The sequence below is a fragment of the Gordonia sp. IEGM753 genome, from assembly GCF_050321825.1.
In the GTDB taxonomy this organism is placed as follows: Bacteria; Pseudomonadota; Gammaproteobacteria; order Pseudomonadales; family Pseudomonadaceae; genus Aquipseudomonas.
In genome coordinates this window covers 398,983-456,653 of sequence record NZ_JBNQGB010000003.1, presented here as the reverse complement: position 1 = coordinate 456,653, position 57,671 = coordinate 398,983, and the positions used below count along the sequence as shown (strand labels likewise).

The 57,671-nt window shown below is 57.7% G+C and carries 51 protein-coding genes (2 of these 51 only partly in view); 17 read left to right on the top strand and 34 right to left on the bottom strand.

Annotation, left to right across the window (positions count from 1 at the left end; translation table 11 throughout):
* Positions 1-764, top strand: partial view of a cation:dicarboxylate symporter family transporter gene (locus ACQR3R_RS19040; RefSeq protein ID WP_428274209.1) — the 3' portion only. 628 nt of this gene lie to the left of the window's left edge; only the last 764 of its 1,392 coding nucleotides appear in the window; its start codon lies beyond the left edge, outside the window; the stop codon is at positions 762-764.
* A 170-nt stretch (positions 765-934) separates the two neighbouring features.
* On the opposite strand, the gene ACQR3R_RS19035 is transcribed toward ACQR3R_RS19040, so the two are convergent.
* Positions 935-1,447 carry a dihydrofolate reductase gene (locus ACQR3R_RS19035; protein ID WP_428274207.1) on the bottom strand — a complete coding sequence of 171 codons (513 nt, stop codon included), beginning with the start codon at positions 1,445-1,447 and terminating at the stop codon, positions 935-937.
* A 100-nt stretch (positions 1,448-1,547) separates the two neighbouring features.
* Between ACQR3R_RS19035 and ACQR3R_RS19030 the strand changes: the two genes are divergently transcribed.
* Positions 1,548-2,918, top strand: coding sequence for a DUF2868 domain-containing protein (locus ACQR3R_RS19030; RefSeq protein ID WP_428274205.1), 1,371 nt, complete (start codon positions 1,548-1,550; stop codon positions 2,916-2,918).
* Positions 2,911-4,275: a DUF3482 domain-containing protein gene (locus ACQR3R_RS19025; RefSeq protein WP_428274203.1), complete on the top strand. Its 1,365-nt coding sequence runs from the start codon at positions 2,911-2,913 to the stop codon at positions 4,273-4,275. The genes ACQR3R_RS19030 and ACQR3R_RS19025 overlap by 8 nt, the downstream gene beginning before the upstream one ends.
* A gap of 284 nt (positions 4,276-4,559) precedes the next feature.
* On the opposite strand, the gene ACQR3R_RS19020 is transcribed toward ACQR3R_RS19025, so the two are convergent.
* The 7 genes from ACQR3R_RS19020 to ACQR3R_RS18990 form a co-directional block, all read right to left on the bottom strand.
* Complete coding sequence (locus tag ACQR3R_RS19020; protein ID WP_428274201.1) at positions 4,560-4,979, bottom strand: HD domain-containing protein; 420 nt, start codon at positions 4,977-4,979, stop codon at positions 4,560-4,562.
* Positions 4,979-6,112, bottom strand: a complete 1,134-nt coding sequence (locus ACQR3R_RS19015) for a TIGR03364 family FAD-dependent oxidoreductase (RefSeq protein ID WP_428274199.1) — start codon at positions 6,110-6,112, stop codon at positions 4,979-4,981. The genes ACQR3R_RS19020 and ACQR3R_RS19015 overlap by 1 nt, the downstream gene beginning before the upstream one ends.
* A gap of 455 nt (positions 6,113-6,567) precedes the next feature.
* Positions 6,568-7,593, bottom strand: coding sequence for a putative 2-aminoethylphosphonate ABC transporter substrate-binding protein (locus ACQR3R_RS19010; RefSeq protein ID WP_428274197.1), 1,026 nt, complete (start codon positions 7,591-7,593; stop codon positions 6,568-6,570).
* A gap of 40 nt (positions 7,594-7,633) precedes the next feature.
* Entirely contained in the window at positions 7,634-9,358 is a 1,725-nt protein-coding gene (locus tag ACQR3R_RS19005; protein WP_428274195.1) for a putative 2-aminoethylphosphonate ABC transporter permease subunit, read from the bottom strand.
* Positions 9,358-10,434: a putative 2-aminoethylphosphonate ABC transporter ATP-binding protein gene (locus ACQR3R_RS19000; RefSeq protein WP_428274193.1), complete on the bottom strand. Its 1,077-nt coding sequence runs from the start codon at positions 10,432-10,434 to the stop codon at positions 9,358-9,360. Before ACQR3R_RS19000 ends, ACQR3R_RS19005 begins: the two co-directional genes overlap by 1 nt.
* A 248-nt stretch (positions 10,435-10,682) precedes the next feature.
* Positions 10,683-11,546, bottom strand: a complete 864-nt coding sequence (locus ACQR3R_RS18995) for a LysR substrate-binding domain-containing protein (protein ID WP_428274191.1) — start codon at positions 11,544-11,546, stop codon at positions 10,683-10,685.
* A 16-nt stretch (positions 11,547-11,562) separates the two neighbouring features.
* Entirely contained in the window at positions 11,563-13,848 is a 2,286-nt protein-coding gene (locus ACQR3R_RS18990) for a heavy metal translocating P-type ATPase (RefSeq protein WP_428274189.1), read from the bottom strand.
* Positions 13,849-13,932: 84 nt separating this feature from the next.
* On the opposite strand from ACQR3R_RS18990, the gene cadR reads away from it, so the two are divergent.
* Together cadR and ACQR3R_RS18980 are read left to right on the top strand one after the other, a co-directional pair.
* Positions 13,933-14,382: a Cd(II)/Pb(II)-responsive transcriptional regulator gene (cadR, locus tag ACQR3R_RS18985; protein ID WP_428274450.1), complete on the top strand. Its 450-nt coding sequence runs from the start codon at positions 13,933-13,935 to the stop codon at positions 14,380-14,382.
* Positions 14,383-14,566: 184 nt separating this feature from the next.
* Positions 14,567-15,358, top strand: coding sequence for a hypothetical protein (locus ACQR3R_RS18980; protein ID WP_428274187.1), 792 nt, complete (start codon positions 14,567-14,569; stop codon positions 15,356-15,358).
* A 127-nt stretch (positions 15,359-15,485) separates the two neighbouring features.
* Here ACQR3R_RS18980 and ACQR3R_RS18975 read toward each other — a convergent pair whose 3' ends face one another.
* The 3 genes from ACQR3R_RS18975 to ACQR3R_RS18965 form a co-directional block, all read right to left on the bottom strand.
* A complete protein-coding gene (locus ACQR3R_RS18975; protein ID WP_428274185.1) occupies positions 15,486-16,457 on the bottom strand; it encodes a thymidylate synthase in 972 nt (323 codons plus the stop codon).
* A gap of 51 nt (positions 16,458-16,508) precedes the next feature.
* Positions 16,509-17,321 (bottom strand): prolipoprotein diacylglyceryl transferase, encoded by an 813-nt coding sequence (gene lgt, locus ACQR3R_RS18970; RefSeq protein ID WP_428274183.1) that lies wholly within the window; start codon positions 17,319-17,321, stop codon positions 16,509-16,511.
* A gap of 84 nt (positions 17,322-17,405) precedes the next feature.
* Positions 17,406-18,188 carry a TSUP family transporter gene (locus ACQR3R_RS18965; RefSeq protein ID WP_428274181.1) on the bottom strand — a complete coding sequence of 261 codons (783 nt, stop codon included), beginning with the start codon at positions 18,186-18,188 and terminating at the stop codon, positions 17,406-17,408.
* Between the two features lie 134 nt (positions 18,189-18,322).
* On the opposite strand from ACQR3R_RS18965, the gene ACQR3R_RS18960 reads away from it, so the two are divergent.
* Positions 18,323-19,069, top strand: coding sequence for an NRDE family protein (locus ACQR3R_RS18960; protein WP_428274179.1), 747 nt, complete (start codon positions 18,323-18,325; stop codon positions 19,067-19,069).
* Positions 19,070-19,238: 169 nt separating this feature from the next.
* On the opposite strand, the gene ptsP is transcribed toward ACQR3R_RS18960, so the two are convergent.
* Together ptsP and ACQR3R_RS18950 are read right to left on the bottom strand one after the other, a co-directional pair.
* Positions 19,239-21,518 (bottom strand): phosphoenolpyruvate--protein phosphotransferase, encoded by a 2,280-nt coding sequence (ptsP, locus tag ACQR3R_RS18955; RefSeq protein WP_428274177.1) that lies wholly within the window; start codon positions 21,516-21,518, stop codon positions 19,239-19,241.
* 22 nt (positions 21,519-21,540) lie between these two features.
* Positions 21,541-22,020: an RNA pyrophosphohydrolase gene (locus ACQR3R_RS18950; protein WP_007945562.1), complete on the bottom strand. Its 480-nt coding sequence runs from the start codon at positions 22,018-22,020 to the stop codon at positions 21,541-21,543.
* Between the two features lie 143 nt (positions 22,021-22,163).
* Here ACQR3R_RS18950 and ACQR3R_RS18945 point away from each other — a divergent pair, with 143 nt between their 5' ends.
* Positions 22,164-22,820 carry a histidinol-phosphatase gene (locus ACQR3R_RS18945; RefSeq protein ID WP_428274174.1) on the top strand — a complete coding sequence of 219 codons (657 nt, stop codon included), beginning with the start codon at positions 22,164-22,166 and terminating at the stop codon, positions 22,818-22,820.
* A gap of 104 nt (positions 22,821-22,924) precedes the next feature.
* On the opposite strand, the gene ACQR3R_RS18940 is transcribed toward ACQR3R_RS18945, so the two are convergent.
* Entirely contained in the window at positions 22,925-23,353 is a 429-nt protein-coding gene (locus ACQR3R_RS18940; RefSeq protein WP_428274172.1) for a DUF2269 family protein, read from the bottom strand.
* Between the two features lie 39 nt (positions 23,354-23,392).
* Positions 23,393-24,907: a threonine ammonia-lyase, biosynthetic gene (gene ilvA, locus ACQR3R_RS18935; protein WP_428274170.1), complete on the bottom strand. Its 1,515-nt coding sequence runs from the start codon at positions 24,905-24,907 to the stop codon at positions 23,393-23,395.
* 522 nt (positions 24,908-25,429) lie between these two features.
* Here ilvA and rpiA point away from each other — a divergent pair.
* Complete coding sequence (gene rpiA, locus ACQR3R_RS18930) at positions 25,430-26,104, top strand: ribose-5-phosphate isomerase RpiA (protein ID WP_428274168.1); 675 nt, start codon at positions 25,430-25,432, stop codon at positions 26,102-26,104.
* Positions 26,105-26,165: 61 nt separating this feature from the next.
* On the opposite strand, the gene ACQR3R_RS18925 is transcribed toward rpiA, so the two are convergent.
* The 4 genes from ACQR3R_RS18925 to ACQR3R_RS18910 all read right to left on the bottom strand — a co-directional run bounded on the left by ACQR3R_RS18925 (position 26,166) and on the right by ACQR3R_RS18910 (position 30,468).
* Positions 26,166-27,083: an SdiA-regulated domain-containing protein gene (locus ACQR3R_RS18925; protein ID WP_428274166.1), complete on the bottom strand. Its 918-nt coding sequence runs from the start codon at positions 27,081-27,083 to the stop codon at positions 26,166-26,168.
* 117 nt (positions 27,084-27,200) lie between these two features.
* Entirely contained in the window at positions 27,201-28,130 is a 930-nt protein-coding gene (locus tag ACQR3R_RS18920) for an SdiA-regulated domain-containing protein (RefSeq protein ID WP_428274164.1), read from the bottom strand.
* Between the two features lie 239 nt (positions 28,131-28,369).
* Positions 28,370-29,035, bottom strand: coding sequence for a fumarylacetoacetate hydrolase family protein (locus ACQR3R_RS18915; protein ID WP_428274162.1), 666 nt, complete (start codon positions 29,033-29,035; stop codon positions 28,370-28,372).
* 26 nt (positions 29,036-29,061) lie between these two features.
* Positions 29,062-30,468, bottom strand: a complete 1,407-nt coding sequence (locus tag ACQR3R_RS18910) for an FAD-linked oxidase C-terminal domain-containing protein (protein WP_428274161.1) — start codon at positions 30,466-30,468, stop codon at positions 29,062-29,064.
* 204 nt (positions 30,469-30,672) lie between these two features.
* On the opposite strand from ACQR3R_RS18910, the gene serA reads away from it, so the two are divergent.
* A complete protein-coding gene (gene serA, locus ACQR3R_RS18905) occupies positions 30,673-31,902 on the top strand; it encodes a phosphoglycerate dehydrogenase (protein WP_428274160.1) in 1,230 nt (409 codons plus the stop codon).
* A 62-nt stretch (positions 31,903-31,964) separates the two neighbouring features.
* Here the strand turns inward: serA and ACQR3R_RS18900 are convergent, their stop codons facing one another.
* The gene (locus tag ACQR3R_RS18900; protein WP_428274158.1) at positions 31,965-32,390 is read right to left on the bottom strand and encodes a DUF4399 domain-containing protein; all 426 of its coding nucleotides are present in this window, start codon (positions 32,388-32,390) and stop codon (positions 31,965-31,967) included.
* A 134-nt stretch (positions 32,391-32,524) separates the two neighbouring features.
* Here ACQR3R_RS18900 and ACQR3R_RS18895 point away from each other — a divergent pair, with 134 nt between their 5' ends.
* A complete protein-coding gene (locus ACQR3R_RS18895; protein ID WP_428274156.1) occupies positions 32,525-33,109 on the top strand; it encodes a transporter substrate-binding domain-containing protein in 585 nt (194 codons plus the stop codon).
* 123 nt (positions 33,110-33,232) lie between these two features.
* Here the strand turns inward: ACQR3R_RS18895 and ACQR3R_RS18890 are convergent, their stop codons facing one another.
* Together ACQR3R_RS18890 and ACQR3R_RS18885 are read right to left on the bottom strand one after the other, a co-directional pair.
* Positions 33,233-33,718 carry a 2-thiouracil desulfurase family protein gene (locus ACQR3R_RS18890; protein WP_428274154.1) on the bottom strand — a complete coding sequence of 162 codons (486 nt, stop codon included), beginning with the start codon at positions 33,716-33,718 and terminating at the stop codon, positions 33,233-33,235.
* Positions 33,719-33,720: 2 nt separating this feature from the next.
* Positions 33,721-34,344 carry a 2OG-Fe(II) oxygenase gene (locus ACQR3R_RS18885; RefSeq protein WP_428274153.1) on the bottom strand — a complete coding sequence of 208 codons (624 nt, stop codon included), beginning with the start codon at positions 34,342-34,344 and terminating at the stop codon, positions 33,721-33,723.
* 117 nt (positions 34,345-34,461) lie between these two features.
* Between ACQR3R_RS18885 and ACQR3R_RS18880 the strand changes: the two genes are divergently transcribed.
* Entirely contained in the window at positions 34,462-35,214 is a 753-nt protein-coding gene (locus tag ACQR3R_RS18880; RefSeq protein WP_428274151.1) for a DUF2059 domain-containing protein, read from the top strand.
* 103 nt (positions 35,215-35,317) lie between these two features.
* Here ACQR3R_RS18880 and ACQR3R_RS18875 read toward each other — a convergent pair whose 3' ends face one another.
* Entirely contained in the window at positions 35,318-36,265 is a 948-nt protein-coding gene (locus tag ACQR3R_RS18875; RefSeq protein ID WP_428274149.1) for a phospholipase BipL, read from the bottom strand.
* Positions 36,266-36,362: 97 nt separating this feature from the next.
* Between ACQR3R_RS18875 and ACQR3R_RS18870 the strand changes: the two genes are divergently transcribed.
* Positions 36,363-36,944, top strand: coding sequence for a DUF6436 domain-containing protein (locus ACQR3R_RS18870; RefSeq protein ID WP_428274147.1), 582 nt, complete (start codon positions 36,363-36,365; stop codon positions 36,942-36,944).
* 109 nt (positions 36,945-37,053) lie between these two features.
* The gene (locus tag ACQR3R_RS18865; protein WP_428274145.1) at positions 37,054-39,465 is read left to right on the top strand and encodes a penicillin acylase family protein; all 2,412 of its coding nucleotides are present in this window, start codon (positions 37,054-37,056) and stop codon (positions 39,463-39,465) included.
* A gap of 318 nt (positions 39,466-39,783) precedes the next feature.
* Here the strand turns inward: ACQR3R_RS18865 and ACQR3R_RS18860 are convergent, their stop codons facing one another.
* Positions 39,784-40,749, bottom strand: coding sequence for a DJ-1/PfpI family protein (locus ACQR3R_RS18860; protein WP_428274143.1), 966 nt, complete (start codon positions 40,747-40,749; stop codon positions 39,784-39,786).
* Between the two features lie 325 nt (positions 40,750-41,074).
* Between ACQR3R_RS18860 and ACQR3R_RS18855 the strand changes: the two genes are divergently transcribed.
* Positions 41,075-41,716, top strand: coding sequence for an HD domain-containing protein (locus ACQR3R_RS18855; RefSeq protein ID WP_428274141.1), 642 nt, complete (start codon positions 41,075-41,077; stop codon positions 41,714-41,716).
* A gap of 265 nt (positions 41,717-41,981) precedes the next feature.
* On the opposite strand, the gene ACQR3R_RS18850 is transcribed toward ACQR3R_RS18855, so the two are convergent.
* The 7 genes from ACQR3R_RS18850 to ACQR3R_RS18820 all read right to left on the bottom strand — a co-directional run bounded on the left by ACQR3R_RS18850 (position 41,982) and on the right by ACQR3R_RS18820 (position 50,393).
* Entirely contained in the window at positions 41,982-42,872 is an 891-nt protein-coding gene (locus tag ACQR3R_RS18850; RefSeq protein ID WP_428274139.1) for an ABC transporter permease subunit, read from the bottom strand.
* The gene (locus ACQR3R_RS18845) at positions 42,869-43,789 is read right to left on the bottom strand and encodes an ABC transporter permease subunit (protein ID WP_428274137.1); all 921 of its coding nucleotides are present in this window, start codon (positions 43,787-43,789) and stop codon (positions 42,869-42,871) included. The genes ACQR3R_RS18850 and ACQR3R_RS18845 overlap by 4 nt, the downstream gene beginning before the upstream one ends.
* A complete protein-coding gene (locus ACQR3R_RS18840) occupies positions 43,786-44,928 on the bottom strand; it encodes a polyamine ABC transporter ATP-binding protein (protein WP_428274136.1) in 1,143 nt (380 codons plus the stop codon). Before ACQR3R_RS18840 ends, ACQR3R_RS18845 begins: the two co-directional genes overlap by 4 nt.
* Before the next feature lie 73 nt (positions 44,929-45,001).
* Positions 45,002-46,099, bottom strand: a complete 1,098-nt coding sequence (locus ACQR3R_RS18835) for an extracellular solute-binding protein (protein ID WP_428274134.1) — start codon at positions 46,097-46,099, stop codon at positions 45,002-45,004.
* Positions 46,100-46,332: 233 nt separating this feature from the next.
* Positions 46,333-47,445: an extracellular solute-binding protein gene (locus ACQR3R_RS18830; protein WP_428274132.1), complete on the bottom strand. Its 1,113-nt coding sequence runs from the start codon at positions 47,443-47,445 to the stop codon at positions 46,333-46,335.
* A 167-nt stretch (positions 47,446-47,612) separates the two neighbouring features.
* Positions 47,613-48,977 (bottom strand): aminotransferase, encoded by a 1,365-nt coding sequence (locus ACQR3R_RS18825; protein WP_428274130.1) that lies wholly within the window; start codon positions 48,975-48,977, stop codon positions 47,613-47,615.
* A gap of 57 nt (positions 48,978-49,034) precedes the next feature.
* Entirely contained in the window at positions 49,035-50,393 is a 1,359-nt protein-coding gene (locus ACQR3R_RS18820; protein WP_428274128.1) for a glutamine synthetase family protein, read from the bottom strand.
* A gap of 677 nt (positions 50,394-51,070) precedes the next feature.
* Between ACQR3R_RS18820 and ACQR3R_RS18815 the strand changes: the two genes are divergently transcribed.
* The 3 genes from ACQR3R_RS18815 to ACQR3R_RS18805 all read left to right on the top strand — a co-directional run bounded on the left by ACQR3R_RS18815 (position 51,071) and on the right by ACQR3R_RS18805 (position 56,025).
* Complete coding sequence (locus tag ACQR3R_RS18815) at positions 51,071-52,447, top strand: glutamine synthetase family protein (RefSeq protein ID WP_428274126.1); 1,377 nt, start codon at positions 51,071-51,073, stop codon at positions 52,445-52,447.
* Positions 52,448-52,971: 524 nt separating this feature from the next.
* A complete protein-coding gene (locus ACQR3R_RS18810) occupies positions 52,972-54,402 on the top strand; it encodes a hypothetical protein (protein WP_428274124.1) in 1,431 nt (476 codons plus the stop codon).
* Positions 54,403-55,392: 990 nt separating this feature from the next.
* Positions 55,393-56,025: a TetR family transcriptional regulator gene (locus tag ACQR3R_RS18805; RefSeq protein WP_428274122.1), complete on the top strand. Its 633-nt coding sequence runs from the start codon at positions 55,393-55,395 to the stop codon at positions 56,023-56,025.
* 263 nt (positions 56,026-56,288) lie between these two features.
* On the opposite strand, the gene ACQR3R_RS18800 is transcribed toward ACQR3R_RS18805, so the two are convergent.
* The 3 genes from ACQR3R_RS18800 to ssuC form a co-directional block, all read right to left on the bottom strand.
* Entirely contained in the window at positions 56,289-56,504 is a 216-nt protein-coding gene (locus tag ACQR3R_RS18800) for a TOBE domain-containing protein (protein WP_003229256.1), read from the bottom strand.
* Between the two features lie 107 nt (positions 56,505-56,611).
* Positions 56,612-57,418, bottom strand: a complete 807-nt coding sequence (ssuB, locus tag ACQR3R_RS18795) for an aliphatic sulfonates ABC transporter ATP-binding protein (RefSeq protein WP_428274119.1) — start codon at positions 57,416-57,418, stop codon at positions 56,612-56,614.
* A protein-coding gene (ssuC, locus tag ACQR3R_RS18790) for an aliphatic sulfonate ABC transporter permease SsuC (RefSeq protein WP_428274117.1) crosses the window boundary here: on the bottom strand, positions 57,415-57,671 show its 3' portion. The gene runs 526 nt beyond the window's last position; 257 of the gene's 783 nt are visible here — the last part of the coding sequence; its start codon lies off the right edge, out of view — the gene reads right to left on this strand; the stop codon is at positions 57,415-57,417. Before ssuC ends, ssuB begins: the two co-directional genes overlap by 4 nt.

Genomic DNA, 57,671 nt, shown 5'->3' with positions numbered 1-57,671 from the left:
AAAAAGGTCAAAAAGTGATCAACGCCATCGACACCCTGCAAGCCTGGGTGATGCGCCTGGTGCGCCTGATCATGAAGCTGACCCCTTACGGCGTATTGGCGCTGATGACCAAAGTGGTTGCCGGCTCCAACCTGCAAGACATCATCAAACTCGGCAGTTTCGTGGTGGTTTCGTACATCGGCCTGGGCCTGATGTTTATGGTGCATGGCGTGCTGGTGTCGGCGGCCGGGATCAACCCGCTGCGCTTCTTCCGCAAGATCTGGCCGGTGCTGACGTTTGCCTTCACCAGCCGTTCGAGCGCTGCGACGATTCCGCTGAGCATCGAAGCGCAAACCAGCCGCTTGGGTATTCCGCAGTCCATCGCCAGTTTCGCCGCCTCGTTTGGCGCCACTATTGGCCAGAACGGCTGTGCCGGTTTGTACCCGGCCATGTTGGCGGTGATGGTTGCGCCAACCGTGGGCATTAACCCGTTGGACCCGCTGTGGATTGCGACGCTGGTGGCGATTGTCACGCTGAGTTCGGCCGGCGTGGCGGGCGTTGGCGGTGGGGCGACGTTTGCTGCGCTGATCGTGCTGCCCGCGATGGGTTTGCCGGTGTCACTGGTGGCGTTGCTGATTTCGGTTGAGCCGCTGATTGACATGGGCCGCACAGCATTGAACGTGAGCGGCTCGATTGCCGCAGGTGCAGTGACCAGCCAGATCATGCAGCAGACCGATAAGGCGCTGCTGGATGCCGATGAGCATGCGCAGTTGGCTCAGGCTTAAATTCTTTAGCGTCTGATCTGGCCTCATCGGCAGCAGGCTGGCTCCCACAGTGGGTTTGAGGTGAAACACAGATTGTGTGAACACCCAAAATCCCTGTGGGATCTTTAGGTGAAACACAGATTGTGTGAACACCCAAAATCCCTGTGGGAGCCAGCCTGCTGGCGAAGCTTTTAAGCTTTTTCCCAGACTTCGAAGTTGTACGCCGGCTTGTCGCCTTCAGGTGGATTCTGGGTGTTGGAAACCAGTTTCCACTGGCCCAGATCAAATTCCGGAAACCACGCATCGCCCTCAGGGCTCAACGCCACGCGCGTCAGGTACAAGCGATCGGCTTGCGCAAGTCCTTGTGCATACAGCTGCGCGCCGCCAATCAACATCAGCTCATCGGCGCCCTGCTCGCTCGCCCATTCCTGCGCCCTATCCACGGCAGCTGCAAGCGAGGGATAAACCTCTGCGCCTTCCAGCGTCAGATCCGCCTGGCGACTGACCACTATGTTCAGCCGGCCCGGCAATGGGCGACCGAGCGAATCCCAGGTCTTGCGCCCCATGATGATCGGCTTGCCGAGCGTGGTTGCCTTGAAGTATTTGAAATCCCCCGGCAAGTGCCAGGGCATGCTGTTGTCGACGCCGATCACACGGTTTTCACCGAGGGCCGCGATCAGGCTGAGAGGGAGTGATTTAGTCATGTCGGCGAGGATACCAGAGCCTCGGCTTCTCGCAACGTAGCCCCCCCGACAAGCGCCACAGCGGTTATGCTCACGGCTCAATTGAGCGACGGGATGCCGCGTGACTGAACTGAATGACCTCTGGCTGACAGAAACCATCCGCCTGCGAGAAGAACACGCAGGCCCGCTGGATGACGTCGAAGCCAACCGAGTCGCCCGCAGCACGGGCGGCGATCTGCCGGCACGCGTTCAACGTCGGGCGTTGTGGCTTGCCGAGCGCGATGGCCTGACCCAAGCACTTAAACACTGGCTGCAAGGCGCACGCCTGGCGTTGATCGTGATGGCGGTATTGGCAGTCGTCAGCGGCGCTGGCCTGGGGTTCGCCGCACTCGGCGACGGGCAAACGCCGGTCAATGTCTTCTGGGCCTTGGGCAGTTTGCTCGGGCTGAACCTGCTGCTGTTGCTGAGTTGGGCGCTGGGCCTGGTGTTTGCCGGCGAACACGGTGCCACGCTTGGGCGATTGTGGTTGTGGCTGAGCGAAAAATTCGCGCGTGATGCCAAAGCAGCGCAACTGGCGCCGGCACTGCTGCTGTTGTTGCAGCGCAAAAAACTCAATCGCTGGGCCATCGGCGCGCTGGTCAACAGCCTGTGGTTACTGGCGATGCTCAGCGCTTTGGTGATTCTGCTGACGTTGATGGCGACACGGCGTTACGGCTTCATCTGGGAAACCACCCTGCTCAGTGCCGACACTTTTGTGGCCATGACCCGAATCCTCGGCACGTTGCCGGCACTACTGGGTTTCAATGTGCCCACGGTGGAGATGATCCGCGCCAGTGGCGATACCGCGCTGAACATCGAAAGCGCTCGTCAGGCCTGGGCGACCTGGCTGGTTGGCGTGCTGGTGGTTTATGGCGTGCTCCCGCGCTTGCTGTTGGCGCTGTTTTGCCTGTGGCGCTGGAAACTCGGTCGCGCCACATTGCAGCTGGATGTGAACCTGCCAGGTTACGCGCACCTCAGAGAACAGTTGATGCCGACCAGCGAACGCCTGGGCATCAGCGATGCGGCGCCAGAACAGCTGCATCAGGTGCAAAGCGCTGCCAGTAATCTGCAAAGTGATGGCGCGCTGCTGGTTGCCATCGAGCTTGACGATCAACGTCCGTGGCCACCGCAGCTGCCGAAAAATGTAAGCAACGCCGGCATCCTCGACAGTCGTGAATCACGGCACAAACTCCTTGAACAACTGAGCCGCTTTCCACCCGCACGCTTGGCCATCGCCTGTGATCCACGGCGTTCACCGGATCGCGGTAGCCTGGCGTTGATCGCCGAACTGGCGCGCAATGCCAGCGCCACCCGCGTCTGGTTGCTGCAAGCACCGCCCGGCGAAGCGCTGGACGCCGAGCGTTTGGGCGACTGGCACGCAGCGCTGCAACAGTTGAACCTGCCGTTCGCCGATTGTGCGCCGTTGAATTGGCTGGAGACCGGTCATGACTAAACCCTTGAAACTGGCAGTCGTCGGGCACACCAACGTCGGTAAAACTTCGTTGCTGCGCACCCTCACCCGTGACGTAGGTTTCGGCGAGGTCTCGCATCGGCCCAGCACCACCCGGCATGTCGAAGGTGCTCGGCTGTCGGTGGATGGCGAGGCCCTGCTCGAACTCTACGACACGCCTGGTCTTGAAGATGCCATCGCGCTGCTCGACTACCTGGAGCGTTTGGAGCGACCGGGCGAACGACTCGACGGCCCCGCTCGACTGACGCGTTTTCTTGAAGGCAGTGAAGCGCGGCAACGCTTCGAACAGGAAGCCAAAGTGCTGCGGCAACTGCTCAGCTCCGACGCTGGCCTGTACGTGATCGATGCGCGCGAGCCGGTGCTCGCCAAGTACCGGGATGAACTGCAAGTGCTGGCCAGTTGCGGTAAACCGCTGTTGCCGGTGCTGAATTTTGTCAGCAGCGCCCACCATCGTGAACCGGATTGGCGCGAAGCATTGGCGCGATTGGGCTTGCACGCCTTGGTGCGCTTCGACAGCGTCGCGCCGCCGGAGGATGGCGAACGCCGGCTCTATGAAAGCCTCGCCTTACTGTTGGAAAACTCTCGCGAGCAACTGGAACGGTTGATCGCCGATCAGCAGGCCCAGCGCCTGGCTCGCCAGCAGAGTGCCGCACGACTGATTGCCGAATTATTGATCGACTGCGCCGCTTGCCGCCGTAGCGTGGCCAGTAATGCCGAGCAGGAACAGCAGGCTATCAGTGAGTTGCGCAAAGCCGTGCGCCAACGCGAACAGCGCTGCGTCGAGGCGCTGCTGAAGCTCTACGCTTTTCGCCCTCACGACGCTGCGACCACGGATTTGCCGCTGCTTGATGGCCGCTGGGGCGATGACTTGTTCAACCCCGAAACGCTGAAACAACTGGGCGTTCGCGTTGGAAGCGGCATTGCGGCAGGCGCGGCGGCCGGGGCTGGCGTGGATCTGCTGGTCGGCGGACTGACGTTGGGTGCGGCCGCATTGGCCGGAGCGATTGCCGGTGGTGCGCTGCAAACTGCGCGCAGCTACGGCAGCCGCTTAATGGGCAAGATCAAAGGGCAGCGCGAATTGACGGTCGATGACAGCGTGCTGCGGTTGCTGGCGTTGCGTCAACGGCAACTGGTGCAAGCACTCGACCGACGTGGCCACGCGGCAATGGACAGCGTTCAAGTGGCCACGCCCCAGGACAAAACCTGGCGCGAAGGAAAACTACCCGAGGCGCTGAACAAGGCGCGAGCACATCCACAATGGTCGTCGCTCAATGCGCACCCCAAGCTGAATCAGACCGAGCGCCAAGAACAGGTTGAGGTGCTGGCGCAGCAGTTGTAAGCCTTACGGGCCCCTTCGCGAGCAAGCCCGCTCCCACATTTGGAATGCATGCCTCTGTGGGAGTGGGCTTGCTCCCACATTTGGAATGCATGCCTCTGTGGGAGCGGGCTTGCTCGCGAAGGCAGCACCTCGGTATTACTGTGCTAAGCCGCCAACAGGCGCATCGCTTTTTCCTTCAATACCGCAAGATCAATCACTGGCACACGCATTTCCTTCGCCTGCTCATCCCACTGGCGCATGCGCAAACTGACGGCACACAACGGGTCTTGCTCGAAGGTGTAAGCCTAGGCCTCAGTCATCACGCCGCCCTGATATTCCAGCGTGCGGCGGCTGGCCTCACTCAAGCGTTCGTAGTACCCAGGCTCTTTAAGCGTCAGGTAACGCTTGGCCTGCACGTGATACTCGACCAACCGCGCCATGCGCTCACTAAAGCCTGCGCGGCGTAAGTAATCAGCGCCTAAACGTTCATGACTGACCACGCCGAAGCCCCCCATGTTCTCGGCGGTGTCGACGGCACAGATATGGCCGATGTCATGGAAAAACGCCGCCAGCACCACTTCATCGTCGAAGCCTTCAGCCATCGCCCGTTCGGCGGCCTGGGACATGTGCTCGATTTGCGACACCGGCTCGCCGATGTAATCGCTGGCGCCAAAACGTTCGTACAAACCAAAAACTTCGTCGATCACTTGCGCAGTGCGTTCCATCAAAGCTCTCCCATCAACGATGCGACATTGCGTTCGGCCATCGCCGGCCCGACGCTCATGCCAACCCCCGTATGCATCAGCGCCACACTCACGCCTGGCATTGGTTGCAGGAACGAGAAAGGTCCCGGCCCCCGTGAACCATAGACCCCTTGCCAGCGCTCCACCACTTGCACCTTGCAGCCCAACGTCTGCTCGGCCAGCTCGATCATCCAGTCGTCCACTTGCTCGGCGTTGAACGGTGATGGATCGCTGCCGTAATGGTGCGAATCACCGATGATCAACTCGCCATAAGGCGTCGGGCTCATCAACAAATGGATGCCGTTTTCGTGCAGATGCGGCTCTTCGCGCAGGATCTGCGCTTGCACCGCCGCCGCTTCCGGCAGATCGGCAAATGCGCCGTAGTGCACACAACTCAATCCCGTGAGCAAGGCGTGTTGCAGGTTGAGGTTGATCTGTGGCCGGGCGCGGAGCATTTGCAATCGACAGATTTGCGGATCGAGTGCGCCGATTTGTTCGGCCAACAAGGTCTGATAATCGTGCCCGGAGCAAACGATGATCTGTTCGGCGCTGAAGGTGCCAGCGGTACTGTGCAAAAGACCGGGTTCGATGTCGCGCACTAGGGTCGAGAAATGAAACTGCACGCCTAAATCCCGCTGCAGATAGTTGATCAGCGCCGGAATAGCTTCACGGGAATACAATTGCTGGTCGTCCAAGCCGTGCAACGCGGCACGGTGATGACTGAACTGGCCGGCGTATAACGCGCTTAATGCAGCCCCGCGCAGCAGCTCGACACGGTAACCGTGTTCCACTGCACGTCCGGCGCAGAACGCTTCCAGCAGATGTTCTTCGGCTTCGTTGCGGGCGAACAGGTACGAACCGTTGCGCTTGAGTTGCACGCCCGCCCGTTGTGCCCAGTCGCCCCAGATTTCACGGCTGGCCTTGGCCAGTTCAAGCATTGGGCCCGGAGGTTGGCCGGTAACGAGCGCTTGGCCGAAGTTGCGCACCGAAGCACCCAGCGGTGTGGCGCTGCGTTCGAAAACAGTGACCTTAAGACCGCGTTTGGCCGCCGCGTAAGCGTGCGACAAACCGAGAATGCCAGCGCCGACGATCAGCATGTCGTTGTGTGATGTCATTAAAATTTGTCCTGAATGACAGACCGCCATCGCGAGCAGGCTCGCTCCCACAATGGATCGCATTCCCCTGTGGAAGCGAGCCGCTCGCGGGGCTCCCACAGTTGGATCGCATTCCCCGTGGAAGCGAGTCGCTCGCGGGGCTCTCACAGTTGGATTGCATTCCCCTGCGGAAGCGAGCCGCTCGCGGGGCTCTCACAGTTGGATTGCATTCCCCTGCGGAAGCGAGCCGCTCGCGGGGCTCCCACAGTTGGATTGCATTCCCCGTGGAAGCGAGCCGCTCGCGGGGCTCTCATAGTTGGATTGCATTCCCATCTGGGAGCGAGCCGCTCGCGGGCTCCCACAGTTGGATTGCATTCCCCGTGGAAGCGAGCCGCTCGCGGGGCTCTCACAGTTGGATTGCATTCCCATCTGGGAGCGAGCCTGCTCGCGATGGGTCCCTGTCAGCCTATGAAGATTTACTTGGCGACCACTTTCTCGGACTTGCCGTCATAGCGCCTGCGCCATTCGGTCAGGATTTCGTCACGGTTCTTCGATGCCCAGGCAAAGTCATTCTTGATCAAACGCTGTTCGTAATCCGCCGGCAATTCGGTCTGCGGCTTGGCGATACCCGGTTGGGCCAGCACTGCGAAGTTTTCTTTATAAAGCTCCATCGCGGCCGGGCTCGCCGAAAAATCGGCCAGTTTCTTGGCGGCCTCTTCATGCGAAGTGCCTTTGATCACAGCGGTCGCTTCGATCTCCCAGCCCAGGCCTTCTTTTGGCAGGATGATGTCCAGCGGTGCCCCTTGGCGCTTCAACTGAACCGCTGGGTATTCAAAGGAAATACCAATCGGGAATTCGCCCGAGGCCGCCAGTTTGCAAGGCTTGGAACCTGAGTGAACGTACTGGCCGATGTTCTGGTGCAATTCGTCCATGTACTGCCAGCCTTGCTTCTCGCCGAAGGTTTGCAGCCAGGCGCTGACGTCGAGGAAACCGGTGCCGGACGAAGCCGGGTTAGGCATTACGATCTTGCCTTTGTATTCAGGCTTGGTCAGGTCTTGCCAGCTCACCGGTTTGCTCAGGCCCTGCTTCTCGGCCTCCACGGTGTTGAAGCAAATGGTCGCCGCCCACACGTCCATACCAACCCAGGCTGGCGGGTTGGCGGCGTCGCGGTAGTTCGCGCCAATCTTGCCGAGGTCTTTCGGTGCATAGCTTTGCAGCATGCCTTGTTGATCGAGAATCGCCAGGCTCGACGCCGCCAGCCCCCACACGGCGTCAGCTTGCGGACGAGCCTTTTCGGCCAGCAGCTTGGCAGTGATGATGCCGGTGGAGTCGCGCACCCACTTGATCTCGACGTCCGGATTAGCCTTTTCGAAGGCGTCCTTGTAAGTCTTCAATTGTTCGGCTTCGAGCGCGGTGTACACCGTCAACTCGATTTTCGCAGCGAAGGCGTTCAGGCTGAAAGCGGTGAGGACAGCAGCGGCGAGTGCCAGTGGCTTGAACATGATCTTTTCCTGTTTTGAGTTGAGGTTTACGGGATGGCTATCAGTGGCCCGGCGCGGTCTGCCGCCAGGCCTGGGAGCGGCGTAACAAACCGCGCGAAGCCCAGGCCAGCAGCAGCGAGACGCCCGCCGAGGTGAACAGAATCAGGGTCGACATCGCTGCCGCGCCGCCAACGTTGCCGGCGTCGTCCATGTTCAGCACCGCCACCGCAGCAAGGATGGTGTCGGGGCTGTAGAGGAAGATCGCCGCCGAGACGGTGGTCATGGCCGAGACGAACAGATAGCGCACGATGTCCAGCAGTGCCGGCAGGCAAATTGGCACGGTGACGCGCAGGTAATGCCGATACAGCGGCGCCTTGAGCGACAGCGCGGCGGCTTCAAATTCGGCGTCGAGTTGACGCAGCGCAGTGGTCGCGGTCATTTGCGCAGTGGTCAAATAGTGAGCAATGGTGCACACCACCAACAGGGTCATGGTCCCGTAGAGCACATGCAGCGGGTTACCGTTGAGGTTGAAAAAGAATACGTAACCCAAACCAAGCACCAGACCCGGCACCGCCATCGGCACGAAACTGAGCATGCGCAAGGCCAGATTCAGTCCGCGCTGGCCCTTGGTTTTTTCCATCAGGTAGGCGCCAGTGAAGATCAGCACGCTGCCGATCAACGCGGTGCACAACGCCATCTTCACGCTGTTGCCATAGGCCAGCCAGCCACCGCCCGCCGTGTCATTAAATTGATAATGGTTAAGCGACAGCGACAAGTTGTACGGCCAGAATTTGACCAGCGAGGAGTAAACCGCCATGCCGAACACCAGCAACAACACCGCACAAATCAACAACACGATCGCCAGATAACAACGATCGCGGCGTATCGACGGTGCCGGGGTAAAGACCTGTGCCCGGCCGCTCATGGCGTCGCCTTGACGGCGTCGCAGCCAGGCATCGACCGCAAAACTCAACAGCGCCGGCAGCAGCAACACCATGCCGATCAATGCACCGCGACCGAATTGTTGCTGGCCGACCACCGCTTTGTAGGCTTCCAGCGCCAGCACTTGATAGTCGCCACCGACAACCACCGGCACGCCGAAGTCGGTGATGGTCAGGGTAAATACCAGGCAAAACGCGGCGAATACCGCCTGACGTGTCGCCGGCCACGTGATGCTGCGAAACGCTTTGGCAGGACTGGCGCCCATGCTGGAGGCCGCATCGAACAGTCGCGCATCCGCCAGGGACAGCGCCGACAGCAGAATCATCAATGCGTGGGGAAAGGTGTAGATGACCTCGCCCAGCACAATGCCCCAGAAGCCGTAGATGTTGTCGGAGAGTAGACCGCGCAACATGCCTTGATTGCCGAACAGGTAGACCAATGCGATGCCCGGCAGCATCGATGGCGCCATCAGTGGCAGCAACGAAATTGCGCGCCATATGCCTTTGCCCGGGATCAATGTGCGTTGCAGGGCGTAGGCAAACAGGTAGGCCAGCGGTACGACGATTGCCGCAACACTGAGGGAAACCTTCAGGCTGTTGCCGAGCAGCCAATGGAAATTCGCACTGGTCACCAATTCACGGGCAGCCACCAAACCGCCGCCCTGTCCCGCCTCGTCACTGAACCCGCGCCAGAAGATCGCCAGCAGCGGCATCAACACCGCGACGCCGAGCAACACCAGCAGCAGAACTTTGCCGCCAACCACGAACACCCGGTCGCCGATCTCGGCACGGGAGGTCTGCCGAACCTGCTTGTGCGGTATCGGCAGCGCGATGTTCGCGCTCATCAGGCAAACACCTGCAAGCTGCGCGGCGGCAAGGCGACCATGATGTGTTGTGCACCGAGCCGTGGCATGTCTTGCGGTGCCAACTCGGCCAACAACGCATGGCCCGGCAACTGGTCGAGTTCAAAGCTCATGCGGCAGCGGTTGCCGAGAAAAGTAATGTCGCGAACCTTGGCCGGGAACAGGTTTTCTTCATGCACCGTCGGGTTGACGCTGATGGTTTCGGGGCGGCAGAACAACCGGCCCGATGCTGTTTTTGCGCTGCCGTCGGCCAAGCGCATATTCATCCCGCCAACCTGTGCATGGCTGTCGCTGCTGCGGCGGAATGGCAGCCAGTTGCCCTGACCGACAAACTCCGCCACAAACGGGGTCGCCGGGCGGTCATAGATTTCCTGAGGCGTGGCGTATTGCTCGACCTTGCCGTTGTGCATCACGGCGATGCGGTCGGCCATCAACATGGCCTCGTCCTGATTGTGCGTGACCATCAGCGTGGTGACGCCAAGGTTGCGCTGCAATTGACGCAACTCAGTGCACAGATGCTCACGAACCCTGGCGTCCAGCGCTGACATCGGCTCATCGAGCAACAACAAGGAAGGCGCTGGCGCTAATGCCCGAGCCAGCGCAACGCGTTGCTGCTGACCACCCGACAATTGACCGGGGTATTTTTTTTCACTGCCAGTCAGGCCGACCAGTTCGAGCATCTGGCCGACACGCTTGCGCACTTCATCGCGACCGCTGCCGGCGAGGCCATAGGCAATGTTCGCTTCGACGGTGAGATTAGGAAATAGCGCGTAGGACTGAAACAGAATGCCGTAGTCCCGAGCCTGAGGCGCCAAGTGGGAAACGTCGCGGTCGCCCAGGTACAACTCGCCGCTGTCTTGCTGCTCAAGGCCCGCGATGCACCGCAGCAACGTCGTTTTGCCGCAGCCTGAAGGGCCTAACAGACACACCAGCTCACCGGCCGCGACATCGAGCGAAACGCCATCCAACGCGGTAAACGCGCCAAAGCGTTTTTGCACGCCGCGCACTTTCATCGGCACGCCGGGGTTGGTTGGGGCAGTTGCGATTGCGTGGTTCATGGTCAGGCCTCATCAAGCAGATGGGCCCATCCTAGGTTTGTAATGCGTCCGTCATGTGGCAGTGAGGCAAAAACTGCCGATAGTGGTATTGGGGGATTTGGGTTTGAGTGATGTGTAGTCTGGTCTGTTCCCTTCGCGGGCAAGCCCACTCCCACAGGAATCACTGGTGTTTACAAGGTCTGTGTTCACTGCAGAACCCTGTGGGAGCGGGCTTGCCCGCGAAGAGGCCAGCACAGGCAAACCAGATTTCAGGCGGGGGCCATTTCCTGGGCCACGCCGAGGAACGCTGCTGGCAGGCGTGCGCTTTTGCGTTCTTTGAGGCAGTACAAGTACTCGGAAATCTGCGGTGCGTTTTCGAGGGTCAGCACGCGCAATTGCGGATCGTGCGGCACTTCCTGGCGGGCGATGATGCTGATGCCGATGTTGCGCAGCACCGCCTCACGAATTGATTCGCGACTGCCGATCTCCAGCAGCGGGCCGAAGCTGACGCCGGCGCTGGCCAGAAAATTCTCGGTCAGTCGCCGCGTTGTGGAACCCGATTCGCGCATCAACAGCGTATGCCCGGCTAACGCGCTGAGTGGCACATGATCAAGAACCGCCAGCGGATGATTGCGATGCACCGCCAACACCAGTGGATCGCTGCCGAGCACTCGGCGAATCAGTCGCGGGTCTTCCAGCAATTGCGAGGACGCAGCAACATCGACCCGGTATTCTTCCAGCGCTTCGAGCACCTGCTGTGAGTTGCCGATTTCCACCGACACCTCCACGTGCGGCAAGCGTTCACGAAAGGTCTTCACCAGGTCGAGGATGTAATACGGCGCAGTGGCGGCGATGCGCAGTGCGCCTTGAACCTGGCCGCTGTTGCGCAGGAAAAACTCGATATCGGCTTCCTGCTGCAACAGCGTCTTGACCATCGGCAACAGCCGCGCACCTTCGTCACTAACGGTGAGACGGCGACCGCCACGGTAGAACAGTTCCACCGAGTATTGGCTTTCCAGATGCTTGATCTGCGTGGTCACGGTGGGCTGGCTCAGGCCAAGTTTTTTTGCGGCCAGGGTGATGCTGCCCAAACGGGCCACCATGTAAAACGCCTTCAACTCGGCACTCAGCACTGCCCTTCCTCATCACTTATTTGCGCAACAGGCGCAAACCATTGAACACCACCAACAGGCTGACGCCCATGTCGGCGAACACCGCCATCCACATGGTGGCGACCCCGGCGAAGGTTACCCCAAGAAAGATCGCTTTGATGACCAATGCCAGCGCGATGTTCTGTTTAAGGATGCTGGACGTCTGCCGCGACAACCGAATAAAGGTCGGAATCTTGCGTAGATCGTCGTCCATCAGGGCGACATCAGCGGTCTCAATGGCGGTGTCGGTGCCGGCCGCGGCCATCGCAAATCCGATCTCGGACCGTGCCAGCGCCGGCGCGTCATTGATGCCATCACCGACCATGCCCACTCGATGGCCCTGCGCATACAGGGCTTCGATGGCCTGCAGTTTGTCTGTCGGCAGCAAATCACCTTGGGCCTGATCGATGCCCACTTGTGCCGCAATCGCTTGAGCGGTGTGCACGTTATCGCCGGTCAGCATCAGGGTCTTGATGCCCAGCTCATGCAGTTGGCGGATCGCCTCGCGGCTGGAGTCTTTCACCGTGTCTGCTACGGCGAACAGCGCCAGCGGACCGGATTTATCGAGCAGCAGGACCACTGACTTGCCCTGTTTTTCCAGCGCAAACAGCTTCTCTTCCAGTGCCGGTGAACAGAGGTTCAACTCTTCTACCAGGCGATGGTTGCCGAGGTGATAGACCTCACCGTTAATCTCGCCGCGAACACCACGGCCCGCCAACGCTTCAAAGTTATCCACATTCAACGGTGCAAATTGCTTATCCACAGCCGCATTGGCGATGGCCAGCGATACCGGGTGATCGGAGCGGCCAGCCAGTGCGGCCGCAATGGCCGGGGCCGATGCGTCGGCCGTGGCATCGAGCGACAGGTAATCGGTTTGTACCGGTTTGCCATGAGTGATGGTGCCGGTCTTGTCGAGGGCCAGGTAATCGAGTTTATAACCGCCCTCCAGGTAGACGCCGCCCTTGACCAGAATCCCTTTGCGCGCGGCTGCCGCAAGCCCGCTGACAATGGTCACTGGTGTAGAAATCACCAGCGCACACGGACAGGCAACCACCAGCAACACCAATGCCCGGTAGATCCAGTCGAACCACACGGCCCCCATGAACAGCGGCGGAATCACCGCCACCGCGAGGGCAAAGAGAAACACGACCGGGGTGTATATCTTCGAAAACTGGTCAACGAAACGCTGGGTCGGCGCCCGCGCTCCCTGCGCCTGTTCCACGGCATGGATGATCCGCGCCAGGGTCGAGTTGTTGGCCGCAGCGGTCACCGTGTATTCCAGCGAACCGGATTGATTGATGGTGCCAGCGAAAACCTTGTCACCGATGGACTTCTCCACGGGCAGGCTTTCACCGGTAATCGGCGCTTGATCGATGGTTGAGTTACCGGACACCACTTCGCCGTCCAGCCCGATGCGCTCACCGGGACGCACCCGAACTCGCGCCCCCAGCTCAATGCTTTTGACCCCTTGCTCGACCCAGCTACCATCGGCTTGCTGCACCGTGGCTTGCTCCGGCGTCATTTGCATCAGGCCGCTGATGGCATTGCGTGCACGATCCAATGACTTGGCTTCGATCAACTCGGCCACGGTGAACAGGAACATCACCATGGCGGCTTCCGGCCATTGCCCGATCAACACCGCACCCGTCACCGCGATGCTCATCAGTGCATTGATGTTCAGGTTGAGGTTTTTAAGGGCGATCCAGCCTTTTTTATAGGTGGTAAGGCCGCCGCTGAGAATCGAGACCAACGCAATGATTGCCACCACCCAGGTCGGCGCGGCATGGGTGAAATGGATCACTTCCGCCGCGAGCGCGCCAACGCCGGACAGCGCCAGTGGCCACCAATGTTTTTTCTCGTGCGCAGGGGCCGGCGCTTCGACGCCTTGCTCCAACGGTTCGGCCTGCATGCCCAGCGACTTGATGGCCTCGATGATCGGCGCCGTGTCGGGCAAGTCATGCGTCACACCCAACACGCGGTTGATCAGGTTGAACTCCAGTTGCTGCACGCCCGCAAGCTTGCCCAGTTTGTTCTGGATCAGCGTTTGCTCGGTCGGGCAGTCCATGGCGTCGATGCGGAAACTGCTCAGCCGCGCGCCAGCGGTTGGCGTTTCGCTCAACTTGATCAACGAAGGTGCAGACACCTTGGATGAACAGCAGGAGTCGCCGTGACTGCCATGGTCATGCTTCTGCACAGGCTGCAGCGTTTGGCTGTGATCGTGATCGTGATCGTGATCGTGATCGTGCCCAGCATGGGGTTTGTGGGTGTGAAGGGAATCGCTCATTAGTCGCGTCCATAAAGGTGCCTGTTGCCAAGTAAAGACCCTGTAGCCACTATAGGGTCAAGCACCTATTTGGAGATTGTCGTGATGAAGATCGGAGAACTGGCAAAACTCACCGACTGCGCCGTAGAAACAATTCGTTATTACGAGCGCGAAAACCTTCTGCCAGAGCCCGCCCGCAGCGACGGCAATTATCGCGTCTACACCCAGGCCCACGCTGAACGCCTGACCTTTATCCGCAATTGCCGAACGCTCGACATGACGCTGGAGGAAATCCGCAGCCTGCTGACGCTGCGCGACAGCCCGCAGGACCAATGCGAAAGCGTGAATGCACTGATCGATGAGCATATCCATCACGTCAAGGCACGGATCGATGGTTTGCTGGCCCTGCAGACGCAATTACTTGACCTGCGCCAACGCTGCAGCGAGGGGCCGGATATTGATCAATGCGGGATTTTGCAGCGGCTGGAAATCAGTGGCGGGGTTGTGGCAACAGAGGTTGAGCATTCCCATGTCGGGAGAAGTCATGGGCATTGATACCTTTCCAATGTTAATACACTCGGGCAAATCCATAGACTAAATTGGAACTAAGCCACTATTTTCGAAGAACTAATATTATTATCTACTGTCATTTATGACAGTAGATAAGTCTAAATAGAGAGGTTAGCCTTTTCAACCCCAGACTCCTCAGACTCTGGAACTCATACAATAGAGGCTAACCGTGAATGATATTATAGAGTTTCCAAGTGAAGGCACGATTCCAGCTGAAAACTTCAAGCCTGACAAACCACGCTTAGCAGAAATCCCCACGCCTTCCATGCTTTATAAGAAAAACCTTGAGGATGCACGTTTCAAGAAACTCGATACGGCGGCCGGCCTGTATGTGATACCTATCCAGAACAATCATTTCCACTTTTTTGTGGTGATGAACGCTGACACCTCACATGACGTGAAAACTTCGGACTTTGTAAGGCTGGAATGGCAAGCAAATGACGGAAGCATAAATTATCGCACTGAAAGAACCGAAGTAAGGTGTATTGAACAGCCTATTCGCTTCCTATTGCCAAAAGACCAGATCAAAAAATTTGAAAGTATTTTTTCAACCATACGCTTGGTTCGAGAGCGCTTGAATGAACCTGATCTGCCTTCCGCACCAATACCATTATTGGTAGCCTCAGCCTTCAAAGCGTCGGGCAATATTATCGTCGAAGGGGTTAAGGATGGAATTCTGGATCCAGCTGAGTATCCAAATGGCATTAAAGTCACTTCTCAGGAGATAACTAACGTTTCGCAAAGCACGCGTATTATTGCGCAATTTCGGCATCCCACTACCCCTCTACAATTCAATCAAGAGGCTGACCAATCATCAGGAATCTACGTATTCAACATCCCACCTAAACACTATCAAGGTGATAGCGGAACACCTATTACCGTACAGCTGGCGCTGTTGTTAAGTTCACATGATTTTGATTTTTGGTATGGGCTTGGCGCAGTAAATTTCAAACTAAAGTAGTTAATCCCCGACACGGTACGAGCGAGCTTGCGATGGACTTCAACGATGACGCGTATTGTCGGGACGAATACGCTGCATTTGAATTCATCGCGAGCAAGCTCGCGCCTGCACGCACAGGGTGTAAGGCTTAGACCGCCATCGGCGCGGTCATCGGCGCGTGGTGCTGATATCCCTCGAGCGAGAAATCACCTGGCTCGATCTGCTCCAGCCATTCTGGCTGGTACACGCCAGTCTTGGCGAACTCCGGAACACGGTCGCTGATCACCAGTTTCGGCATCGGGAACGGTTCGCGCTTGAGTTGTTCGTTAAGCATGTCCAAGTGATTTTCGTAAACGTGGGCATCACCGATGAAATAGGTGAACCAACGTGGCGTGTAACCGGTCAGGCGACCGATCAGGCTCAGCAGTGCCGCGCCCTCGGTGAGATTGAACGGCGTACCGAGGCCCAGGTCGTTGGAGCGGATATAGAGCGTCAGGGAAATCTCTTTGGTTTCTACATTCGGGTGGAACTGGTAAAGCAAATGGCACGGTGGCAGCGCCATTTCGTCGAGCTGTGCCACGTTCCAGCCGTGAAACAGAATACGACGGCTGCCCGGGTCTTTGATGATGGTGTCGACGCACTGGCGAATCTGGTCGATCGCCTTGTACAACACCACGTAAGCCTGGCCATCCTCTTCGCCTTCAGCAATCTGGCGATAGCCTTGGCTTAGTGTTTGTTCGATGGCGGCTTTGTTGCTGACAGGGATTTGCTTGTACGCCGGCCATTTGCGCCACTGCACACCGTAGATCTCGCCCAGGTCGTCTTCGCCCTGCCGGAACGGATTCGCCAGCCATTGCGCATTTTCGTTGGCGTTCTGATCCCAGACCTTGCAGCCCAACGCACGGAACTCAGCGGCGTTGTTCACCCCGCGCAGGAAACCGCACATCTCGCCAATGGCCGATTTGAAGGCCATTTTGCGAGTAGTAATCGCCGGGAAACCTTCTTTCAAGTCATAACGCAGCATCGCACCCGGGAAACTGATGGTGTTCACGCCGGTGCGGTTGGCCTGTTTGGTGCCATTCTTGATGACGTGCGCAACCAGTTCGAGATATTGCTTCATGAGTTACCTGTGTCCTTGAACCCGAAGGCCGTCGCCCCCGGGATTCGAATTTTAAACCGCCGCTGCTGGCGTTGCCGGAGCGCGGCGATACGCCAGCCAGATCAGGAACAGACCGCCGATGATCATCGGCACACAGAGCACTTGGCCCATGGTCAGCCAGTTCCAGGCCAGGTAGCCCAACTGCGCGTCCGGGACGCGGACGAATTCCACAATGAAGCGGAAGATGCCGTAGAACAATGCGAACATCCCCGATACAGCCATGGTTGGTCGTGGCTTGCGCGAAAAGATCCACAGGATCAGGAACAGCGCCACGCCTTCCAGCGCGAACTGATACAGCTGCGAAGGGTGACGCGGCAACTGTGCCGGATCGCTGAACGCTGGGAACACCATTGCCCACGGCACGTCCGTCGCCTTGCCCCACAATTCGGCGTTGATGAAGTTGCCGATACGCCCGGCGCCCAGGCCAATCGGCACCATCGGCGCAACAAAGTCCATCAACTGGAAAAACGACTTGTTGTTCTTTTTACCGAACCACAACGCTGCCAGCATCACGCCGATAAAACCGCCATGGAATGACATGCCGCCCTTCCACACTTCGAAAATCAGCGTTGGGTTAGCCAGATAAGCACTCAGATCGTAGAACAGCACATAACCCAAGCGACCGCCGACAATGACGCCCATCGACATCCAGAAGACCATGTCGGAGAGCTTCTCCTTGGTCCAGGTCGGGTCGAAACGGTTGAGCCGGCGCGACGCCAGCAGCCATGCACCGCCGATGCCGATCAGGTACATCAGGCCGTACCAGTGGATTTTCAGCGGACCGATGGCCAAAGCCACCGGGTCGATCTGCGGGTAAGGCAGCATTGCGACTCCTCGTTAGAGTTGAAACTTTCAAAATTCCCGAAGCGACGCTGTCACGTCAGGATTAAGCCAGGATTGCGCTGCGCGTCAGAGCAAAAAGCTTAGGCCAACGCAGAACAGCAAAGCGGCGAATAGTCTTTTCAGCAAGCGCGGCGATAGCCTGTGAGCCAATCGCGCACCGATGCGGGCGAAAAACATGCTGGTCAGGGCAATCCCCAGCAGCGCCGGCAAATAAACAAAACCGAGACTATGGGCCGGCAGCAACGGATCGTGCCAGCCCAGAATCATGAAAAATAATGCACTGGACAACGCAATCGGCAAACCGCAAGCCGATGAGGTCGCCACTGCTTGCTGCATCGGCACACTTCGCCAGGTAAGGAACGGCACCGTGAGCGAACCGCCACCTATACCGAAAATCGCCGAGGCCCAGCCGATCACACTGCCTGCCAAGGTCAGACCGACTTTGCCTGGCACCGTTCGGCTGGCCTTCGGTTTGATATCCAAGGCGAGTTGAGCAGCGATGATCAACGCGAATACGCCGATGATCTTCTGCAAATTGGGTCCCGAGATGGCTTCAGCGGTCAGCGCGCCAAACCCGGCACCGATCAGAATGCCGAGCGTCATCCAGGCAAAAATCGGCCAACGAACAGCTCCGCGCCGATGGTGCTCGCGGACGGCATTCACCGAGGTAAAAATAATGGTCGCCAGGGATGTGCCGACGGCGAGGTGGGTCAGGATTGAAGCGTCAAAGCCCTGTAACGTAAAACTGTACACCAGCACCGGGACAATAATGATTCCCCCGCCCACTCCGAACAGCCCGGCCAGCACGCCCGCACAGGCGCCCAGCGCCAGGTAGAGCAGAAATTCCATGACCGTATTCCACACATGCCGAAAATAGGAGCGGCATGGTAACGGATGCATGGCCTTGGGCTCCACTGTGCAAGGCGATGGATCGATGAGCGATGTCTGCGTAGAGTGAGCAAAAAACACACAAGGACCACCTTATGTGCCTGATTGTCTTCGCCTGGAAGCCTGGTCACGCCCAGCCCCTTATCGTCGCCGCCAACCGCGATGAATTCTACGCCCGCCCCAGCCTGCCGCTCGCGCAATGGCCCGAAGCACCGCATGTGCACGCCGGTCGCGACCTCGAGGCTGGAGGCACCTGGCTCGGCATTGGCGCCAATGGACGCTTCGCCGCACTGACCAATATTCGCGATCCGCACACACCACCCGCGAGGAAGTCGAGGGGCGAACTGGTGGCAAGATTCCTCACCGGCGAAGCATCAATTGATGACTATTTAAACGACGTTGTCGGACGTTCGGTGGAATACGGCGGCTTTAACCTTTTGGTCGGCAATAAGCACGAGTTGTGGCACTACAACGCTCGAGCGTCTGAGCCGGTAATGCTGCAGCCGGGCGTCTATGGTTTGTCGAACGCGGGGCTGGACACGCCATGGCCGAAACTGCTGAAGGCGCGAGCGGCGCTGGAGGCGGTACTGGATGACCCGCAGCCTGCGCAACTGTTGGCGTTGCTGAACGACTCGCAGACGGCACCGTTTGCCGAACTTCCGGACACTGGCGTTGGTTTGGCGACCGAGACGTTACTGTCGAGCGTGTTTATTGCCAGTCCGACCTATGGCACACGAGCGAGCACGGCATTGATTGTTCAGGCGGATGGCACGCGGCAGATGGTCGAGCGGAGTTTCGGGCCCTATGGCGGGCATTTGGGAGAAGTTGAGATAAAGATCTGACGACCTGACGACCTGACGATCAATTGTGGCGAGGGAGCTTGCTCCCGCTCGGCTGCGCAGCCGTCGCAATCTGACCAATGGATTTATCTGAAGAACCACATTGGCCAGGTTGGGAGCGCTTAGCACTCCTGCGTGAGCAAGCGCCCTCGCCACAACGGCCTTCGAAGTATTAGAGGGTCTTGGCCGAGGCTGGATTGATCATCCGAGCCAGCCCTAGATTCTTCAACGCCAATTGCAGCGAGCTGTGGATAACGTGCGGGTTGTCGATGGTCATCAATTCCGCCAGCAGCTCCTTGGCCCTGCTCAGGTTGATCTGACGCAGCATCCACTTCACTTTCGGCAGGTTGGTGGCGTTCATCGACAGGCTGTCGAAACCCATCGCCATCAACAGCACTGCCGCGGCCGGATCACCGGCCATTTCGCCGCAAATGCTGACAGGCTTGCCTTCGGCGTGGGCATCGCGCACCACGTTCTGCAACGCCTGGAGCACTGCCGGGTGCAGGTAATCGTAAAGATCCGCCACACGCGGGTTGTTCCGGTCCACGGCCAGCAGGTATTGGGTCAAGTCGTTGGAGCCGACCGACAGAAAGTCCACCATCCGCGCCAGTTCCTTGGTCTGATAAACCGCGGCGGGAATCTCGATCATCACCCCGATCGGCGGCATCGGCACGTCGGTGCCCTCGTCACGGACTTCGCCCCAGGCACGGTGAATCAGGTGCAAGGCTTCTTCGAGTTCATGGATGCCGGAGATCATCGGCAGCAGAATCCGCAGGTTGTTCAAGCCTTCACTGGCCTTGAGCATTGCGCGGGTCTGCACCAGGAAGATTTCCGGGTGGTCGAGGGTCACGCGAATGCCGCGCCAGCCCAGGAATGGGTTGTCTTCCTTGATCGGGAAGTACGACAGCGACTTGTCGCCGCCGATGTCCAGGCTACGCATGGTCACCGGTTGCGGGTGGAACGCCGCGAGCTGCTCGCGATAAATCGCCAGTTGCTCTTTTTCACTTGGGAAGCGCTGGTTGATCATGAACGGCACTTCGGTACGGTACAGCCCCACACCTTCCGCGCCACGCTTTTGCGCCCGCGCCACGTCCGCCAACAGACCTGTGTTGACCCACAGCGGCATGCGGTGACCGTCAAGTGTCACACAGGGCAAGTCGCGCAGCGCATCCAGCCCGAGGGCCAGTTGTTTTTCTTCCTCGACCACTTCGGCGAACTGCTTGCGCAGCACGTCGCTGGGGTTGGTGTAGACCTCGCCGTGGTAACCATCGACGATCATCTGGATGCCATCGACCTTGGAATACGGCAGGTCGACCAGGCCCATCACCGTCGGGATGCCCATGGCCCTTGCCAGGATCGCGACGTGGGAGTTACCGGAACCGAGTACCGACACCAGGCCTACCAGTTTGCCTTCCGGAACCTCGCCGAGCATGGCCGGCGTCAGTTCTTCGCTGATCAGGATGGTATTGTCGGGATAAACCAGGGTTTGCTGACGTTCTTCCTGCAAATAGGCAAGCAGACGCCGGCCAAGATCCTTGACGTCGGAGGCGCGCTCACGCAGATAAGCGTCGTCCATCAACTCGAAACGGTTGACGTGATCGGTCACCACTTGACGCAATGCGCCTTGGGCCCACTGCCCGGTCTTGATCACGGTGGTGACTTCGCTGCCGAGCGAGGCATCGTCGAGCATCATCAGGTAAACGTCGAACAGTGCGCGCTCTTCAGGTCGTAGCTGCGTCGCTAACTTGGCCGACAACGCCCGCATGTCGGCACGAACGCCCTCGATGGCGGTTTTGAACAGCGCCAGTTCAGCGTTGATGTCGGTGATGGTCTTGTCCGGTACCACGTCCAGATCGGCAGGTGGCAGCATGACCACCGCGGTACCGACCGCCGCACCTGGCGAACCCGGCACGCCGACAAACTTGGCTTCCTGGATGCCTTTGCCCTGACGGCCCAGACCACGGATCGAACCGGTGGCCTCGGCATGCGCGATAACGCCCGCGAGCTGCGCGCTCATGGTCACGAGGAAGGCTTCTTCACCTTCATCGAACTGGCGGCGTTCTTTTTGCTGGATGACCAACACACCGACAACTCGGCGGTGGTGGATGATCGGCGCACCCAGGAATGAGGCGTAGCGTTCTTCACCGGTTTCGGCGAAGTAACGATAACGCGGGTGATCCGCAGCGTTTTCGAGGTTCAGGGGTTCTTCACGCGTGCCGACCAGGCCAACCAGACCTTCATTGGGCGCCATGCTGACTTTGCCGATCGAGCGCTTGTTCAAGCCCTCGGTGGCCATCAGGACGAAGCGGTTGGTTTCAGGGTCAAGCAAGTAGACCGAGCAGACCTGGCTGCCCATGGCCTCTTTGACGCGCAATACAATAATGCCCAACGCCGCCTTGAGATCCTTGGCGGAGTTAACTTCCTGGACGATCTTGCGCAGCGTATTGAGCATGGCTCGGGGTCGAACTCCGTCGTCAGTCGCGCGTTAAAAGGCGCGGGGCAAGCTCTTTGAGAGCGCGTCGATACACCTCGCGCTTGAATGTCACCACCTGGCCCAACGGATACCAATAACTGACCCAGCGCCAGCCATCGAACTCCGGTTTACCGGTCAAATCCATCCGCACCCGCTGCTCGTTGGAGATCAGGCGCAGGAGAAACCATTTCTGTTTCTGGCCGATGCACAGCGGTTGGCTGTGCGTCCTGACCAGACGTTGCGGCAAACGATAGCGCAACCAGCCCCGCGTGCAGGCGAGAATTTCAACATCTTCGCGTTCCAGGCCCACTTCTTCGTTCAACTCGCGGTACAAGGCGTCTTCCGGCGTCTCCTGGGGGTTGATTCCGCCCTGAGGAAACTGCCAGGCATCTTGATTGATACGGCGAGCCCATAGCACCTGTCCGGCATCATTCGTGAGAATGATCCCGACATTGGGGCGGAAACCATCGGGGTCGATCACGGCAACAACCTCGCAAACGCATGTCGGCGCATTGTTCCACAAAGGTTGTGAAGGCAGCAACGAGCCGGCCAACCTTATGTGCACTCTTGTGAAAAGTCCGTATTCTGGGCGCCTTTCTACAGACTTTTCAGCGAGTAACTGCAATGCGGCTGGCTTTATTCGACTTGGACAACACACTTCTGGGTGGCGACAGTGACCACGCGTGGGGCGATTACCTGTGCGAGCGCGGCTTTCTTGACGCGGTGACCTACAAGGCACGTAACGACGAGTTCTATCAGGACTACCTGGCCGGCAAGCTGGATAACGCCGCGTACCTGAACTTTTGCCTGGAAATCCTCGGCCGCACCGAGATGGCCACGCTGAATGAATGGCACAACGACTACATGCGCGATTGCATCGAGCCCATCATGCTGCCCAAGGCTGTCGAATTACTGGCCAAGCATCGCGCAGCGGGCGACAAACTGGTGATCATCACCGCCACCAACCGTTTTGTGACCGGGCCGATTGCCGAGCGCCTGGGTGTCGAAACGCTGATCGCCACTGAATGTGAAATGGCTGATGGCCGTTACACGGGGCGCAGCACTGATGTGCCATGCTTTCGCGAAGGCAAGGTGACGCGGTTGAATCGCTGGCTGGAAGAGACCGGGTATTCGCTCGAAGACAGTTACTTCTACAGCGATTCGATGAATGATTTGCCGTTGCTGGAGCAGGTGACGCATCCAGTGGCTGTCGACCCTGATCCTAACCTCCGCGCTGAAGCCCAAAAGCGTGGCTGGCCGGTGATCAGTCTGCGCGACTGATATTGCTGTCGCGAGCAGGCTCACTCCCACTGGGGATTTGCGTCGTTCACGAATCCAATGTGGGAGCGAGCCTGCTCGCGATGGGGTCGACTCGGTGCCCGGCCTTAAACCGGCTTGGCGCCCATCAACCCCGCAATGGCGATAAAACAGACAAAACTGAACAACGCCAAGGCAAACGTAAACTTCCCATTCCCTGCCGCCGGCGCCTTGCGCAGTTTGTTCAGCCGCACCAGCAGCCAAAACCAGACTAACGCCGCCACGGTGTACAGCACGCTGGACGCCAACAGCCAGGTTTGCCCCAGCGGCCACCCCACCAGATGCACCATCCACCAGCCAGTGAACGGCATACTCAACAAGGCCAGGCCCATCAGCACCCAGACGAACACTCGCGGGCGCTGAAGGGTTCGCGCAGGCGCCGTTGCATCTCCGTTGCGCCGCGTGCTCCAAACCCAGATTCCCAGGCCCAGCGCACAGCCCAGCAATATTGCCGTCGCTGCGGTGTGCGCCATTTTCAGGGCAGTTAACGTTTCCATTGTTCAAATTCCTTATGGCTTGCCCATCAGCGTAGCCGCTCAGCCAAGAAACAACTGATACGCCGGGTTGTCGCTTTCATCCCAATACGGGTAGCCGATTTCTTCCAGTGCTGCCGGCACCAGGTGACGCTCGTCGTGAGGCACCTGCAGGCCCGCAACGACGCGGCCATCCGCCGCGCCATGGTTACGGTAGTGGAACATCGAAATGTTCCAGCGCCCGCCCAGCTTATGCAGGAAGTTGAACAAGGCGCCCGGGCGCTCCGGGAACTCGAAGCGCAGCACCACTTCATCGACCACGTGCGCAGCATGTCCGCCCACCATGTGCCGGATGTGCAGCTTGGCGAGTTCGTTGTCGGTCAGGTCAAGCACCGGGAAACCCTGGTCGCTGAGGCTGGCGATCAGCGCACTGCGCGGGTCGGTTTCCGGGTGCGTCTGCACGCCAACGAAAATGTGCGCTTCGCTGCCGGTGTTGTAGCGGTAGTTGAATTCGGTGATCTGGCGTTTGCCGATGGCTTCGCAGAACGCCTTGAAACTGCCCGGTTTTTCAGGGATGGTCACGGCGATGATGGCTTCACGGCCCTCACCCAATTCGGCGCGCTCGGCGACGTGACGCAAGCGGTCGAAGTTGACGTTGGCCCCGGAATCGATCGCTACGAAGGTATGGCCGGTGATGCCAGTCATCTCGACATACTTCTTGATACCGGCCACGCCCAACGCGCCGGCCGGCTCGGTGATCGAGCGGGTGTCGTCGTAGATGTCCTTGATCGCCGCACAGATTTCGTCGGTGCTGACGGTGATCACGTCGTCTACGTAGTCTTTGCAGATCTCGAAGGTGTGCTGGCCAATTTGAGCCACCGCAACGCCATCGGCAAAGATGCCCACGGTCGGCAGCACTACTCGTTCGCCGGCCGCCATGGCGGCTTGCAGGCAATTGGAATCGTCAGGCTCGACGCCGATGATTTTGATTTCCGGGCGCAGGTATTTCACGTACGCCGCGATGCCGGCGATCAGGCCGCCGCCGCCCACCGGGACAAAAATCGCATCGAGGCGCCCAGGGTGCTGACGCAAAATCTCCATCGCCACCGTGCCCTGCCCGGCAATGGTGTGGGGATCGTCGTAGGGATGGATGTAAACGTAGCCTTTTTCGTCGACCAGTTTCAGCGAGTAAGCCAGCGCTTCTGGGAACGAATCGCCGTGCAGCACGACTTTGCCGCCACGTGAGCGAACGCCTTCGACTTTAATTTCCGGGGTGGTCTTGGGCATGACGATGGTGGCTTTTACGCCCAGCACTTTCGCCGCCAGGGCCAACCCCTGTGCGTGGTTGCCCGCCGAGGCGGTAACGACGCCGCGTGAACGTTCTTCATCGGACAGTTGCGTGAGCTTGTTGTAAGCGCCGCGAATCTTGAACGAGAACACTGGCTGCAAGTCTTCGCGCTTGAGCCAGATAGTGTTGCCCAGCCGCTCGGAGAGCTGGCGGGCAGTCTGCAATGGGGTTTCTACGGCAACGTCATAAACGCGCGAGGTGAGGATTTTCTTGACGTACTGTTCGAGCATCGGAAAGCATCACTGAGCGGGTTGGGCAGGGCCAAGGAGTCTAACCCGGCTTTCGGGCGTGCGACCACACCAAACAGGTGGTTTTAGCCCTCCGCAGGCGTTGGGGATCCATTGTGGCGAGGGGATTTATCCCCGTCCGGCGGCGCAGCCGGCGTGAAACCCCAGCACGGGGAGTCTTCGAAGTGCCAAGGGAGTGCTTCGCACTCCAACGGGGATAAATCCCCTCACCACATACAAATCTCCTCACCACAGATAATCCTGATCACCACAGATAAATCCCCTCACCACATATAAATCTCCTCACCACAGATAATCCTGATCACCACAGATAAATCCCCTCACCACAGATAATCCTGATCACCACAGATACATTCCCATCACTACAGACAAATTTTCTCACCACAGATAAACCCGGTTCGCGCTGACGTACCGTCGCATCGGGCAATCGGCCAATGACCTTCCCCGCCCCGAAGCCTATAATGCCGGCCTTTCCGTTCTCTCCTTGCCCGCTTCGGAGCCCGCATGACTCAGGATCAACTCAAACAGGCAGTGGCTCAGGCCGCCGTCGACTTCATCCTTCCGAAACTCGACGACAAGAGCATCGTCGGGGTCGGCACCGGCTCCACCGCCAACTGTTTCATTGATGCGCTGGCCAAACACAAAGGCGCATTTGATGGCGCAGTGGCCAGTTCCGAAGCCACCGCCGCGCGTCTCAAGGGCCACGGTATTCCAGTGTATGAACTGAACACCGTCAGCGACCTCGAGTTCTATGTCGACGGGGCGGATGAAAGCGATGCACACCTGAACCTGATCAAGGGCGGCGGTGCAGCATTGACGCGCGAGAAGATTGTTGCGGCCGTGGCCAAGACCTTCATCTGCATCGCTGACGGCAGCAAACTGGTGCCAGTGCTCGGTGCCTTCCCGCTGCCGGTGGAAGTGATTCCAATGGCCCGCAGCCACGTAGCTCGCGAGCTGGTGAAGCTGGGCGGCGATCCGGTTTACCGTGAAGGCGTGTTGACCGACAACGGCAACATCATCCTTGACGTGTTCAACATGCAGATCGTCAATCCGGTGGAGCTGGAAACCCAAATCAACGCCATTGTCGGCGTCGTCACCAACGGCTTGTTCGCGGCGCGCCCGGCGGATCTGTTGCTGCTGGGCACAAGTGAAGGCGTGAAAACCCTGCGCGCCCAATAAGCCCACGCGCACTGCAAAACCTGTGGGAGCAGGCTCGCTCCCACAGGTTTTGGGGTGTGGCTCAGGATTGTGGTGGCTTTTTGAAGACGTAAAACAAATTCGGCTCGCTCACCAGGTACATCGTGCCGTCGTCGTCCATGGCAATCCCTTCAGGTTGCGGCACGGTCTTTTGCAAACCCTGACGCCCCTTGCGCAATGACAGGGTACTCAGTGGTCGCCCGTCCACGTCCAGCTCAAGAATCAATCGGGACTCGTCGGAAAGCGCCAGCAGATGCCCGCTGCGCTCGTCGTACTGAAGGCTCGAAAGATCTCGTACAAACATCCCGGCATCGCGTTTGGGGTCGTTGATCACGTGCACTGCGTAGGATTTTTCCGAGTTGTAATGCGGAAAACCCTGCACTTCATAAATCAACATTGGGTTACGTTCCTTCGCGACAAACAGGCGTTTACCCACCGAGTCGTAAGCCAGCCCCTCGAAACCGGTATTGCCGCTCATGTGCACGCCCAGTGTCATCTGCTCGGCATCCGCGGCATCGAGAAACGTGGTGCCCTCCTCCAGATGAATCTTGATCAGCCGTTGCTGGCTCTCGTCGGTGAGCACATAGGTGTCGGCGCTGATGAACTCAACCGCTTCAGGATCACCAAAACCGACCAGCGCTATGCGGCGAATAATTCGCCCTTCCAGCGACAGCTCGATCAGCTCGGAGTTTTTGTTGGTGACGGTGAACAGGCTTTTGCGCACCGGATCGTAGGTCAACGCCGAAACGTCATCGTCCAGACCCTCAATGACCCGTGCCTCGACGACGACCTGATAGCGATCAAGGCCAATGGACAGTTCGCTATCTGGCTGCCACAGCGTATGCAAATTGAACCAGGCGCGCTCGAACAGCCGTAGATACTGGCCTATTGCAATCAGCGCAATCAAAACAAGCACCGACAGGATCAGGATCATCGGGTTTGGACGGGCAAGTCGGCGCATTCAGGCAAGCTCGGAAACAGGACGGGCGGATGAAATACCACGGCAGTCTGAACTGAAGCTTAATGGCCAGTTGCCCAGTCCTTCAACCGGGCGGCACTGCTCCTGAAAATCTACGGGTTAGCGCTGTTTTTCGAAACGGTAAAACAGGTTCGGCTCGCTCACCATGTACAGCGTGCCAGACTCATCCATGGTGACGCCTTCGGCGCGCGGAATGGTCTTTTTCAAACCGTTGAAACCGCCGAGCAAGGTCATGAAGCTGACTTGCTCACCCGTCTCGTCCAGCTCCAGCAGCAGGTGCGAGTCTGCAGACAACACCAGCGTATGCCCGGTGCGCGGGTCGATGGCCAGCGCCGAGAGATTGCGAATATCCAGCTCGTTGCTTGCCAGCTTCTGTTTGTCGCCAGTGAGCGTCTGGCCGTCATTGCTCTTCCAGGTGAACAACGCGGGTGGACGTTCTTCACCCAACAGCATGTGTTGATTACGCGAATCCCAGACGACGCCTTCGAATGCCTTGTTCTGATCTTTCGAAGGACCGAGGTCGTATTTCGGGAAGCTGTCGAAATTCAGCTCTCGCGTATCCGCATCAACCTTGACCACCGACAAGATGTGTTTGCGCTCATCGACAATCGCCAACAAGCCGTTGCCCATCACCGTCACACCTTCCGGGTTGGCCCAGCCCACCAAGGGCATTTTGCGCAACACGTCACCCTGCAGCGTCAGTTCGACCAGGAACGGATTTTTGCCCATGACCGAGAACAGGGTTTTGGTTTGAGGGTTGTAAGCGAGGTCGGAGGCTTCATCCTTTTCCATGCCAGGCAGCAGTTTGGCGTCGATGACCGCGTGGTAATCCGGGAGCCAGATACTTTCCTGGCGTTCGGCAGGACTTTCGAAACGCTCCAGCACCCACAGCACACCGCGATCATCCCAATGCATGGCATACGCGAGGCCATACGCGGCGGCCAGCGCCAGCAAAACCCAGGAATACCAGCGCATTGCAAAGCGCGAACGACGTGCAGTTTTAAGCTCGGGCAGCGGTTGGGTAGCCATGAGGGGAAACGTTCCAGAAATTCAGGCTATGGGTAATAGCACAATTGGGATTGGCTCAAACGCCGTGATCCGCGAAATTATCCAGAAAAGTTGTGAAAAAAACGGCAATGCCAGCAAAGCCCTTGAAACACAAGAGCACGTTGCCTTGCGGGAGTTAGCTTGCCCGCGATGAGGTTTTCACATTCAACATCTCTGTTGAGCGTTCCACCGCCATCGCGAGCAGGCTCGCTCTCACAGATCTAGCGCACGCTGCTGGTGAAACTGCTGGCGCCGGGCAATTCCAGCACCAGTTCATCACCGACATTCAGCGGGCCAACGCCGACCGGCGTCCCGGTGAGGATCACATCACCCGCCTGCAGCGAGAAGCAACCAGCCATGTACTGAATCATCGGCACGATCGGGTTCAGCATGTCTTTGCTGTTGCCGTCCTGGCGCACTTCACCATTGATGGTCAGGCGGATGCCGATATCGGTGAGGTCTGCAAACGTACTGCCAGACACGAACGGCGCGATCACCGCGGCACCGTCAAAAGATTTGGCGACTTCCCAAGGCAAACCTTTGGATTTCAGCTCGGCCTGCTTGTCACGCAAGGTCAGGTCCAGCGCCGGGGCAAAACCGGAGATGGCGTCCAGCACTTCTTCACGGCTTGGCTTGGTCGACAGCGGCTTGCCGATCAACACCGCAATTTCCGCCTCGTAATGCACCGAACCGCGCTCGGTCGGAATGGCAAAACCACCCTCCAGCGCGACCACGCAACTGCCCGGTTTAATGAACAGCAAGGGTTCGGTAGGCACCGGATTGTCCAGTTCCTTGGCATGCTCGGCGTAATTGCGGCCAATGCACACCACTTTCCCGAGCGGGAAGTGAATACGTGTACCGTCGACATACTGGTGCTGATAGCTCATTTACCGACTCCTGCCTCGTGGATACTTTAGTTCGCAGCTTGAACCGCGAAGATCTTGCCCGGGTTCATGATGCCGTTCGGGTCGAACACCGCTTTGACGGCTTTCATGTACTCGATCTCAACCGCAGAGCGGCTGTAGGTCAAGTAGTCACGCTTGGTCATGCCCACGCCGTGCTCGGCGGAGATTGAGCCGTTGTACTTCTCGACGGTTTCAAATACCCACTTGTTCACCGTGGCGCACTTGGCGAAGAACTCGTCTTTGCTCAGGTCTTCTGGCTTGAGGATGTTCAAGTGCAGGTTGCCGTCGCCGATGTGACCGAACCAGACGATTTCGAAGTCCGGGTAGTGTTCGCCGACGATCGCATCGATTTCCTTCAAGAACGCCGGGACTTTCGACACAGTCACCGAAATATCGTTTTTATATGGCGTCCAGTGGGAGATGGTTTCGGAGATGTACTCGCGCAGCTTCCACAGGTTTTGCAGTTGGGTTTCGCTTTGGCTCATCACGCCGTCCAGCACCCAGCCCTGCTCGACACAATGCTCGAAGGTTTCCAGCGCATCGTTGGCCACTTCTTCAGTGGTCGCTTCGAACTCCAGCAACGCATAAAAAGGGCAATCGGACTCGAACGGAGCCGGCACGTCGCCGCGCGCCATGACCTTGGCCAATGCCTTGTCAGAGAAAAATTCGAACGCGGTCAGGTCGAGCTTGTTCTGAAACGCGTGAAGCACCGGCATGATCGAATCGAAATCGGTGGTACCGAGGACCATGGCGGTGAGGTTTTTCGGGGCGCGATCCAGGCGCATGGTCGCTTCGACCACAAAACCCAGTGTGCCTTCAGCGCCAATGAACAGCTGACGCATGTCGTAACCGGTGGCGTTCTTGATCAGGTCGCGGTTCAGTTCCAGCAGATCACCCTTGCCGGTCACGACTTTCATGCCAGCGACCCAGTTACGGGTCATGCCGTAGCGAATAACCTTGATTCCGCCGGCATTGGTGCCGATATTGCCGCCAATCTGGCTGGAGCCTGCCGAAGCGAAGTCCACCGGATAGTACAAACCTTTTTCTTCTGCCACGTTCTGCAGGTGCTCGGTGACCACGCCTGGCTGGCAAACTGCCGTGCGGTCGGTGAGGTTCACCTCAAGGATTTGATTCATATAGTCGAACGATACGACCACTTCGCCATTGGCAGCGACCGCCGCAGCGGAAAGCCCGGTACGACCACCGGACGGCACCAGCGCCACTTTGCGCTCGTTGGCCCAACGGACAATGGCCTGCACTTGTTCAGTGGTCTTGGGGAACACAATGGCCGTCGGGGCCGGGGCGAAATGCTTGGTCCAATCCTTGCCGTAAGCATTCAGGGAGTCGGCATCGGTCAGCACCTTGCCAGGCTCAACCAGGGTCTTCAGCTCATCAATCAGGGCAGGATTGGTCATCGACAGAACTCTCGAACAATTCATGGTCATCCTGAGAACGCTTCACGTCGCAGGAATGAGTGTTTAGCGGGGTGCATATGCTAGCATACCGACCCCGCAGGGTAGTGCCCAAAGGCTGTTCTGCGGCGACGGCTTTCTTGCCGTCCGGGTCAGCGTCCACTGACCACTTCCTGCCATTTTTTTCCGGGATACAGGTTTACGCAGATGAGCAAGACTTCTCTCGATAAGAGCAAGATCAAGTTCCTTCTTCTGGAAGGCGTCCACCCATCGGCCGTCGAAGTTCTGAAGGCTGCTGGGTACTCCAGCATTGAGTACATCACCAGTTCTCTGCCGGAAGCCCAGCTCAAGGAAAAGATCGCCGATGCGCATTTTATCGGCATTCGCTCCCGCACTCAGCTGACCGAAGAAATCTTCGATCACGCCAAGAAGTTGGTGGCTGTCGGCTGTTTCTGCATCGGCACCAACCAGGTCGACCTCAACGCGGCGCGCGAGCGCGGCATCGCGGTGTTCAACGCACCGTACTCCAACACCCGCTCTGTCGCCGAGCTGGTACTGGCCGAGGCTATCCTGTTGCTGCGCGGCATCCCCGAGAAGAACGCTTCCTGCCACCGTGGCGGCTGGATCAAAAGCGCTGCCAATTCCTTCGAAATCCGTGGCAAAAAACTGGGTATCGTCGGTTACGGCTCGATCGGCACGCAACTGTCGGTATTGGCCGAAGGCCTGGGCATGCAGGTGTTTTTCTATGACACCCTGACCAAGCTGCCATTGGGCAACGCCACTCAGGTGTCGAGCCTGAACGAACTGCTGGGCATGTCGGACATCGTCACTTTGCATGTTCCGGAAACCGCTGAGACCCAGTGGATGATCGGCGAGAAGGAAATCCGCGCCATCAAGAAGGGCGGGATCCTGATCAACGCCGCGCGCGGCACCGTGGTCGAACTGGACGCCCTGGCTGAGGCGATCAAGGACAAGCACTTGATCGGCGCCGCCATCGACGTATTCCCGGTAGAGCCACGCTCCAACGACGACATCTTCGAAAGCCCGCTGCGTGGCCTGGACAATGTGATCCTGACCCCGCACATCGGCGGTTCCACCGCTGAAGCCCAAGCCAACATCGGCCTGGAAGTGTCGGAAAAACTGGTCAAGTACAGCGACAACGGTACGTCGGTGTCCTCGGTCAACTTCCCGGAAGTAGCGCTGCCGGCTCACCCTGGCAAGCACCGTTTGCTGCACATCCACCAGAACATCCCAGGTGTGATGATGGAGATCAACAAGGTCTTCGCGGAAAACGGCATCAACATTTCCGGTCAGTTCCTGCAGACCAACGAGAAAGTCGGCTATGTTGTGATCGACGTAGACGCCGAGTACTCGGACCTGGCGCAAGAGAAGCTGCAGCACATCAACGGCACTATCCGTAGCCGCGTTTTGTTCTGATAGCCACTTGAGCGACAAAAAAAGGAGACCTTCGGGTCTCCTTTTTCATGGGCGCTACAACGTTATTGGACGTTGACAGTGATCTTTTTCGAAACGATTGGCGGATCGAACGGCATGTGGCCGCTATCACCCAACTCAAGCTGCAAGGTGTGCTTGCCCGGTGCCAGTTTGATGGTGGCCTCGGTTTGAGCCTTGCCGAAGTGTATATGATTGGCGTCCAGCGGAATTGGCGCGCCGGCGGCAGGCAACTTGTCTACGTCGATCAACAGGTGATGGTGGCCGGTGTTTTTGGTGACATCCCCTGCCGGCGCGAGCGCGACATCCTTGACGCCGAATTTAACCAGGAATTCCTGACTGACGGTGGCACCGTCAGCCGGGGACACGATGAACACTTCTGCACCTTTAGGTGCCGGAGTCGCAGCTGTTGCCAGCATCGAAGCACTCAGCAACACTCCAGCGAATGCTGCTCGTGACATGAACGTTTTCATTCTCTTCTCCAGTTTTTCCGTAAAATTCGCGTGGTCATGACAACTTCACGACCATTCGTTGTCGAAGGCTCTCGACAACCATAGCAAAGCGAGCCTGAACCGAGCGTCGCGATAATGAATTCAAAGGAGTGACCATGCGTTTTTTGCCTGGCCTGATCTGCCTGCTTCCCCTTTTGAGCCCTTTGGCTCATGCCGAACTGATTGACGATGTTAATGACCGCGGCGAATTGCGCATCGCTCTTGAGGCTAATACACCGCTGTTCAATTTCAAGGAGGACGACAAACTCGCCGGTTTCGAAGTCGAACTGGGTCAGCTATTAGCGACCGAGCTGGACGTGCGGGCCGAATTTGTCGTCACCGATTCCAGCGATTTGTTACCCGGTGTCGAGAGCGGCAAGTACGACATCGCCATCAACCACATAGCAATGACCCCGGAACTGAAAGATCGTTTCGACTTCAGCGAACCTTACAGCTACACCGATACGGATTTGATCGCGCAGAAAGAAGAACCGCGCTCGATTCTGCTGGTGCAGTCGCTGACCGAAAAAAAGCCGAAAGACATTGCGCCTGTCAGCCTGGTTATTCCATTTCAGAAAGGTAACCCGGCATTTCACGCCAGCCTGCAGAATGCGTTGCAACGGATAAAAGCGGATGGGCGCATGGAAGCGTTGTCACAGAAGTGGTTTGGAGCGGATACGAGCGTGGCGCCGAAACCCTGAGATAGCAGGAATCAACGGTGGGAGCTGGCTTGCCGGCGATGGCAGTGGAGCAGCCAACAAGAATGTTGACGGTGATGACCTCATCGCTGGCAAGCCAGCGCGTACAAGGTTTTGCGGCGGATATCAGATTCGAGTGTTCAATGCCGCCGCCGCTTGAGGCAGCTCCAGCTCACTGAACACCTGAACGCCATGGCGCTTGAGCAACGCCGCCGTGACGCCTTCACCCTGGACCTTTACGCCGCTGAAAGTCCCGTCATAGGTCAGCAGATTCCCGCACGAGGGGCTATTGGCCTTGAGCACCGCGATGCGGATGCCGTGCTTTTGCACCAGTTCCAGCGCCTGATAAGCACCGGATAAAAATGCGGCACTGACATCTTCGCCCTCGGTGGTCATCACCGACGCTTGGCCATCGAGCACTTCGCGGCCCTGCCCACCCGGGATTTCTGCAGCGGCCCTCGGCGTCGGCAACCCGCCTGCAACCTCTGGACACAGCGGCACGACACGGCCCTCTTCGATCCACTGCTGAAGCTGATCGAACGGCCCACTCGCGCCACCGTCGTAACGTACGCGATGGCCCAACAGACAGCGGCTTACCAGAATTTTTTGCATGATCAGAACGGCTCGTTACCCCGACAGCGAAACCACCCGGTCAATGACAGGCGATCCCGGGTTGCGGGCAAAACTTCGTGGGGGACTTCACCCGACAGAAATACCACCAGGCATCCGCCGGTGGGTACGACATCGTATTCAACCGTGTCGCCGAGGTACATACGCAACTGGCCACCCTGTTCAGGCAGCCAGGCGTCATTGAGGTAAACGACAGCTGAGACCATGCGGCGGTCGTCATCGCGAAAGCGGTCGACATGCTTGAGGTAAAAAGCACCTGGAGGGTACATCGCAAAATGGCTTTCGAAATCTTCCAGGCCCAGGTACAAGCCACGATTCATGGCCTCGCGCAGGCTGTTCATCAATTGCAGATAACTGTCGCACGCCAGCGCCTGGCCTGGTTCGATCCACTGAATATGGTCACCGCGAATGCCTTCACGTATCTCCGAAGTCGGCCCGCGGCCCACAGCGGCCGGGGCCAATTCACCTTCGGCAGCGCGTTTACGGCACTCAGCCGCCAGTTCCAGGGTCAGAGCCTGGGGCAGGAAAATATTCTGCTGCGACCAGCCGTGTGTGGCCAGGTCATCGACGATACGTAACAGCAGCGGGTGATCAGAGGGTATTTGCATGGCGCGCATAGTATTCCTGTGCCTGCAAATCCGACAGAGCCACACGGCGCCTTGATACGAATTCTCGACAAGTACGAAAGCCGCACGGAGAATAGTCGCCTGCTGACAGGAGTCCCTATGCGTCGTTTGCTTTTTTCACTGTTGATGCTCTGTGCTTTGCCTGCTTGGGCAGACGACCACGACCAGTTGTACAAGGTCGCCGGTTGGCCAGACCAGCGCGCGCATTTCAACGATGCTCTTGCCACTGCTCAGCTGCGATATCAGAGCAGCCTTCCGCCCGCGGTCTATCAAGCACTGGTCAATAACAGCAATCAGCGTTTTGCGCCGCAAGCCGTTGACCAACGCGCCGAAGCACAATTGCGCAAGACACTCGCCGACCCGAAACCTGCACTGACGTTCTTTCAATCGCCGCTGGGCAAGAAAGTCGTCGCCGCCGAATTGCTCGCCACCCGGCGTGATCAACTGGCAAAAAACGCCAAGGGCCTGCCCAAGATGCCGGCGACTGACAGCCGTCTATTGATCATCGGTCACTTGGCTCAGGCCTTGCCCGCTCGCGAAGCCGGTGCCGAAGTCACCTTGGCGATTGCAGGCGTGGCGGCCGATAGCCTGAGTTCGATGATCCCTGGTTTGCTGGGTGGCGGTCAGGCGCAGGGCATGTTGAATGGTCAGCGCCAGCGTTTGATGGATCAAATCGGCAGCGATCTGAACAATACGCTGCTGTACGTTTATCGCGACCTGTCGGATAACGAACTGGAAGAGTTCGCCACGTTTGCAGAGTCCGCCGAAGGCAAGGCGTACTACCAGGCTGCACTGGCGGCGATTCGTGCAGGCTTGGCGGTGGGGCAGAATCCGTCGAACACCAGTCAGTAATTTCGGCAGCGGCGAGGGCCTTTTCGCGTGCAAGCCCGCTCGCCATTTCGAAATGAGCGCCTAACCTGTGGGGGGCTTTCCCGCGACGCGGCTCTTGACGACCCTAAAGATTGCGCCCCTTGATCCGCTTGCTCAAAAACCCGAAGTACTCCCCTCGCAACACCGCCGTTTCATTCGCCAGATGATGCCTGGCCTCTGACAGCATCAGCACTTGCGGGCGATCAAACTTGGCTTTCAACACCTCAAGGTTATGCACCCAATCCACCGTCATGTCCGCTTGCCCCTGCACAATCAGCGGCCGACGGGTACTGCTCGGTGCGGCTTCGATGCGTGTGATCCATTGCGCCAGCGCCCCGACCCATGCCGTCGGCAGACGCAAGGGCTGCAACGGATCGGCCTGCAGGAACGGCAAAAAATCGGGGTCGTTGGAGTTCTCGCTGAAGCGCCGGGCGATGGCGTTGACGAAAGGCTTGAGCAAGTAATAACTCAGCTTCGACCAGCCCCAGGCGCGCGGCCGTACCAGCGGTGACAGCAGAATCACCTGGCCTTGAGCCGGGCTGCCAACGCCGTGGTTCAACACATGGTCAATCACGATCGCTCCACCGGTACTTTGCCCGCACAAGTGCCAGGGTTGCGGCAAATCCAGGGATTTTGCCTCGGCGAACAAACCCTGCAGCGTGTCCTGGTACTCGGCGAAATCCTTGATGCTGGCGCGTTCACCACTGGACAGGCCATGGCCTGGCAGGTCGCAGGCGATCACTGCAAACCCCTGATCCAGTGCCCACTCGATCACATGCCGATAGAGCCCGGTGTGGTCATAAAAACCGTGGAACACAAACAGCGTCGCCTTCGCCCGTTCCGGCCACCAGAACTGGCTCACCAATTGATAACCATCCACCTCGAAACGCCCCAGGCCACTGCGCACGTTGCGTCCTGAAAAATCCAGGCCGTAAAAACGCTGGTACGCCAGAGCCTCCACCGACAATGCGAGTCCTTGCGCCAATGGCCGCAGGCTGGCGCGCAAATGATCGGGGTCGAAAGTGGCAGGCATGAGCAATTCCAGAACATGAAACGGACTTTATAGGCCTGCGATATTCATCTGTCGCGACAAGCATGGCAAGCTAGCCGACCTTCGAGGATTGAAACCCATGCGTTCGGCCTACCGCACCACACTGCTTGCCAGTTTGCTCGCCCTCGTGTGTGCCGGCGTTCTGTGGGCCGCTTATGATTGGTTTCAGGGACGCTACCTACGAGCGTTCAGTGAGCACACGGCGGTTTTCTCCGGCGACCCGCTGCGCCTGCCAGACAACCTGGCCGGCCCCGGCGCCATCCGCCTCGTACACTTCTGGGACCCGGCCTGCCCGTGCAACGTGGGTAATCAGCAGCACCTGACGGAATTGGTCGAGCGCTATGAGCCACAAGGCGTCGAGTTTTACGCGGTACAAAAGCCTGGCAGCCACGGGCAGTTGCCAACCACGTTAAGCAGACTGAAAAACATCCCCGTGTTACCCGGTTCCGAACAGATCCCCGCCAGCCCGGCCGTGGCGATCTGGGATCGTAGCGGCAAGCTCGCGTATTTTGGCCCGTACAGCGAAGGCCTCACGTGTAATTCAAGCAACAGCTTTATCGAACCGATTCTGCAAGCACTGAACGAAGGACGAGGTGTGAGTGCAACGCACACACTGGCGGTGGGTTGTTACTGTCCGTGGCCAGTCGACGCAAAGCAGTAATCCCCACCAGCAGCTCGAATCCCTCCTTAGTGCGATGGGCCAAACAGGCAAGCCGTGATAAACCATGGCGCCAGGGAAATGCTGTCTCTAATAACAACAAGGAATCTCCATGAAACGTAGCCTGACCGTTCTTGCCGTGCTGATTGCCGCGCTCGCTGCGGGCGCTGGCGGGTACGTCTACAGCAAACAACCCACGCGCCAGGGCATGGTTGAGCTGCAACACCTGCAAGGCACGGTCACCGTGCGTTACGACGAGCGCGGCATCCCGCATGTCCGCGCGCAAAACGAGACGGACATGTATCGCGCCCTCGGTTACGTTCACGCCCAGGACCGATTGTTCCAGATGGAAATCATGCGGCGCCTGGCCCGTGGCGAGTTGGCCGAAGTGCTCGGGCCCAAACTGCTCGACACTGACAAACTGATGCGCAGCCTGCGCATTCGCGAAAGGGCCGACACCTACCTCGCAAGCCTGGATAAACAATCGCCGGCATGGACGGCCATGCAAGCGTATCTGGATGGCATCAACCAGTATCAGGACAGCCATCCCAAACCTGCCGAGTTCGATGTGCTGGGCATTCCAAAACGCCCGTTCACCGCGCAGGACACCATCAGCATTGCCGGTTACATGGCCTACAGTTTTGCCGTGGCGTTTCGCACCGAACCGTTGCTGACCTACGTCCGCGATCAGTTGGGTGCCGATTACCTGAATGTCTTCGACCTGGACTGGCAGCCCAAAGGGGTGCTGGCGAACAATCGCGCAAAGCTCGCGGCGCCACTGGCCAGCGCCGACTGGAAAGACCTGAATGCCCTCGCCCGCCTTAGCGAACAAGCATTGGCCGACAATGGCTTGCCGCAGTTCGAAGGCAGCAACGCCTGGGTCGTCTCCGGCAGTCGGACCAAAAGCGGTAAGCCATTGCTGGCCGGTGACCCGCATATTCGCTTCTCCGTACCGTCGGTGTGGTACGAAGCACAACTGTCGGCGCCGGGTTTTGAATTGTACGGTCACTATCAAGCGTTGATGCCGTTCGCGTCACTGGGAATGAACCGTGACTTCGGCTGGAGCATCACGATGTTCCAGAACGACGACATGGACTTGATCGCCGAGAAGGTCAATCCGGACAACCCGAATCAGGTTTGGTACAGCGGTAAATGGGTGGACATGGTCACCAGCGAACAGCAGATTGCGGTCAAAGGCCAGCCACCGGTGACACTGGTGCTGCGCCAGTCGCCGCATGGGCCGATCGTCAACGATGCGTTGGGCGCCAGCGTCGGTAAAACGCCGATTGCGATGTGGTGGGGCTTTCTCGAAACCCAGAACCCTATTCTTGAAGGCTTCTACCAGCTCAACCGCGCCGACACCCTGGCCAAGGCCCGCACTGCCGCAGCCAAGGTCCAGGCACCGGGGCTGAACATTGTCTGGGCCAACGCCAAGGGCGACATCGGCTGGTGGGCGGCGGCGCAGTTGCCAAAACGCCCGGCGGGTGTGCGCCCGGAATTCATTCTTGATGGCGCCAGCGCCGAGGCAGATAAGGATGGCTTCTATCCCTTCAGTGCCAACCCGCAGGAAGAGAATCCGGCGCGAGGGTATATCGTTTCGGCCAACTTCCAGCCAGTTTCGACCACTGGCATGGAAATTCCTGGTTACTACAACCTGGCTGACCGCGGGCAGCAGCTCAATCGTCAGCTCAGCGAAAAAAGCATCAAGTGGGATCTGGAGGCCAGCCAGAAGCTGCAACTGGGCACCACCACCGCCTATGGCCCGCGCCTTTTAGCGCCGTTGTTGCCGGTATTGCGAGAAGTGGTGACTGATCCCGCCGAACTCAAACTGGTTGAACAACTGGCCCAGTGGCCAGGCGACTACCCAATGGATTCCACCAGCGCCACGCTGTTCAACCAGTTCCTGTTCAACCTGGCTGACGCGGCAATGCGCGACGAATTGGGGAACGACTTCTTCGAAACGCTACTCTCCACGCGAATCATAGATGCTGCGCTGCCGCGTCTGGCAGCGAATGCCGATTCACCTTGGTGGGACAACCGCAACACACCCGCCAAAGAGACGCGCGCCGATACGGTGAAAGTCGCGTGGCAGGCGAGCATTGCGCACCTCAAGACCACGCTGGGCGCAGATTTCTCGCAATGGCAATGGGGCAAGGCACACACACTCACGCATGGCCATCCGCTGGGGCAGCAAAAACCGTTGGATCTAATCTTCAACGTCGGCCCGTTCGACGCGCCCGGCAGCCATGAAGTACCGAACAACCTTTCGGCCAAGATCGGCCCGGCGCCTTGGCCGGTGACTTACGGCCCATCGACGCGGCGGTTGATCGACTTCGCCGACCCGGCTCACAGTTTGACCGTCAACCCGGTCGGCCAAAGCGGTGTGCCGTTTGATAGCCACTACGATGATCAAGCTGAGGCGTATGTCGACGGGCTCTACTTCCAGGCGCACCTGAATGATGAGGAAGTGATCGCCAACACGCGAAGCACGTTGAAGCTGATGCCGGCGCGCACTGCTCAGTAGATTTGTATTGGCTGGACTGGCCTCATCGCCAGCAGGCTGGCTCCCACATTGGTCCTGTGCACGCAGCTCCATTGTAAAAGCTAGCCTGCTCCCACAGTGGTCCTGTGCACGCAGTTCCATTGTAAAAGCTAGCCTGCTCCCTCAGTGGTCCTGTGCACGCAGTTCCATTGTAAAAGCTAGCCTGCTCCCTCAGTGGTCCTGTGCACGCAGATCCATTGTAAAAGCTAGCCTGCTCCGACAGTGGTCCTGCACACAGATCCATTGTGGGAGCCAGCCTGCTGGCGATGAGGCTCGCAAGAACAACGCATATTCATGCGTTCAAACCATCGCTGCAAAGTTCAGCCTGAACTGCTGTGGCGTCACGCCCAACCTGCGATTGAACACGCTGCGCATGTGCTGGGCATCGCGAAAGCCACATTGATAGGCGACGGTCTTGAGCGGCGCAGCGGTGCTTTCGAGCATCACTCGCGCTGCGTCTACCCGCGCCCGCTCGACGAACTCCGCCGGGGTTATTTTCGCTTCCCTGGCAAACACCCTCGAAAAGTTACGAGCGCTCATGTTGGCTGCGTTGGCCAGGTCGGCAATGGTCAAGTCACCCGTGAGGTTGGCGAGCACATAAAGCTGCACCAATGCCACCGCCGAAGTCGGCTCCGCATGCGGTGTGAGGAATGGACTGAACTGCGATTGACCGCCCGAGCGCTGGGTAAATACCACCAGCCGCTTCGCGACACTCAGCGCCACTTCCGGCCCGTAGTCCCGGGCCAACAGGTACAGCGACAGATCTATCCCCGCCGTCACCCCGGCCGAGGTATACAGCTCACCGTCCTGCACGTACAGCCGATCGGCTTCAACCTGGGTTGACGGGCACAATAGCGCCAACTCTGCGGCATCACTCCAGTGGGTGGTGACCGTGCGCCCCTCCAGCAGCCCGGCCCTGGCGAGCATGAAAGCACCGTTGCAGATCGAGCCAAACCGCTGGGCCCGCGCGCAGGCATCGCGCAACCAGGCATCAAATGCCGGGCCAAAATCCACGAACGGCAACTGCGGGCCGCCCGCCACCAACAGCAGGTCGTAAGCCTCCAGAGCCTCACTGAAATGCTTGTGCGCGTTCAGTGACAAACCGTTGGAGCACGCCATTGTGGCGTGCTCCACCCCAATCACTTGCAGCCGATAGTGATCGTGTGACGGCAGAAAACGATTGGCTTCGGAAAACACATCCATAGGGCCGGTGACATCCAGTGACTGCACACCCGAGAACACCACGATGGCAACGGTTTTATTCATGGTAGGTATCGCTCTCAATGGATCAGGGCCACCACGGATCTGTGGCAAGTGCGTCTTCGTGGCGAGGGGATTTATTCCCGTTGGAGTGCACAGCGCTCCCGGACTTTTTGGACCCTTTGCGCAGCCCACCGGGGATAAATCCCCTCGCCACAAAAGCGTATCCGCCGAGACCAAACTTAGCCAATCCGCGACCAGCAAGCGGGTTTGGCGCGATATGCATGCTCATTGGCAAGGATCGCAGCCATGCATCGATTGTCCGGTTGCGGGGGCGAGAACAGACTTGATTCATCAGCGCCGCTAGGGCGTTCTGCATGAGGAAACTACCATGAGCAGCATCATTGCCGGCATCAAAATCCCTGATAGCGCGTTGGCCAAAGCCACCACTGAATACATTCGCGACGTGGAATCCGACTTGCTTTACCACCACTCACGCCGGGTATTCCTGTTCGGCGCCCTGAGCGGTGAGCGCAAGCAATTGGCTTACAACCCGGAGCTTCTTTACGTCGGCGCCATGTTCCACGACCTGGGGCTGGTGGAAGGTCATCGCAGCAACGATGAGCGCTTCGAAGTTGATAGCGCCAACGCCGCCAAAGCTTTCCTCAAGCCTTACGGATTTTCAGACGACGACATTGAACAGGTGTGGTTGTCGATTGCCTTGCATACCACGCCGGGCGTCGTTCAGCATTTGCGGCCGAACGTGGCGCTGGTCACAGCAGGCGTCGAAATGGATGTGCTGGGCATCGACTACGCCGCGTTTTCCACCGTACAGCGTGAAGCGGTGGTACATGCCCACCCGCGCGGCGAAGGGTTCAAGGAATGCATCCTGTGCGCGTTCGCCAACGGTTTCAAACACAAACCGGACAGCACGTTCGGCACCGTAAACGCCGATGTGCTGGTGGACAGCGAGCCAGGCTTCAAGCCCCTGAACTTTGTGGAGATCATCCGCAAATCTCCTTGGGTGTCCTGAAACAAAATGTGGGAGCGAGCCGGATCGCGATAGCGTGTCAGTCAACAACGACGTAGCTGACACACCATCGCGAGCAGGTTCGCTCCCACATTTGATCGGTGTCGAACACTTGGTTGGCGTTCACTGCAAAACCTGTGGGAGCGAGCCTGCTCGCGATGGGGCCGGCACATTCAACATCAGTATTGGCAGACACATTGTCTTCGCGAGCAGGCTCCCACAGGGGATTCAGGTCGACCACGGATTTGTGGTCGACCCGGCATTGCTTTTAGGCCACTTCCGGCGCTTGTGCGCGACGCACGTCCGGTTGCTTCCACGAATCGGCGGCGCTCTCTTCGATCGCTTGCTGAATCGCCCGTTTGCGGCTTTCTTCAGCACGGCGGCTGAAGAACCAGACCAGGAAGGTGACGATAGACACGGCCAGCAGAATCAGGCTCGCCACGGCGTTGATCTCTGGCTTCACGCCCAGACGCACCGCCGAGAACACTTCCATCGGCAAGGTCGTCGAACCAGGGCCCGAAACGAAGCTCGCCAGTACCAAGTCATCCAGCGACAAGGCGAACGACATCATGCCGCCTGCTGCCAGGGACGGCGCGATCATTGGAATGGTGATCAGGAAGAACACCTTCCACGGCCGCGCACCAAGGTCCATTGCCGCTTCTTCAATCGACAGGTCCAGCTCACGCAGACGCGCCGACACCACCACCGCCACGTACGCCGCACAGAACGTCGTGTGGGCGATCCAGATGGTGATGATGCCGCGTTCCTGCGGCCAACCGATCATCTGCGCCATGGCCACGAACAGCAGCAACAGCGACAGACCGGTAATCACTTCGGGCATTACCAACGGTGCAGTCACCAGGCCACCGAACAGCGTGCGCCCCTTGAAGTGAGTGATACGGGTCAGCACGAACGCTGCCAGCGTACCCAATGCAACCGCCGCCACCGCCGTGTAGCAGGCGATTTCCAGCGAACGCACCACCGAGCCCATCAGTTGGGTGTTGTCGAGCAGGCCGACGTACCATTTGATCGACCAGCCGCCCCACACCGTCACCAGTTTGGAGGCGTTGAACGAGTAGATCACCAGGATCAGCATCGGCGCATAGATGAACAGCAGTCCGAACACCAGCATAAAACTCGAGAAACTGAAGCGCTTCATTCTTTGCCCTCCATTTCTTTGGCTTGGCTACGGTTGAACAGGATGATCGGCACAATCAGGATCGCCAGCATCACCACCGCCAGCGCAGACGCTACCGGCCAGTCTCGGTTGTTGAAGAACTCTTGCCACAGCACCTTACCGATCATCAGCGTTTCCGGACCACCGAGCAGTTCCGGGATCACGAACTCGCCCACGACCGGAATGAACACCAGCATGCAACCGGCGATAATGCCGTTCTTGGACAGCGGAATGGTGATCTTCCAGAAGCTGTTGAACGTGCTCGAACCGAGGTCCGACGCGGCTTCCAACAAACTGTTGTCGTGCTTCACCAGGTTGGCGTAAAGCGGCAGGATCATGAACGGCAGGTAGGAGTAAACGACGCCGATGTACACCGCCAGGTTGGTGTTGAGGATCTGTAGCGGTTCGTTGATCCAGCCCATGCTCATCAGGAAACCGTTGAGCAGACCGTTGTTACTGAGGATGCCCATCCATGCGTAAACGCGGATCAGGATCGCGGTCCAGGTCGGCATCATGATCAGCAGCACCAGCACCGTTTGCAGCTCTTTGCGCGCGCTGGCGATGGCATAGGCCATCGGATAGCCAATCAACAGGCAGAGGATGGTGCTGAAAAACGCCATCTTCAACGAGCCGAGGTAAGCGGCGATGTACAACTCATCGTCGCCAAGCATCGCGTAGTTGCCCAGGTTCAACAGCACCTGCAGCTTCTGATCAACGAAGTTGTAGATCTCGGTGTACGGCGGAATGGCGACGTCGGCTTCGGCAAAACTGATCTTCAGGACGATGAAGAACGGCAGCATGAAGAACATGAACAGCCAGATGAACGGGACCCCGATGACCAGTTGGCGGCCACCGGGAATTATTCGATTGAGTCGGCGTTTGAATTTGCGCATGTTCATGAGCGAAGTACCACGCCGCTGTCGTCTTCCCAGTACACGTACACCTGGTCACCCCAGGTTGGACGCTGGCCACGACGTTCGGCGTTGGCTACGAACGATTGCACCAGTTTGCCGCTCGGCAGTTCGACGTAGAACACCGAATGCCCGCCGAGGTAGGCGATGTCATGCACTTTGCCGCTCGACCAGTTGTATTCACAGGTCGGCATATCGGCCGTCACCAGCAGTTTTTCCGGGCGAATGGCGTAGGTGACAGACTTGTCCTGCACCGAAGTGCTGATGCCGTGGCCGACGTAAATCTTACGGTCCAGGTCCTTGCAGGTGATGATCGCGTGGCCTTCGGCGTCGTCGATCACTTCGCCTTCGAAGATGTTGACGTTACCGATGAATTCGCAGACCAGGCGGCTGGTCGGGGTTTCGTAAATGTCGATCGGGCTGCCGATCTGAGCGATCCAGCCCAGGTGCATGATCGCGATGCGCTCGGCCATGGTCATGGCCTCTTCCTGGTCGTGGGTCACCATGACGCAGGTCACGCCAACACGCTCGATGATCTCGACCAGTTCGAGCTGCATCTGCGAGCGCAGCTTTTTGTCCAGCGCGCCCATCGGCTCATCGAGCAGCAACAGCTTCGGACGCTTGGCCAGCGAACGCGCCAAGGCCACACGCTGACGCTGGCCACCGGACAACTGATGCGGCTTGCGTTTGGCGTACTGGCTCATCTGTACCAGCTTGAGCATTTCGGCCACGCGAGCATCGACTTCAGACGCCGGGATCTTGTCCTGCTTGAGGCCGAAGGCGATGTTCTGCGCCACCGTCATGTGCGGGAACAAAGCGTACGACTGAAACATCATGTTGATCGGTCGTTCGTACGGCGGCATGTCGGTGATGTCGACGCCGTCGAGGAAAATACGCCCCTCGGTCGGCCGTTCGAAGCCTGCGAGCATGCGCAGCAAGGTGGATTTGCCCGATCCCGAACCGCCGAGCAGGGCGAAGATTTCACCCTTTTTGATTTCCAGGGACACATCGTCCACGGCAATCGTCTCGTCGAACTTCTTCGTGACCCGGTCGATTTTGACCAACACCTGTTTAGGTGATTGGTCGCCCTCGAGGGCTTTCTTATAGGCGCCGGAGGCAACTGCCATTTACGAAACTCCCAGAAAAAAAGAGTGCAGTTCGCTCAAGGTGAGCCAACCTTGGATAGTTTGAGCTTTGAAGCTACTTACCCGTCTTGACCTTGGTCCAGCTGCGGGTCATCAAACGTTGAATGTTGGGTGGTAACTCGACCGATACGTAGGTTTTGTCGAGGACTGCTTGCGGTGGATAAACCGCTTCGTCGGTGCGAATGGACTGTTCCATCAGTTTGTCCGACCCTGGATTCGGGTTGGCGTAGCCGACGTAATCACTGACCTGAGCAATAACCTCGGGTTTCAGTAAATAGTTGATGAAGGCATGGGCTTCCTTGACGTTGGTCGAGTCCTTGGGAATCGCCAGCATGTCGAACCACAGCGCACCACCTTCTTTAGGAATCGTGTAGGCGATGTTCACGCCTTTCTTCGCTTCATCAGCCCGGTTTTTGGCCTGGAAGATGTCACCGGAGAAACCGATGGCCACGCAGATGTCACCGTTGGCCAGGTCTGCGATGTATTTGGAGGAATGGAAATACGTCACGTAAGGCCGCACAGCCAGCAACTTGGCTTCAGCCTTTTTGTAATCAGCGGGGTTCGTGCTGTTAGCGTCCAGCCCCATGTAGTTAAGGACTGTGGGCATCATTTCATCAGCCGAGTCGAGGAACGCTACGCCGCAACTGTGTAGCTTCTTGATGTTCTCGGGTTCAAACAGCACACCCCACGAATCAATCTTGTCGACGCCCAGTACCGCTTTGACTTTGTCGACGTTGTAACCGATGCCGTTGGTGCCCCACAGATAAGGCACGGCGTACAAGTTACCTGGATCGTTTTGCTCCAGACGCTTGAGCAGTACCGGGTCAAGGTTGGAATAGTTGGGCAACTGCGACTTGTCGAGTTTCTGGAAGGCGCCAGCCTTGATCTGTTTACCAAGGAAGTGATTGGACGGCACCACCACGTCGTAACCGGTACGCCCGGCCAGCAGTTTGCCTTCCAGGGTTTCGTTGGAATCGAAAACGTCATACACCGGTTTGATGCCGGTGGATTTCTGGAAATCGGCAAGGGTGGTCTGACCGATGTAATCCGACCAGTTATAAATATGCACAGTGCCAGCGGCCTGAACACTGACGGCCAGCGTCAGCCCGGCAGCCACCAACAGTGCATTGCGTAACAAAGAAAAAATAGGCAAGTGGAGGTCCTCTGAAATTAGTTGGGCCCAAGTTGCCCCGTGTTACATGACAGCCTTAGCTGCCCAGCAACAAAACCGGCGCGCAACTTACCCTCGATAAACCGTTCCAGCAAACTTTATGAAGATCTGTAGCAGCTGCCGCAGGCTGCATTCGACTGCGAAGCCGCCGTGCTGTCGAAAAAGCGGAGGTCTTTCAAACCTCAACACAGCCTTCGGCAACTGCTACAGATGTGTTACTTACCGGACTTAATTTTGGTCCAGCTGCGAGTCAGGATCCGCTGGGTAGCGGCCGGCAAGTCGGCAATCGCATACAGCTTGGCCAGAACGTCAGCCGGTGGGTAGATGCCCGGGTCGCTGGTGATGTCTTTATCAACCAACGGGGTCGCCGCCGCGTTGCCGTTCGGGAAGCGCACGGCATTGGTGATTGCAGCCATGACTTCCGGCTTCTGCAGGTAGGTCATGAACTTGTAGGCGCCCTCGACGTTTTCGGCATCTTTAGGGATGGCGACCATGTCGTAGAAGCTGCCTGCACCTTCTTTCGGAATGTTGTAGCTGACTTTCACCTTGTCGCCGGCTTCAGCAGCGCGGGACTTGGCCTGGTAGATGTCACCCGAGTAACCGATCGCTACGCAGATGTTGCCGTTAGCCAGGTCGGAGATGTACTTGGAGGAGTGGAAGTAGGCGATCGAAGGGCGAACCTTGAGGAACAGCGCTTCAGCTTCGGCCAGTTGTTTTTTGTCCTGGCTGTCGGTTGGATAGCCCAGGTAATGCAAGGCCACCGGAATCATCTCGGTTGGCGAATCCAGCACGCTGATACCGCACGACTTCAACTTGGCGGCGTTTTCAGGTTTGAAAATCAGGTCCCAGGAGTTAGTCGGCGCGTCTGGGCCCAGAGCAGCCTTGACCTTCTCGGCGTTGAAGCCGATACCAATCGAACCCCACATGTAAGGGAAGGCGTGTTCGTTACCCGGGTCGCTGACCGATACCGCTTTAAGCAGGTCCGGGTTCAGGTTTTTCCAGTTTGGCAGCTTGGACCGGTCCAGTTTTTGGTAAACACCGGCCTTGATCTGCTTGGCGAGGAAGTTGTTCGACGGGACGACGATGTCGTAACCGGACTTGCCTGCCAGCAACTTGGCTTCGAGGGTTTCGTTACTGTCGAAAACGTCGTACACCACTTTGATCCCGGACTCTTTCTCGAAGTTCGCGATGGTGTCCGGAGCGATGTAATCGGACCAGTTATAGACGTGCAACACTTTATCGTCCGCCTGAACTGCACCCGCCATCACGCCCAGCAGGGACATGGCGAGGAGGGTCTTGCCAGCTATCTTCATACCTAATGCCTTCATGGGTAATGCTCCAATTTTTCTTTTTAACCACGTGCTCAGCGGCCTTTTACTGGGCATCCGAACAACCGGTAGTCTGGCAAGTTCCGAGGCAGGCTTTCAAGGAAAGGCCCATCCTTTATTTGCACTGAGCGAAGTGCCACCTTCGCACTCCGCCCAGAGCCTAGCACTTAGGCCTGCAACGCACTCAGGGTCAGGTCCAGGCACTTGCGCGCCTTGGCCACCAGCTCATCGATTTCGGCCGGTGTAATCACCAACGGCGGAGCAATGATCATGGTGTCGCCCACGGCACGCATGATCAGTCCGTTGTCGAAGCAGAACTGACGGCAGATCATGCCAACACCGCGATCTTCGTAACGTTTGCGGGTGGCTTTGTCCTGAACCAGTTCGATGGCCCCCAACAGGCCTACACCGCGCACTTCACCCACCAACGGATGGTCGTTCAGTTCCCGTAGACGCTTTTGCAAATACGGTGCCGTTTCTGCGTGAACGCGCTCGATAATTTTTTCTTCGCGCATGATGCGGATGTTTTCCAGCGCCACAGCAGCGGCTACCGGGTGACCCGAATACGTGAATCCGTGGTTGAAATCACCACCCTCATTGAGCACTGCGACCACTTCGTCGCGCACGATCAGGCCACCCATCGGGATGTAGCCAGACGTCAGGCCTTTGGCAATGGTCATCATGTCTGGCTTGAGGCCATAGAAATCGCTACCGAACCACTCACCCGTACGGCCGAAACCGCAGATCACTTCATCGGCGACGAACAGAATGTCGTACTTGGCGAGGATTTCCTTGATGCGCGGCCAGTAGGTTTCTGGCGGAATGATCACGCCGCCTGCGCCCTGAATCGGCTCGGCAATAAAGGCACCGACGTTGTCCACGCCGACTTCCAGAATCTTCTCTTCCAGCTGATTGGCTGCCCACACACCGAACTCTTCCGGCGTCATGTCGCCGCCTTCGGCAAACCAGTAAGGCTGGGCAATGTGAACAATGCCCGGGATCGGCAAGTCGCCTTGTTCGTGCATATAGGTCATGCCACCCAGGCTCGCGCCGGCCACGGTGGAACCGTGATAACCGTTCTTGCGGCTGATGATGACTTTTTTGTTCGGCTGGCCTTTGATCGCCCAGTAGTGACGAACCATACGCAGCATGGTGTCGTTACCTTCAGAGCCGGAACCGGTGAAGAACACATGGTTCATGCCTTCAGGCGCGATATCGGCAATGGCTTTGGCCAGCTCAAGTACCGGCGGGTGAGCGGTCTGGAAGAACAGGTTGTAATAAGGCAACTCGCGCATTTGTTTGCTGGCGGCATCGGCCAACTCATCGCGACCATAGCCGATCGCAACACACCACAGACCGGCCATGCCGTCGAGGATCTTGTTGCCTTCGCTGTCCCACAGGTACACGCCTTTGGCATGGGTAATGATCCGCGGGCCTTTTTCTTTCAGCTGCTTGAAATCGCTGAACGGCGCCAGGTGGTGATCATTGCTCAGCGCTTGCCACTCACGGGTTTGCGGGTTGTTACTGGTCATGCGAATTCTCCTTGGATTCCAGTGAAAGCGCCGCCAGCGACGGCGGCGCCCGGCGCATCAGACGGCGAAGAGCAGGAATTCCCGTTCCCACGAACTGATCACGCGCTTGAAGTTTTCATGCTCGGCTCGTTTGACCGCGACATAGCCGGTGATGAATTTCTTGCCCAGGTATTTCTCGATAGTCGCGCTGTTTTCCATGCGTTCCAGCGCGTCTTCGATGGTCAGTGGCAGGCGCAAGTTGCGGCGTTCATAGCCACGCCCAACCACCGGCGCACTCGGGTTGATGCCCTCGACCATGCCGATGTAGCCGCACAGCAGGCTCGCGGCAATCGCCAGGTATGGGTTGGCGTCGGCACCCGGCAGGCGGTTTTCCACCCGACGGTTTTGCGGGCCGGCGTCCGGAACCCGCAGGCCCACGGTGCGGTTTTCTTCGCCCCACTCCACGTTTACCGGTGCCGAGGTGTCCGGCAGGAAGCGGCGGAACGAGTTGACGTTGGGCGCAAACAGCGGCAGCAATTCAGGAATGAATTTCTGCAGACCGCCGATGTGGTTCAGGAACAACTGGCTCATGGTTCCGTCTTCATTAGAGAAGACGTTCTTGCCGGTTTCGATATCAATGATGCTCTGGTGCAGGTGCATGGCGCTGCCAGGCTCGCCGGTCATCGGCTTGGCCATGAAGGTGGCCGCCACGTCGTGTTTCAGCGCGGCTTCACGCATGGTGCGTTTGAACACCAGAATCTGGTCGGCCAACGACAGGGCATCGCCATGACGGAAGTTGATTTCCATCTGAGCCGTGCCGTCCTCGTGGATCAACGTGTCGAGGTCCAGCTCTTGCAGTTCACACCAGTCGTAGACGTCTTCGAACAGCGGATCGAATTCGTTCGCCGCTTCAATCGAGAACGACTGGCGGCCCGTTTCAGGGCGGCCCGAACGGCCAATCGGCGGCTGCAGCGGGAAGTCCGGGTCTTCGCAGCGCTTGGTCAGGTAAAACTCCATTTCTGGCGCCACAATCGGCTGCCAGCCCCTGTCGGAATAGAGTTTCAGGACCTTTTTAAGCACGTTGCGCGGCGACAACTCAATCGGGTTGCCCTGCTTGTCGTACGTATCGTGAATCACCTGCGCAGTGGGCTCGATGGCCCAAGGCACCAGGAACACCGCGTTCTGGTCGGGGCGGCAGATCATGTCGATATCAGCCGGGTCGAGCAGCTCGTAATAGATGTCGTCTTCGACATAGTCGCCCGTCACCGTCTGCAGCAGAACGCTTTCAGGCAGGCGCATGCCTTTTTCGGCAATAAACTTGTTGGTCGGCGAAATCTTGCCCCGAGTGATCCCGGTCAAGTCGCCAATCATGCATTCGACTTCTGTGATCTTGTGGTCTTTCAACCAATCGGTGAGCTGGTCGAGGTTGTTACTCATAAATGCCTCTAGGCTGAGTTTCCTGACTCTTATAAGTCAGGCGTTGTTTGACGCATCGGCGCCGCGTTGAAATCAGTGTCTGCTACACGCTATCGTGCTTGCCAAGTGCTGCAAGGCGAATGCCGGGCGTGCAGAATCACGAGCGGTGCTCAGCTTATTGGCCGAGCCGCTATTGTGAATCGGTTCTATATTGAATGAAGTAACCGTAATGGGGGTGTTGCCCAAGCCGTCCAGAATATCGGACGGTAGCGGTCGGTTCGACGGTGATGAAACAATCGCCGTCAAACCCGGAGCTGCCAAGGCCAGGGCGCGGACGCAGTTGTCGCCACTGATGTGATAAGCATTCAGACCGCGCTGCATTGAGCACACGGTGACGCCGATTATCGGCAGGCGAGACATGAAGCACCCCGGTATTATTGCTGTTATGGGTTTGATTCGAGCTTAGCCTTGTTCATTTTTTTACACAACACCCCCGTAAAAAATACAACACGGCCCGCTCAAGCCTGCGGTCGTCATTACACTGAAAGACCAAAAAACGCCCCAAAGTGCCTCAAAAAAGCCTCACGGGCGCTTTTTTAGGGCAAAAAAGGCCTCGCTTGACTTCGGCATGCCGTTCGGGTTGACTGAAACCCGAAGAGATCAATGATTGATATTTTTAACAACAAAGGTGTTGCATCATGTCGGTACCCCCGCGTGCCGTTCAGCTTAACGAAGCGAACGCGTTCCTTAAGGAACATCCTGAGGTTCTGTACGTTGACCTTCTGATTGCGGATATGAATGGTGTGGTGCGCGGCAAGCGCATCGAACGCACCAGCCTCCACAAGGTTTACGAGAAAGGCATCAACCTGCCGGCCTCTCTATTTGCTCTGGATATCAATGGCTCTACGGTGGAAAGCACCGGCCTGGGTCTGGACATCGGCGATGCTGACCGAATCTGCTATCCAATCCCCGACACCCTGTGCAATGAGCCTTGGCAGAAGCGCCCTACCGCGCAACTGTTAATGACCATGCACGAACTCGAAGGTGAACCCTTCTTCGCGGATCCCCGTGAAGTCTTGCGTCAAGTTGTTACCAAGTTCGACGATATGGGCCTGACCATCTGCGCCGCGTTTGAACTTGAGTTCTACCTGATCGACCAGGAAAACGTGAACGGCCGTCCACAGCCGCCACGTTCGCCAATCTCCGGCAAACGCCCGCACTCGACACAGGTTTACCTGATCGACGACCTCGACGAATACGTCGACTGCCTCCAGGACATTCTGGAAGGTGCGAAGGAGCAAGGCATCCCGGCTGATGCAATCGTCAAGGAAAGTGCTCCGGCGCAGTTCGAAGTGAACCTGCACCACGTTGCCGACCCGATCAAGGCATGCGACTACGCGGTTCTGCTAAAACGCCTGATCAAAAACATTGCCTACGACCATGAGATGGACACCACGTTCATGGCCAAGCCTTACCCGGGCCAGGCAGGTAATGGTTTGCACGTCCACATCTCGATCCTTGATAAAGACGGCAAAAATATTTTTGCCAGTGAGGATCCCGAGCAGAACGCCGCACTGCGTCACGCGATCGGCGGTGTGCTCGAGACCCTACCGGCGCAGATGGCTTTCCTCTGCCCGAACGTCAACTCCTACCGTCGTTTCGGCGCACAGTTCTACGTGCCGAATGCGCCATGCTGGGGTCTGGACAACCGCACTGTTGCGGTACGCGTGCCCACCGGCTCCGCAGACGCGGTTCGCCTGGAACACCGCGTTGCCGGCGCCGATGCCAACCCGTACCTGCTGATGGCTTCGGTACTGGCTGGCGTGCACCACGGCCTGACCAACAAGATCGAGCCGGGCGCGCCCGTAGAAGGCAACTCCTACGAGCAAAACGAGCAGAGCCTGCCGAACAACCTGCGCGATGCACTGCGTGAGCTGGACGACAGCGAAGTCATGGCCAAGTACATCGATCCTAAATACATCGATATCTTCGTCGCCTGTAAAGAGAGCGAGCTGGAGGAGTTCGAACACTCCATCTCCGACCTCGAATACAACTGGTACCTGCATACCGTGTAAGCGATTGCAGTAAAAAGAAACGCCGCCGGCCTTACAGTCAGCGGCGTTTTTTTATGCGTTTTGTTGTGCCGGCCGAGTCAGAAGAGACCTGGCCATGGCGAGGCCTTTGCGGTATAGGCGCTCGCTGGACACACACAGCGAATGTCTGCTCAGGTGGTGGTCAAGATCGTCGAGGCGGTGCAGAACTTCGGACATTGACTCGAGACCGCCGCGGCTAACACCGCCGACCAGCGGTTGTTGCGACAGGCCCTGCTGAAAAAGTGGAACGGTAAGTTAACCCATCTCGATGAGCGGAATTTGACAAAACAGTTGTCGCGGTGATGTCACACTCAAAAGCCGGTGCGACGGGGACAACAGCGTTCTCACACGTAAAGTTTCAAGCCATTGCGACTCTTGTTCGGCGCAGTAGAGGGTTACTTAATTATTGTGAAGTAACTCGATTATTTTTCACCTATAAAAGGTCACAGGGGCGAGTATGCCGAACGAAGCTATCTCACAAGCACGGCCAGGTTACAATTACCAACTTGTTGACGAGACAACCCCCCCCTTCAAAAAATGCGTCTTCACTCAAGCAGGCCGGCAACACGCCAAATAATTTCGAATTGCAGCCGATGGTAAAAACTTGGAATAAAGACATTCAAAATGTGGCTAAGCCGAGCACGAACAGCACTGCTGAAAATCCGATTAAGAGCAGACTTATAACGTGCGCCAAGGTGACAGGCATCGTGACAGGGATAGGAATGCTTCTGGGCGCCCCTTTTGCGATCCGACATTTTTATGGCTCGGGGACAACCAACTCTGGAGCTATACGCGAGAACAATCCCTCTCACTTTCCGAGGGCAGAACCGCTGATCAGTCATTATGATCCGGCGAGTACAGTGTTTAATCTAATGGATTGGGCTGGTCGCGAAATTAATGTAGCTGCTGCGTCGAACATCACTCGAGAGTCTATTTCTGAATTTTTTATCAAACTTGCAGTAGACGATATAGATGGGCATGAGGTGGCCCGTGACAGCGAGATACAAACAAAATTTCCAGAGATATTCAATGCTATCGAGCAAGGTCGTAAAGACTCAGTTATCTATTTGAAAAGCTTTCGGGATCAGTGCATAGAGAATTGCGACATCCCCTTGCCACCAGTGAGCGAAGGTGGATCGGGGGAATACCTGAAAGCTTTCCTCGATTGGATGCTTGAACAAACTACCCATTTAACCTCCTCGGAACGCGGTCACGCAAGCGACACCGTCTACACAAACCTTCTCTCTGAAATGAATGTCAGTCAGGCTGACTTTGGAAGTAGAGATTCGTATATCGGCAATCGGACATTAATAGATTTCTTGATTGAACTGGCAGAAAACCCATGCCATGCAAATAGTTTGTCTCGACAATGCATCCAATACGTACTCATGGAGCAAAGTTCGGCAGGATTAGACAAGGACAAGGCAGCAAATCGTCCACTAACTTACGCAATAAATCCGTCACCTCTGCCTGCTATGTTAGAAAGCCCACAAGTACCATTAGTATTTACTACCAACATGGCAAATCTGATCCGCCACCCGCTTCTATTGGCACATATGATGGTTCACGAACTAATACACTCTGCCGGATTCAATGATCCACTTTACACCGGTGTAGACAGCAACATCATTAACTCCAACAACCCTACACTTGAAAATCAGATCAGGATTTACGACAAAACCTATTTTGAATTCAGACAAAATATTGCCACCCATATTGATAACATTCCGACGCCATTTCAGTTCGCTCTCGAGGAGTTCTTCGACATACATATAGGGGACCAAGGCATGAACTACTATGAAAAAATGAGCAAACTTAAGGTAGAGCTACTGAACGATGATGTTTTGTGGGAGAGCTTTGAAAATGACGCACCTGACCTTATAGCTATGCGCATTTTAACTGAAAGCAGGCGAAACGGGACTTCCCCAGTCGCGTGAGACCAGCCGAAGGCGTCTTGCGGCCAAGGTGGGACACTGTGGATATTGGCCAAGGTAAGTTTGCAAAGACTTTACCGGAACCGCGAGAGCCACAATGACCCAACCTGCTATCAGAGCTAGTTAGAGGAGTTCGAGCACTCCATCTCCTACCTAGAGTACAACTGGTACCTGCATACCGTATTAGCGGCTGCAGTAAAAAGAAACGCCGCCGGCCTTACAGTCAGCGGCGTTTTTTTATGGCCGCCTTCGGCGGTTCGCTAGCAGGCTAGCTCTCACAGTTGATCTCCAGTGAACTCAAATCCTGTGTGCACCACAAATCCCTGTGGGAGCTAGCCTGCTAGCTCTCACAGTTGATCTCCAGTGAACTCAAATGCTGTGTGCACCGCAAATCCCTGTGGGAGCTAGCCTGCTAGCTCTCACAGTTGATCTTCAGTGAACTCAAATCCTGTGTGCACCGCAAATCCCTGTGGGAGCTAGCCTGCTAGCTCTCACAGTTGATCTCCAGTGAACTCAAATCCTGTGTGCACCGCAAAATCCCTGTGGGAACTAGCCTGCTAGCTCTCACAGTTGATCTCCAGTGAACTCAAATCCTGTGTGCACCGCAAATCCCTGTGGGAGCTAGCCTGCTAGCTCTCACAGTTGATCTCCAGTGAACTCAAATCCTGTGTGCACCACAAATCCCTTTGGGAGCTAGCCTGCTAGCTCCCACAGTTGATCTCCAGTGAACTCAAATCCTGTGTGCACCGCAAAATCCCTGTGGGAGCTAGCTTGCTAGCTCTCACAGTTGATCTCCAGTGAACTCAAATCCTGTGTGCACCGCAAAATCCCTGTGGGAGCTAGCCTGCTAGCTCTCACAGTTGATCTCCAGTGAACTCAAATCCTGTGTGCACCGAAAAATCCCTGTGGGAGCTAGCCTGCTAGCGATGGCGTCCTGGCAGACAACATAGATGCCTGCTCGTACAATGCCCGCTGCCTTCGCTGGAGACTTCAATGACTCGCACCGCCACTACTCGCAAACCCCGCGCACGCAGTCAGGCGCGGATCGATTCGATCCTCGATGCCGCTCGTACGCTGCTGGCGACCGAGGGGGTGGCCAGCCTGTCGATCTACAGTGTCGCCGAACGCGCGGACATCCCGCCCTCCTCGGTCTATCACTTCTTTGCCAGCGTCCCGGCTTTACTCGAAGCGCTGACTGCCGACGTGCACGCGGCGTTCCGCGCCTGCCTCCAGGCACCGATCAATCACGACGGCCTCACCGGTTGGCGCGACCTGTCACGATTGGTGGAACAGCGCATGTTGGTGATTTATGACGAGGATGCCGCCGCCCGCCAACTGATTCTCGCGCAGCACGGTTTGACCGAGGTTACCCAGGCCGACCGCCAGCACGATATTGAACTCGGCGACCTTATGCACAAGCTGTTCGATCATCACTTCGAACTGCCGAGGCTGCCCAATGATGTCGATGTGTTTGCACTGGCGATGGAGTTGGGCGATCGCGTTTACGCGCGCTCAGTGCAGCAGCACGGGCAGATAACCCCGCGTATGGCCGAGGAAGGGATGCGGGTGTTTGATGCGTACCTGGGACTGTATCTGCCGCCTTATCTGCACAAGCGCACGCTTTGAGCCTGAGATTCATAGTGGCTTCGATGGCCTCATCGCGAGCAGGCTCGCTCCCACATTTGGAATGCGTTCTCCTTGTGGCAGCGGGCTCGCTCCCACATTTGGAATGCTTTTCCCTTGTGGCAGCAGGCTTGCTCCCACATTTGAAATGTTTTTCCCTTGTGGGAGCGGGCTTGCTCGCGAATGCCGCAGCGCCAACCTGCCTGGCGCGCCCATAAAAAACCCCGAAGGGCTTAAACCCTTCGGGGCTGTCGTTTACGCACAACTTACAACTTGGCGATCGACACTTCTGTGGACTTCACGAACGCGATCACTTCGCTACCGACTACCAGCTCAAGCTCTTTTACCGAGCGCGTGGTAATCACCGAAGTGACGATACCGGACGCAGTTTGTACGTCGATCTCCGACAGCACGTCACCGAGTACGATTTCCTTGATCGAGCCTTTGAACTGGTTACGAACGTTGATGGCTTTGATAGTCATGCGATTTCTCCTGGAGTCGATATGAGCCGCAAGCTACGAGCTACAAGCCACAAGAAGAAGCAGAACGCTTTTACTTGCCACTTGAACCTTGCAACTTGCCGCTGCTTCTATTGCGCCCAACGCAATTGCGTAGGCAATGGTGAAACAGGTTCCGGTTCCGGCGGCTCGCCGGGCAGTGACAGCACACGATTGAGCACTTCGGTTTCCAGCGTTGCCAGCCGATGTGAGCCGCGAACCCGAGGGCGCGGCAATTCGACGTGCAGGTCGAGGCCGACTTCGCCGTCTTCGATAAGGATCACCCGATCGGCAATCGCCACGGCTTCACTGACGTCATGGGTCACCAGCAACACGGTGAAACCGTGCTGCTGCCAGAGCCGCTCGATCAGTTGCTGCATTTCAATTCGGGTCAGGGCATCCAGTGCGCCCAACGGCTCATCCAGCAGCAGCAATCGCGGTTGATGGATCAGTGCGCGAGCCAGTGCCACACGTTGCTTCTGACCGCCGGACAATGCCGCTGGCCACTCATTGGCGCGGTCGGCCAGGCCCACCGACTCCAAAGCTTCCAGCGCTTTGGGCCGCCAGTTGCCCTTGAGCCCCAGACCAACGTTGTCGATGACCTTTTTCCACGGCAGCAAACGTGCTTCCTGAAACATCAATCGCGTGTCTTCAAGCGCATCGCTCAGCGGCGCCGAACCTGCCAGCAGCTCACCGCCAGTGGGTTTGTCGAGACCGGCCAGTAACCGCAGTAACGTACTTTTGCCGCAACCGCTGCGCCCGACGACAGCCACAAACTGGCCAGCGGGAATGTGCAGATCGATCTCTCGCAGCACGTGTCGCGACCCAAAGGTTTTTTGCAACTTACGCACTGCCAGCGGAATACCGCGCAGCAAACGTGGAGGTTGTTGAGCCGTCATGCGGCACCTCCCTTGCTAACCTGATACGCCGGATGCCAGCGCAACCACACTCGCTCAAGCCCACGAGCCGCAAGGTCTGCCAGTTTGCCGAGCACCGCGTACAGGAGAATCGCCAGCACCACGACGTCGGTTTGCAAAAACTCCCGGGCATTCATTGCCAGATAGCCGATGCCGGAACTCGCGGAAATGGTTTCTGCGACGATCAACGTCAACCACATGAACCCCAGCGCAAAGCGCACGCCCACCAGAATCG

Coding starts and splice junctions, on each gene's coding strand:
- ACQR3R_RS18900 (WP_428274158.1), bottom strand. CDS start 32,390: ATGAAAACGTTCATGTCACGAGCAGCATTCGCTGGAGTGTTGCTGAGT.
- ACQR3R_RS18830 (WP_428274132.1), bottom strand. CDS start 47,445: ATGAAGGCATTAGGTATGAAGATAGCTGGCAAGACCCTCCTCGCCATG.
- serA (WP_428274160.1), top strand. CDS start 30,673: ATGAGCAAGACTTCTCTCGATAAGAGCAAGATCAAGTTCCTTCTTCTG.
- ACQR3R_RS18885 (WP_428274153.1), bottom strand. CDS start 34,344: ATGCAAATACCCTCTGATCACCCGCTGCTGTTACGTATCGTCGATGAC.
- ACQR3R_RS18915 (WP_428274162.1), bottom strand. CDS start 29,035: ATGAGCTATCAGCACCAGTATGTCGACGGTACACGTATTCACTTCCCG.
- lgt (WP_428274183.1), bottom strand. CDS start 17,321: ATGCTGCCTTACCCGCAGATCGACCCGGTGGCTTTGGCCATCGGTCCG.
- ACQR3R_RS18960 (WP_428274179.1), top strand. CDS start 18,323: ATGTGCCTGATTGTCTTCGCCTGGAAGCCTGGTCACGCCCAGCCCCTT.
- ACQR3R_RS18855 (WP_428274141.1), top strand. CDS start 41,075: ATGAGCAGCATCATTGCCGGCATCAAAATCCCTGATAGCGCGTTGGCC.
- ACQR3R_RS18820 (WP_428274128.1), bottom strand. CDS start 50,393: ATGAGTAACAACCTCGACCAGCTCACCGATTGGTTGAAAGACCACAAG.
- ilvA (WP_428274170.1), bottom strand. CDS start 24,907: ATGCTCGAACAGTACGTCAAGAAAATCCTCACCTCGCGCGTTTATGAC.
- ACQR3R_RS19000 (WP_428274193.1), bottom strand. CDS start 10,434: ATGAACCACGCAATCGCAACTGCCCCAACCAACCCCGGCGTGCCGATG.
- ACQR3R_RS18875 (WP_428274149.1), bottom strand. CDS start 36,265: ATGCCTGCCACTTTCGACCCCGATCATTTGCGCGCCAGCCTGCGGCCA.
- ACQR3R_RS18990 (WP_428274189.1), bottom strand. CDS start 13,848: ATGAGCGATTCCCTTCACACCCACAAACCCCATGCTGGGCACGATCAC.
- ACQR3R_RS18965 (WP_428274181.1), bottom strand. CDS start 18,188: ATGGAATTTCTGCTCTACCTGGCGCTGGGCGCCTGTGCGGGCGTGCTG.
- ACQR3R_RS18800 (WP_003229256.1), bottom strand. CDS start 56,504: ATGACTATCAAAGCCATCAACGTTCGTAACCAGTTCAAAGGCTCGATC.
- ACQR3R_RS19020 (WP_428274201.1), bottom strand. CDS start 4,979: ATGGAACGCACTGCGCAAGTGATCGACGAAGTTTTTGGTTTGTACGAA.
- ACQR3R_RS18890 (WP_428274154.1), bottom strand. CDS start 33,718: ATGCAAAAAATTCTGGTAAGCCGCTGTCTGTTGGGCCATCGCGTACGT.
- ACQR3R_RS18840 (WP_428274136.1), bottom strand. CDS start 44,928: ATGGCAGTTGCCTCCGGCGCCTATAAGAAAGCCCTCGAGGGCGACCAA.
- ACQR3R_RS18940 (WP_428274172.1), bottom strand. CDS start 23,353: ATGGAAACGTTAACTGCCCTGAAAATGGCGCACACCGCAGCGACGGCA.
- ACQR3R_RS18870 (WP_428274147.1), top strand. CDS start 36,363: ATGCGTTCGGCCTACCGCACCACACTGCTTGCCAGTTTGCTCGCCCTC.
- ACQR3R_RS18845 (WP_428274137.1), bottom strand. CDS start 43,789: ATGAACATGCGCAAATTCAAACGCCGACTCAATCGAATAATTCCCGGT.
- ACQR3R_RS18805 (WP_428274122.1), top strand. CDS start 55,393: ATGACTCGCACCGCCACTACTCGCAAACCCCGCGCACGCAGTCAGGCG.
- ACQR3R_RS18815 (WP_428274126.1), top strand. CDS start 51,071: ATGTCGGTACCCCCGCGTGCCGTTCAGCTTAACGAAGCGAACGCGTTC.
- ACQR3R_RS19010 (WP_428274197.1), bottom strand. CDS start 7,593: ATGTTCAAGCCACTGGCACTCGCCGCTGCTGTCCTCACCGCTTTCAGC.
- ACQR3R_RS18925 (WP_428274166.1), bottom strand. CDS start 27,083: ATGCGCCGACTTGCCCGTCCAAACCCGATGATCCTGATCCTGTCGGTG.
- ACQR3R_RS18865 (WP_428274145.1), top strand. CDS start 37,054: ATGAAACGTAGCCTGACCGTTCTTGCCGTGCTGATTGCCGCGCTCGCT.
- ptsP (WP_428274177.1), bottom strand. CDS start 21,518: ATGCTCAATACGCTGCGCAAGATCGTCCAGGAAGTTAACTCCGCCAAG.
- ACQR3R_RS18895 (WP_428274156.1), top strand. CDS start 32,525: ATGCGTTTTTTGCCTGGCCTGATCTGCCTGCTTCCCCTTTTGAGCCCT.
- ACQR3R_RS19015 (WP_428274199.1), bottom strand. CDS start 6,112: ATGACATCACACAACGACATGCTGATCGTCGGCGCTGGCATTCTCGGT.
- ACQR3R_RS18880 (WP_428274151.1), top strand. CDS start 34,462: ATGCGTCGTTTGCTTTTTTCACTGTTGATGCTCTGTGCTTTGCCTGCT.
- ACQR3R_RS18850 (WP_428274139.1), bottom strand. CDS start 42,872: ATGAAGCGCTTCAGTTTCTCGAGTTTTATGCTGGTGTTCGGACTGCTG.
- ssuB (WP_428274119.1), bottom strand. CDS start 57,418: ATGACGGCTCAACAACCTCCACGTTTGCTGCGCGGTATTCCGCTGGCA.
- ACQR3R_RS18945 (WP_428274174.1), top strand. CDS start 22,164: ATGCGGCTGGCTTTATTCGACTTGGACAACACACTTCTGGGTGGCGAC.
- ACQR3R_RS18860 (WP_428274143.1), bottom strand. CDS start 40,749: ATGAATAAAACCGTTGCCATCGTGGTGTTCTCGGGTGTGCAGTCACTG.
- ACQR3R_RS18975 (WP_428274185.1), bottom strand. CDS start 16,457: ATGAAGCAATATCTCGAACTGGTTGCGCACGTCATCAAGAATGGCACC.
- ACQR3R_RS18825 (WP_428274130.1), bottom strand. CDS start 48,977: ATGACCAGTAACAACCCGCAAACCCGTGAGTGGCAAGCGCTGAGCAAT.
- ACQR3R_RS18920 (WP_428274164.1), bottom strand. CDS start 28,130: ATGGCTACCCAACCGCTGCCCGAGCTTAAAACTGCACGTCGTTCGCGC.
- ACQR3R_RS19035 (WP_428274207.1), bottom strand. CDS start 1,447: ATGACTAAATCACTCCCTCTCAGCCTGATCGCGGCCCTCGGTGAAAAC.
- ACQR3R_RS19025 (WP_428274203.1), top strand. CDS start 2,911: ATGACTAAACCCTTGAAACTGGCAGTCGTCGGGCACACCAACGTCGGT.
- cadR (WP_428274450.1), top strand. CDS start 13,933: ATGAAGATCGGAGAACTGGCAAAACTCACCGACTGCGCCGTAGAAACA.
- rpiA (WP_428274168.1), top strand. CDS start 25,430: ATGACTCAGGATCAACTCAAACAGGCAGTGGCTCAGGCCGCCGTCGAC.
- ACQR3R_RS18910 (WP_428274161.1), bottom strand. CDS start 30,468: ATGACCAATCCTGCCCTGATTGATGAGCTGAAGACCCTGGTTGAGCCT.
- ACQR3R_RS19005 (WP_428274195.1), bottom strand. CDS start 9,358: ATGAGCGCGAACATCGCGCTGCCGATACCGCACAAGCAGGTTCGGCAG.